This is a genomic window from Azospirillum sp. FG154, assembly GCF_057809575.1.
This window is the reverse complement of record NZ_JBMDKF010000029.1, coordinates 1-56917: the sequence shown is the minus strand read 5'-3', so window position 1 is coordinate 56917 and position 56917 is coordinate 1. Positions and strand designations below refer to the sequence as shown.

Genomic DNA, 56917 nt, shown 5'->3' with positions numbered 1-56917 from the left:
CGGCGCGTCGCCGACATCCCGGTGGGCGAGGCCGGGGCCTGGGCCGCCAAGCCCGACCATTTCGTCTGGATCGGCCTGTGGGAACCGGACGAGCCGCTGCTGATGGACGTCAAACAGCAATTCGGCCTGCATGAGTTGGCGGTGGAGGACGCGCTCCACGCCCACCAGCGGCCCAAGCTGGAGGTCTATGGCGACAGCCTGTTCATGGTGCTGCGCACGGCGCGGTTGGACGGCGAAAGCCTGATCCTGGGCGAAACCCATCTCTTCACCGGCAAGGGCTATGTCGTCACCGTGCGGCACGGCCCCTCGACCACCTATTCGCCGGTGCGGGCGCGCTGCGAGGCCGCGCCCGCCTTGCTGAAGCATGGCGAGGATTTCGTCGTCTACGCCGTGATGGATTACGTCGTCGATTGCTATTTCCCCGTGCTCGACCAGATGGCCGGGAAGGTCGAGGAGCTGGAAGCCCACCTGATGCGCCAGCCCCCCGGCACGGCGGAGATCGAGCGGATCCACCAGTTGCGCCGCGATCTGGAACGGCTGCGCCGCGCCGCCTCCCCCCTGTTGGAGGTGTGTTCGCGGTTGGAGCGTTTCGACTTGCCGATGATCGACACCGACATCCGGCCCTATTACCGCGACGTCCACGACCATGTGATCCGCGTCAACGAACAGATCGGCTCGTTGCGCGAGATTTTGTCCTTCGCCTTTGAAACCAGCATGATCGTCGCCGCCGCCCGCCAGAACGACGTGACGCGCAAGCTCGCCGCCTGGGCCGCCATCCTCGCCGTGCCGACCGCCATCGCCGGAATCTATGGGATGAATTTCGAGGTGATGCCGGAGTTGCATTGGCGCTTCGGCTATCCGGCGGCGCTGTCGGTGATCGCGCTGGTCTGCGGCGGGCTGTTCGTCCGCTTCAAACGGATCGGCTGGTTGTGAGCGTTTTTTCCGTCCTTCCCCGCGTTGACCAACAAGGTTGATCCCATGACCACGCCCGCCACCCCCGACGCGCTGCGCGCGCTGCTCGAATCCTATCTGCGCTGCCCGCTGGAACAGGCGCGCGCCGAACTGGAGCAGGCGACGCGCGCCTATCAGGCCGACTGGATCCGCGCCCGCGCCGGGGCCGACGCGCCGCCCTTGCCTGCGCCGCCCGCGCCCGCCCGCCCGGCAGCCCGCCCGAAATTCCCCATCGCCGCCGCCGACGTGGCGACCTTGCAAAAGCTGGCCGACGGCTGGACCGCCACCACCGCCGACGTCAGCCGCTGGGCCTGGTTCGAGGATCGTGAGTTGGTGACGCTGGAGTCGAACCCGGCGGGCGGCGGCCCGGAGCGGTTGCGCCTGACGCCCGCCGGTTGGGCGGCGGCAGGGCGCGTTCCGCCGGTTTCCTAATGTTCGCCCTTAATTGCTGGGCGGCGGGTCGCTGGGCGGTTGCGCGCCCGGCGGCACCGTAAAGATTTGCCCCGGATAAATCAGGTCCGGGTTGCGGATCTGATCGCGGTTTGCGGCGTAGATCGTCGTGTACAGCATGCCGTCGCCCAAGGTTCGCCGAGCCAAGCGCCACAGGCTGTTGCCCGGTTGAACCACCACGCTGCGCCCATCGGTCATGTCGGTGGGCAGCGTCGAGACCTGCACCGGCAGTTCCGCCCGCGCCACCACCTTGCCAGTGTCGTTCACCTCGTCAGCGCGCAAGGTGTAGAGACCAGGGTCGATGAGCTTGTCCGGCGTCAGACGCCAGTGGCCTTGCGGGTCGGTGTGGGCGCTGCCCACCAGAATGTTGTCGAGATAGAGCTGAACATGGCTGTTCGGCCCGGCCCGACCGCCCAGCGCCACCCGTCCGACCGGGTCGTAATCCATGGTTTCGACCGACACGCCGCCCGGCGGGGCTGGGGCGTCGGCGGGTTTCCCGTTCGCCATTTGCGTCGGCGCGGGCGTGGGCCTGGGCGCGCCCTGCGGCGCCTGCAACAAGGAACTGCCGCCGCTGTCCGTCCCAGCGCTTCCCAATCCGGCGCGCGGCACCGCCACCACCAAGGCCGTCGCCGCCGGAGGGGACGGCGCGACGGGCGCGGACGAGGGGGCTGGCGCGGGCTTCGTCGGAGTCTCCGATGGCGGATCGGGCACCATCACGACGACCACCTTGTCGGACAAGACCGGTTCGCTTGTTCCTGGACGGACCTCGCTCAAACCCAACTCGCGCGTGCCGGGCGTCAGCGGTTTTTCAGGCAGCATCACCCATTCGCCGCGTCCATCCGCCGTGACAGAGCCGACGGGCGTCGAACCGACGGGCGCCGCGCCGTCGCGGACCACCACGGTGGCGCCGGGGGCCGCCCGTCCGGCCAAGACCGCTTCGCCATCGGGAGCGATCCGCACCACATCGAAACGCGGCGTCGTCACCGCCGCCGGAGGGGCTGGCGGTGACGGCAAGGGCGTCGCCTGCTTCATCGGCGGCGGCGCAACCGAATGTTCCGGTTTCACCGATCCGGCCAACCACAGGCCATAGAGAACAACCCCGGTCAGCAGGATCACGGCAAGACTGCGGAATAACGCGTTTCGCTTCACCTTCGCACCCATTCAGCAACCGACCTCTCCCTGACCGGCCCCCTCGAACCGGCGAACCTTCAGTAGCACGAATGGGCGCGCCCGGACAAACGGCGGGCCATGGGAAAGTCAAACCCGCCGACAAGCTATTCTTCCATAAATCGGAAGAATGCCTTTCCAGTTTCGCAAATTCTATCGACCCCCGACAAGGCGTACTGATGGGCGCGTCGGCGCGAAGCAAACCCTATCAAGACCGGCCAATCGCGCCTGCTCTCCAACCAGCCCTTGCCAGAGGATCACCCCATGACCATCCGTCTTCACCGCCATGCGTTGTCCGGCCACGCCCACCGGGTTCACCTGTTCCTGTCGCTGCTTGGTCTGCCGCATGAACTCGTTGAGGTCGATTTGATGAAAGGCGCGCACAAGACGCCGGAATTTCTGGCGATGAACCCGTTCGGCCAGATCCCGGTGTTGGAAGACGGCGCGACCGTGCTGTTCGACAGCAACGCCATTTTGGTTTATCTGGCCAAGACCTATGACCAGACCGGCGCGTGGCTGCCACAAGACGCGCTGGGCGCGGCGCGGGTTCAGCAATGGCTGTCCGTCGCCGCCGGTCCGGTCGCCAGCGGCCCGGCCAGCGCCCGGTTGGTCAACGTCTTCGGGGCCAAGCTGGACCATGAGCGGGCCAAGACCATCGCCAACAGCCTGTTCGCCGTTCTGGATCGTCATCTGACCGGACGGAGCTTCGTCGCCGCCGACGCGCCGACCATCGCCGACGTCGCCCTCTACTCCTACATCGCTCACGCGGAGGAAGGCGACGTGTCGTTGGCCCCCTACCCCGCCATCACCTCATGGTTGCGCCGGGTGGAAGCGCTGACCGGCTTCGCGCCAATGCCCGTCACCAAGGTTGGTTTGGCCATGTAACCCGCTTTCAAACCGGAACGCCGACAATCACGCCGGGCGCGCGGCCAGCGCCCCGGCGCCGCAACCCTCCTAGCATCGCCAAAAACATTGCACCGCATCAAAAGGATGGCGGATTCCCCCTCAATTGGACTATGTCCTTTGGCCTTGTCCAAGCCACCGCGACCGCCGTCCGCCATGCATGATCCCGAACACGAAGACCCGTTGGGACGGCTTTCACGCCCGCCGCCCGGTTGGGCCTTGTTTTGCCGCCTGCTGCCCGGCTTCGCCGCCGGGGCCTTTGGCGGCGGGCTGTTCGTGGCCTTGCTGCTGGCCTTCGACGTCGCCGGGTTGCGCACGCTGCTGCACGCCGCCGAACGCCCGCCGCATTGGAGCCTGTTTTTGTCGATTCCGCTGCTGTTCGGCCTGCTGGGCGCGGTCATCGCCCCCAGCCTGAACCGCCCGCAGCGCCGGGGCGTCGATCAATAAGGCGCGGCGCGCGGCGATCGCTCACCGCCGCGCGCCATCGCCCGATCTTATGGCTTCGCCGGGGCCTGATGGTCCATGTGGCCCGCGCCGCCGCCATGGTTGGGCGCGGTTTCCCCCGCCCCTTGAACATCGACCTGCACCACGGTCGGCCCGGCCTTTTCAAAGACCAGGGTCAAGGGAAAGCTCTTGCCCTTGACCAGCGGTTGCTTCAGCCCAAGCAGCATGACGTGCAAGCCGCCGGGGGCCAGCGCGGTGGGGGAGCCGGGGGCGACCTCGATGGCGTTGACCGGGCGCATCTTCATGACGCCGTTGTCCATCAGATGGGTGTGCAGCTCAGCCTTGTCCGCCACCGGGGTGGAGGCCGACAGCAGGCGGTCCTCCTCTTTCCCGTTGGTGCTCAGCACGAAATAGGCCGCGCCGTTGGCGGCGGACGGCGCGGTGGCGCGTGACCAGGGATGATCGATTTCGACCTCGCCCGCTTTGAAACCATGCGCCGAAGCGGCGCTCGCGCCCAACAGAACCAAGGTGGTGGCCAGACACAACAAACGCGCCATTGCAAACTCTCCTCATGCAATCATACGGCGCGACCGGACATCGCCGGACGCCGCCAATCCAAAATCGGTGAAACACGGATCAACCGAAGGCAGGAGGGGCGCGGGCCTGAAGATTGTAGAGGAACCATGTTGAGACGCTGTGGCGTTCGGCTCCTGGCGCCCCATCAAACGGACGGAGAACCAACGTCAACGCGAACAAATCCGGTGGCGGCAACGCCAAACCGCCAATCAGGGGGCAGAGCGGACAACCATCTTGCCCCAGCGCCGGGGTCGGCGCGTCGGCATCGCCCTGATCGTTCAAGGCGACCGCTTTAAACCCGCTTGGGGTGCACACCAGAATTCCGCCAAGGGAAACCCCGTCGGCGGCGGCGACCGCCGTCGGCATCCAGGCCCACAGCAGAATCTGCGCAAGCAGAGACAACGTTCCGGCCACCAGGCCGACCCGCATCCCCCGCCTCGCGCTGTTCCACACCAGCCTCATGCCCTTGGGTCCGCCCGCCTTGCGTCGATCCAACGATCCCGCAAGATAGCCCGCCCGCCGTCGGCGATACGAGCGGCATTTTCACGCGGCGCCGCTCACTCCTTGGGCGGCACGGTCTTCAGATAAGCGATGATCGCCGCGCGGTCCTCCGCCGTCAGTTTGGAGGTGCTGTTGCGCACCACCTCGCCCATCGCCCCGCCCGCCACGTCGCCGTCCGGCTTCAACCCCAGTTCCAGCAGCATGGCGAGATCGCCGTCCGACCATTTGCCAAGCCCCTTGACCGGGTGGGCGGTGATGTTCGGGATCTTGTCGCCGTCCGGGCCGTCGGGCGTTCCAGCCAGATAGCGGCTCTGGTCCAACCCGCCGAGCAGCGAGCGCGGCGTGTGGCATTCCCCGCAATGGCCCAGCGCGTCCACCAGATAGCGCCCGCGATTCCACGCCGCCGGTTTGCCGGGATCGTCGGCGACCGGACCCGGCGTCATGTACATCCATTGCCAGCCCGGCACCAGGAAGCGCCAGGAAAAGGGCGGCGACAGGTCGTGCGGCTTGTTGGCCACGGCCTGCGGCTTTTGCGCGAACAGATAGGCTTTCAGATCCAGCAAATCGCGGTCGGTCATCCGCGTGTAGCTGGCGTAGGGAAAGGCCGGAAACAGCGCCGCGCCGTCCGGGCGCACGCCCTCGCGGAAGGCGCGGATGAAATCGGCGTCGCTCCACCGCCCGATGCCGTTGACCGGATCGGGCGTGATGTTGGGGGTGTGGAAGGTGCCGAACGGCGTGACCAACGCCCGCCCGCCGGTGAGCGGCGCGCCGCCCGCCTTCTCGTTAGTGTGGCAGCCCAGACAGCCCGCCGCCTGGAACAGATAACCGCCACGGGCGACCGCGTCGGCGTCCGCCGCCCACGCCCCGCCGCCCGCCACCAGGACGAACGGCAGGACGAGCGGCAACGCCCGCGCCGTCAGGGGCCAAGCCCGACGCCGCATGGCCGCTTACTGCTTCTTGACGCGGAAATCTTCGTGGCACGTGCCGCAGGTCTTGGAGGTCGCCCCCAAAGCCTGCGCGATCTGCGCGCGGTCGCCGCCCTTAATCGCCTCGCCCAGCTTCATCGCCGCCGGCTCCACGGCCTTCCAACGCTCCTCGGCGACGCTCCAGCTCTGCCACAGCTCCGGCTTGGCGGCGCTTTCGCCCACGCCGACGGCGGTGCCGGGGACGAACACCGCCTTGGCGTCCAGCTTGGCCACGGCCAGCACGGCTTCGGCCCCCTTGGCCGCGTCTTCCAGCGTGCCGCCCTCGTTCTTGACGAACTTGGCGACGGCGCCCATGCCGCCGCCCAGCTTCTTCATGGTCTGTTGGCGTTCCTTGACCATGTCCGCCGGATCGGCGGCCCCGGCCATCCCGCCAAAGGCGGCGACGAGCAGAGCGGACAGGGAAGCGGCTGCAAGGGCGTTGACGACGCGGTTGTTCATGTGGTCCCTCCCGGTGATACCATGGCCAAAATGGGCCGGTCCCGGGGTTGACGCCAGGGAGCGGCTGATTATTCCGTCCGTCCAACGAAGAAAATGTTCGCCGTCGGCGCGTCGTCAAGCGTCCGGTTCCGGCGGGCAGCGCCAAGAAAGGGTGTGGTGCGATGAAGACCCTCTCCTCCGTCTGCGTCTATTGCGGGGCCTCGGCCCAGGTCGCCGACGTCCACAAAGAGGCCGCCCACGCGCTGGGCGACGGTCTGGCCCGCCGGGGAATCCGGCTGGTTTACGGCGGCGGGCGGGTCGGCTTGATGGGCATCGTCGCCGACGCCGCGCTGGCGGCGGGCGGCGAGGTCGTCGGCATCATCCCCGACCACATCCAATCGGCGGAAATCGAGCACACCGGCCTGACCGAGCTGCACGTCGTCGACAGCATGCACACCCGCAAACGGATGATGGTGGAAAAATCCGACGCCTTCGTCATCCTGCCCGGCGGCCTCGGCACGCTGGACGAAGCGTTCGAGGTGCTGACCTGGAAGCAGCTTCGCCTGCACGACAAGCCGATCGTCATCGCCGACGTCGATGGTTATTGGCGGCCCTTGCTGGGGCTGATCGACCATATGGTCGCGCAGGGCTTCGCCCGCATCGACCGCGACCGGCTGTACCGCGTCGCCGACCACATCGACAATGTGTTCACCGCCCTGGAGGACGCCCCCGACCCGCGCAGCCCTGACCGTTCGCGCAAGCTCTGACCGGCGGCCCCGACGAACTGTCCCCGATGTTCACAGCCTGTGGATAATTTTTATGCACAGGTTTTTCCCGAGACCGCCGCGCCCCGGCGCAGCGTTCTTGTTCCGTTTTCTGCTACAGTGTCCCGCATGAGCAACCAGACCTCCACGCTGTTCGACCCCCGCCCGCAGACCGGCGCCGCGAAGGCGACGCCGGAATACCGCACCCCGCCCAACAACGAGGAGGCGGAACAGGCGCTGCTGGGCGCCATCCTGGTCAACAACAAGGCCTATGAGAAGGTTGGCGAGTTCCTGCGCGCCGATCATTTCTACGACCCGGTCCACCAGCGTATTTTCGCGGCCATCGCCAAGATGATCGACCGGGGGCAGATCGCCAACCCGGTGACGCTGAAGTCGCTGTTCGACAACGACGCCGAACTGGCGGTCGAAGGCGGCAGCGCCTATTTGGCCGAATTGGCGGCGAACGTCGTCACCGTGGTCAACGCCGGGGATTACGGCAAGACCATCCATGATCTGTTCATCCGCCGCCAGTTGATCGAAGTCGGCACCGACATGGTGAACGAGGCGTACCGCCACGACCTCGACGTCACCGCGCTGGACCAGATCGGCGAGGCGGAAAAGCAACTGTTCGATCTGGCCTCGACCGGCGACGTGCAGGGCGGCTTCGTCGCCTTCGGCGAGTCGGTCAAGCACGCCATCGCCACGGCGGAGGTGGCCTTCCGCCGGTCCAGCCACGTCACCGGCGTGACCACCGGCCTGATCGACATCGACCGCAAGCTGGGCGGCCTGCACCCGTCCGATCTGGTGATTCTCGCCGGACGCCCGTCGATGGGCAAAACGGCGCTGGCCACCAACATCGCCTTCAACGCCGCCCGCGCGCACATGCGGTCGGGCGGGCAGGAGGGCGGAGTCGTCGGTTTCTTCTCGCTGGAAATGTCCGCCGAACAGCTCGCCACCCGTATTCTGGCCGAAGTGGTCGAGGTTCCCGGCGACAAGATCCGCCGTGGCGAAATCCGCGACAGCGATTTCCCGAAATTCGTCCAGGCCAGCCAGGATCTGGCGCGCTGCCCCTTTTACGTGGACGACACCCCCGCCTTGTCGGTGTCCGCCGTGCGCACCCGCTGCCGCCGGTTGAAGCGCACCTCGGGCCTGAACATGGTGGTGGTCGATTACCTTCAGCTTTTGCGCGGCTCTTCCTCGCGCGGCAGCGAGAACCGGGTGCAGGAAATCTCGGAGATCACGCGCGGCCTGAAGGCCATCGCCAAGGAGCTTGAGGTTCCCGTCATCGCCCTGTCGCAGCTCAGCCGCGCGGTGGAGTTGCGCGAGGACAAGCGGCCCCAGTTGGCCGACTTGCGCGAATCCGGCTCCATCGAGCAGGACGCCGACGTTGTGATGTTCGTTTTCCGCGAACAGTATTATCTTGAACGCGCCGAACCGTCCCGACGGCCCGACGAGAGCGACGACAAGTTCAACGACCGTTACCAGCGCTGGCAGCAACGGCTTGGCGAGGTGCACAACACCGCCGAGGTCATCATCGCCAAACAGCGCCATGGTCCGATCGGAACCGTCCGTCTCTACTTCGACGGCCAGTTCACCAAGTTCGGCGACCTTGACCAACGCAATCAGGACGATGACTGACCTCAACCGGCGCGCTGCCGCCATCCTCACTGTGGACCTTGGCGCGGTGGTCGCCAACTGGACCCAGCTTCGCGACCGCGTGGCCCCCGCCGAATGCGCGGCGGTGGTCAAGGCCGACGCCTATGGCCTGGGGGCCGCCCATGTGGTCCCCGCCCTGCGCGCCGCCGGTTGCACGACCTTCTTCGTCGCCCAGTTTGAGGAGGCGCTGGTCGTCCGCGCCGCCGCGCCCGACGCCCGCGTGTTGTCGCTGGGCGGCCTGCCGCACGGCAGCGAGGCCGATTTCGTCGGCAACCGCATCTGGCCGGTGCTGAATCATCTGGGGGAGGTCGCCGCGTGGCGGCGCTTCGCCCACGCCCAGGGCAAGGCTCTGCCCGCCGCCATCCATCTCGACACCGGCATGAACCGGCTGGGTCTTGGCCCGGACGAGTTGGACGCGCTGGTTCGCGCGCCGGAATGGTTGGACGGCGTCGATCTGCGTTTCTGGATGACGCATCTGGCCTGCGCCGACGAGATCGAGTCGCCGATGTCGGCCCAGCAGTTGGGGCGGTTCCGCCTCGCGTTGGCCCGGCTGCCCAGCGCCAAGGCCAGCTTCGCCAACTCGTCGGGCATTTTCCACGGCCCATCCTTTCACTTCGACCTCGCCCGGCCCGGCTGCGCGCTCTATGGGGTCAATCCGACGCCGCACGCGGCCAACCCGATGCGGGGCGTGATGCGGCTGGACGCCCGGATCCTTCAGGTCCGTTCGATTGACAGCCCGGCGACCGTTGGCTACGGTGCGGCGCATCGCGTTGAAGGACCAACGAAAATTGCCACCATCGCCGTGGGGTACGCCGACGGGTATCTGCGCTCGCTCAGCGGTCGCGGCCATGTTTACGTCGATGGCGTCGCCGCGCCCATCGTCGGGCGGATCTCCATGGATTTGATAACGGTGGACGTCAGCGGCCTGCCCGATCACGCCGCGCAGCCCGGCGGGCTGGTCGAGCTGATCGGGCCGAACCGCCCGGTCGACACCGTGGCGGCGGAGGCCGGAACCATCGGGTATGAGGTGCTGACCTCGCTCGGCCCCCGTTACCACCGGATCTATTCCGACCCCTACGCCCCCCAGTGATTCGCCGCAGTGATCCGATCACGATGATTTCCACGACAACGACACAGGCCGACTGATGGGTTTCCTTGCCGCCACCGGCCGGGCGTTCCTGGTCTTTCTTGAAGCGACCGGGCGTCTCGCCATGTTCACCGGAACGGCCCTGTCGCACTGCGTGCGCCCGCCCTTCTACCCCCGGCAAATCCTGCGCCAGATGATCGACATCGGCTATTACTCCTTGCCGGTGGTCGGGTTGACGGCGTTGTTCACCGGCATGGTGCTGGCCCTGCAAAGCTACAGCGGCTTCTCCCGCTTCCAGGCCGAAGGCGCCATCGCCACCGTGGTCGCCCTGTCGATCACGCGCGAGTTGGGGCCGGTGTTGGCCGGTCTGATGGTGGCCGGACGCATCGGCGCGGCGATGGCGGCGGAAATCGGCACCATGCGCGTGACCGAACAGATCGACGCGCTGTCCACCCTGTCCACCAACCCGTTCAAATATCTGGTGGCGCCGCGTCTGATGGCCGGGTTGGCGATGCTGCCGCTGCTGGTGCTGGTCGCCGACATCATCGGCGTCTTTGGCGGTTTTCTGGTCGGCGTTTACCGGCTGGACTTCAACGCCAGCAGCTACATCAACCGCACTTGGGAGTTTTTGGAGCCGCTGGACGTGATTTCCGGTCTGGTCAAGGCGGCGGTCTTCGGCTTCTTGATTTCGCTGATGGGCTGCTACCACGGCTACCATTCCAAGGGCGGCGCTCAGGGCGTGGGGGCGGCGACCACCAACGCGGTGGTGTCGGCCTCCATCATGATCCTGGTGACGAACTACCTCATCACCGGCATGTTCTTCTCGACGAAATGAGCGCCCAGCCCATGCACCCGCAAGCCGACCAAACGCCGCCGAACTCGCCGCTGAAAATCGCCCTGAAGGGCGTGACCAAGCATTTCGGCCCCAAAAAGGTGCTGAACGGCATTGATTTGCAGGTCGGCAAAGGGGAATCCCTGGTCGTCATCGGCGGGTCCGGCACCGGCAAGTCGGTGATGCTGAAATGCATCCTTGGCCTGCTGCACCCCGATTCCGGCTCGATCCGGGTGGACGGCGCGGAAACCACCAAACTGAACCCACGCGAACGGGAAAAGCTTCAGCACAAATTCGGCATGCTGTTCCAGGGCGCCGCCCTGTTCGACAGCCTGCCGGTTTGGGAAAACGTCGCCTTCGGCCTGATTCAGGGCGAACACATGCCGCGCGCCCAAGCCAAGGAGATCGCCATCGCCAAGCTGGGCGCGGTCGGCCTGACGCCCGACGTGGCGGAGCTGTCGCCGTCGGAGCTGTCGGGCGGCATGCAAAAGCGCGTCGGTCTGGCCCGCGCCATCGCCGACGAGCCGGAAATCATCTTTTTCGACGAGCCGACGACCGGCCTGGATCCGATCATGGCCGACGTCATCAACGAGTTGATCGTCGAATGCGTGAAGGATTTGGGGGCGACCGCCGTCACCATCACCCACGACATGGCGTCCGCCCGCAAGATCGCCGACCGGGTGGCGATGATCCACCAAGGCCGGATCATCTGGACCGGCCACGCCAAGGACATCGACCAGTCCGGCAACCCCTACGTCGATCAATTTGTGAACGGTCGCGCCGACGGTCCGATCAAGATGCAGGTCCGGGCGCTCTGAGGGGCGTCCGAAAACATCATCATTCTGTCATGGTTCTGCCCCCGACAGACGCGCAAACCCATGCTAGCGTATGGTCTTTCCGCTTCACGTCCGCCGGGGGTCGCCCATGCCGCTTCGCGCCGTCACCGCCGTTCGCCGCTCTCTTTTGACGCTGGCCGCTTTGGTCGCGCTGACTTTGCCCGCCGCCGCGCAAGACAAGATCGTCCGCCTGACCTCCTTGGATTGGCCGCCCTTCAGCGGTGAAAGCCAAAAGGACAAGGGGGCCGCCGTCGCCGTGGTCCAGGCCGCCTTCGCCGCCGTCGGCTACAAGATCGAGGTCGCCTTTTACCCATGGAACCGCGCCGTGGCGCTGGCCAAGGATGGCGGTGATTTTCAAGGTTACTTCCCCGAATACGCCGGGGCTGACGTCGAAAAGGACTTCATCCTCTCCGCTCCGCTCGGCTCCAGCCCGTTGGGCTTCGCCGAACGCGCGGCCTCGCCGGTGACGTGGAACAACCTGGACGATCTGAAGACCAAGAAAATCGGCGTCGTCGATGGTTACGTGAACACCAACGACCTCGACGCCCGCGTCGCCAAGGGCGAACTGCACGCCGACAAGGCCAACAGCGACCTGACCAACCTGAAAAAGCTGCTGGCTGAACGGATCGACATCGCGGTGATCGACCGCGCGGTGATGAACGACCTGATCCGCACCACCCCCCAATTGAAAGAATCAGCGGACAAGCTGCGCTTCAACGGCAAGATCCTGGAAGAAAAGACCTTGCACATCGCCTTCCGCAAGGACGCCAAGGGCGAGGCGATGGCCAAAGCCTTCGCCGAAGGGTTGGCGAAGATCGACGCCAAGGCCATCCTGTCCAGCGCGCTGGGAAGCTGACCATCGCTCTTGCGGCGGGGGGCCACCCCGCCGCAGGGTTCCGCTCTCAACCGCCGCCGAACACGGTGTTCAACTGCGCGCCGACGCGGACGAAGGTGGTGCGTTTGGGAACCTCCTTCAGCTTGGTGGCGCCGATGTAGGTCATCATGCTGCGCACGCCGCCCATGATCTCCTGCACCGTGCCTTCGATGGGGCCACGGTAAGGCACCTCGACCGTCTTGCCCTCCGACGCGCGGTAGGAGGCGACGCCGCCCGCGTATTTGTGCATCGCCGTGTCGGACGACATGCCGTAAAACACCATGGCGGCGGGAACCCGCTGGCCGTCGCGTTCTTCATAGCGGATGTCGCCCTCACATTCGTCGTGTCCGGCCAACATGCCGCCCAGCATGACGAAATCGGCCCCGGCGCCATAGGCCTTGGACAAATCGCCCGGCACGGTGCAACCGCCGTCGCCGCACACCTGCCCTTTCAGGCCGTGGGCGGCGTCGGCGCATTCGATGATGGCCGAAAGCTGGGGATAGCCGACGCCGGTCATTTTGCGGGTGGTGCAGACCGACCCCGGCCCGATGCCGACCTTGACGATGTCGGCCCCGGCCAACAACAACGCCTCCGTCATGTCGCCGGTGACGACGTTTCCGGCCATGATGACGATGTCGGGGTTTTCCTCGCGCATGCGGGCCACCACCTCGACGAAGCGTTCGGTGTAGCCGTTGGCGACGTCGATGCACAGCTTGTCCACCGGGGCCTTGGCCTTCACCGCCTTGAACTTTTCGCGGTCGGCGTCGGTGATGCCCAACGAATAAAAGACGTTGCCGGACTCGTCGCCCTGGAAAAACTCGATCAGCTCCTCGGCCCGGTAATGCTTGTGCAAGGCGGTCATCGCGCCAAAGCGCGACAGCGTGCGCGCCACCGCCATGGTGCCGACCACGTCCATGTTCGCGGCGATCAGCGGAAAGCCGGTCCAGTCGCGTTGGTTGTGCAAAAAGGTGAAGGTCCGGTTCACATTGACGTCGTTGCGGCTTTGCAGGGTGCTGCGCTTGGGCCGGATCAGCACATCCTTGAAATCGAGCTTGAGGTCGCTTTCGATAATCACCGCTTGCCTGTCCTTGCCCGACCTGATCGGGCTGCCGGTTGAAAGAACCAAACCACAGGAAAGAGAGTGGTCGGGTGAAGCGGCTTCGGCAAGCCTGTTTGTGAACGGCGCGTCAGACGGGCCGCCCCATCATTTTCCCTGTTGCCGCAGCTTGCCGCCGCCCCATATCCCCCACACGCGGCGACGCGACGACCAGAAGAGAGCGCGGGCATGAGCGAAAACGAAAGCGGCTGGATCACCTTGCAGGCTGAGGACGGCCACCAATTCCGCGCCTATCACGCCCCGGCGCTAGGGACGGAAATCGGACGAATCGTCCTGGCTCCGGAGATTTTCGGAATCAACCGCCACATCCGCGCCGTTTGCGACGGTTTCGCGGCGGACGGCTACCGCGTCATCGCCCCCGACCTGTTCGAGCGGGCCGAACCGGCGGTCGAACTGCCCTATGACAAGGCGGGCGTCGAGCGCGGAATCGCCCTGAAAGGCCAGGTCGCCACCGAAGCCGCTTTGCGGGATCTCGCGGCGGCGCTCGCCCATCTTGGCGGGGATGGCGCGGCGGCGGTGGTCGGCTATTGCTGGGGCGGCAGTCTGGCCTGGGCGGCGGCTTCGCGCCTGCCGCTGCGCGCCGCCGTCGCCTATTACGGCGGCGACATCAGCAACCATCTGGACGACGCGCCGCGCGTCCCCACCCTGCTGCATTTCGGCGAGCAGGACCACGCCATTCCGCTGGCGGTGGCGGACGGGGTCCGGCGGCGTCACCCGACGGCGGCGGTTCACCTCTACCCCGCCGGGCATGGCTTCAACTGCGACGAACGCGGCAGTTTTCACGCCGACAGCGCCGCCTTGGCCCGACTACGGACGCTCGGCCTGCTGCGCGCCGTGTTCTGAGGATTCTAAAAAGGCTGGATCACTCCTCGAACCCGCCCTCGTCCCCCGCCCCCGACGGGTCGGAACCGTCGGCGACATGCACCTGACAATCGGCGTTGGTCAGAACCTCCATCAATTCGGGCGGCGGCAGGCGGTCGGTGAACAGATCGTCCAACACGCGGACGTCGGCCATGCGGATCATCGCGTTGCGCCCGAATTTGGTGTGGTCCGTCACCAGAAAAACCCGGCGCGAGCTTTCGATGATGGCGCGGGCGACGCGAACCTCCTGCTCGTCGTAATCCAACAGGTCGCCTTCGCTGTCGATGCCGCTGATGCCGATGATGCCGATGTCCACCTTGTAGCGGCGGATGAACTCCACCGTCGCCTCGCCAATGACGCCGCCGTCGCGCTCGCGCACCTGACCACCGGCGATGGACAGGGCGAAGTTGGTGTTTTTGTGCAGGATGGTGGCGACGTTCAGGTTGTTGGTCAGCACGCGCAACCGCTTGTGGCTGAGCAACGCCTGGGCCACCGCCTCCGTCGTCGTGCCGATGTTGAGGAAGAGCGAGGCGTCTTCCGGCACATGGCGGGCGACCATCTCGGCGATGCGGCGCTTTTCCTCCGCCATCAGGGTTTGGCGGGTGGTGTAGGCGATGTTCTCCACGCTCGACGGCACGGTGACGCCGCCCCGAAACCGGCGCACCGCCGCCTGCCCCGCCAGATGTTCAATGTCGCGGCGAATGGTTTGCGGCGTGACGTCGAAATGCTCGGCCAGCCATTGGATTTGCACCATCCCCTTGGCGTGGACCAGGGCGACGATCTCTTGCTGACGGTGTTCGGCGTCAAGGCGCGCGTCCATAAGGCATGTCTCCGGCGAAATCAACAAGGTGGGCGGCCGCAGTGAATCAGACGCGCGGAATCGGTCAAAGCGAAAAACGCGACCATCCGCCACATCGCTTCGCTCTTCCGCCAAGTGGCGGGATGAGCCTTTGCAACCGTATGCGCAAACTTGTTCGTGACACAAGCATGTTGCTTTACGAAAGCAAACGCTCATGATATGACAATCTCGAAACACAGCGCACGCATGGTTCGTCCATCATGGATCGCCCGCAGCTTTTGACGCGAAGCGGGGGCGTCTGTTCGTCTGTACGGGTTCGCCCCGACTTATGAAGCCAAGCTCATCGCCGCACGCTGGACTGCACACCAGGCCATTGGCCCGCCAAACCGCGAACGCCAATCGACGTATAGGAGAAGAACATGACCTCCGCGTTTATCGCCGCGCCGCCGCGCTCCCCAACCGGGTTGCGCATGGGCATCCAAAGCCGCCTCTTTCTGGCCTTTGGTGGGGTGGCGGCGCTGGCGGCCTTCGCCAGCGTGATGGCGTGGTGGTCGTTTGGCGTCATGGGCCAGTCGATGACGCAAATCGGGCGGCATGGCGTGCCGTCCATCGTGCAATCGCTGTCGCTGGCCAAGGAGAGCACGGCCATCGCCGCCAACGCCCCCTCCGTCGCCAGCGCGACGGCGCCCGCTGAACTCGACGAACGGCTGGGCGCCCTGACTCAGCGTCTGGCGGGGTTGAAAGAGCGGATCGCCGCCCTGCAAGCCGCCGCTGGGTCAAACGGCGGCGATGATCTGGCCGCCGTCGCCGGATTGGGGCAGCGCATGGCCGCCAACATCGAAAAGCTTGGGAAGCTGACCGGCGACCGGCTGGCGATCGAAGGCAAACTCAACGATCTGGTGGCTGAAGCGGTGATGTCGCACGAGGATTTCACCGATCTGGTGGCCCCCTTGCTGGAGGTGTCGACCCTGTCGGTGAAGAACGTCGTCAGCGATTTGGCGACCGCGCAGGGCGGCGATTCGGCGGCCACGCTCGCCAAGCGGTTGGCGGGCGAAGAGTTGCCGATCATCACCGCGTTGATGGGCGTCCAGGCGAATGGCAATCTTGCCTATGGCATGATCGCCGCCGCGTCCAGCGTGCCGAGCGGAGCGACGCTCAACAGCATCCGGTCCAAATATGATTGGGCCTTGCTGCGCGTGAACAACGCCATCGACAGCGTGCCGAAGGACAACCAGGACCGCCCGGCCTTGGTCAAGGCGCGCGATGGCTTGGCCGTGTTCGGCAGCGGACCGACCAGCGTCTTTCGCATCCGCAACGAACAAACCAGCCTGATGACCGACATTGAAGGCTCGTTGACCGAAACCTTGAACATCGCCACCGAACTCAGCCAAACCATCGACCGCGTGGTCGCCAGCCAGCAGGCGCGCGTTGAGGAAGACGTCGCCGCTTCCGAAGACGGCGTGACCCACGCCGTCGCCGTCCAGAGCGCGACCACCGCCGTTGTGCTGCTGTCGGCGGCCCTGATCGCATGGTTCTACGTCCGCAACCGGCTGACCCAGCGCCTGTTGCGGGTGATCGCGGCGATGCGCGCGGTGGCGGCGGGCGACCTGACGGTCGACGCCTCGGTTGGTGGGCGCGACGAAATCACCGACATGGCCGAAACCGTGGGAATCTTCCGCGCCAAAAGTTTTGAGATTCAGGATCTGCACGCGCGGCAGGAAACCATTCAAAAGCAAGCGGAGGAGGAGCGGGCGCGCACCGTCACCGCCATCACGTCGAGCATCGAGGCCAGCGTGAAGGGGGCGACGACCACCATCGCCGCAACCTCGGCGGAAATGCGCAGCGCCTCGGAAGGCATGTCGGCGACCGCCGAGCGGACCAGCGAGCAGATGGCGGCGGTGCGCGAAGCCGTGGCGGAAACGGCGATGAACGTGCAGACGGTGGCCTCCACCGCCACGCAACTCTCGGCCTCCATCGCGGAAATCACCCGTCAGGTCAGCGACAGCAGCCAGATCGCGCGCGGCGCGGTGGACGAGGCCCGCCACACCAGCGAGCTGATGAACGCGCTGGCCGTCGCCGCGCAAAAGATCGGCGACGTCGTCGGGATGATTAACGCCATCGCCGGGCAAACCAACCTGTTGGCCCTGAACGCCACCATTGAGGCCGCCCGCGCGGGCGAGGCCGGGCGCGGGTTCGCCGTGGTCGCCGAAGAGGTGCGCAACCTCGCCAGCCAAACCGCCAAGGCGACGGAGGACATCGCCCAACAGGTCGCCTCGGTGCGGACCACCACGCAGGGCGCGGTGTCGGCCATCGACGTGATTGGCCGCACCATCGGCAAGATCGACGAAATCACCGCCATCGTCGCCAGCGCGGTGGAGGAGCAGGTCGCCGCCACCAACGAAATCGCGCGCAGCATCAACCACGCTTCGGGCGCGGTGCAGAGCATTTCCGAAACCGTGGCGGTGGTCGGCGACGCGGTGAATCAAACCGGAAGCGCCGCCGCCAAGGTGCTGAACGCAACACGCGCTCTTTCGCAACAATCCAGCGACCTGTCGCAGGACGTTGACCAATTGTTGACGCGAATCCGCGCCGCCTGATGAAACGGCGCCGCCATCCCGCGACGCGATCCCCGGCGAAGCCCCCGTCTTCCGTGAGGAGAAGGGGGCTTTTTTCTTGCGCGATTCAACGCATTGCCAATGGCCTACCACCAACGGCGGAGCGTTGGCGCGGCGCTTCGGGCTGGGGCCGGAGGCTGTGCGACGCGCTGTTTCGCGCCCACTGTTTTCGGTAGGCAAACGCCCAATTTGAGCGTAGCGTCAAAATATGGTCAGCCGGACGAACATTTTCCTTCACACGCGCTAACGAACATTGTATGTTCCAAAACGAAAGCAGCCGACCCCCAGACGGGGCGGCGCGACACGGAGAGGAACGATGACGAACGCGTCCAGCGATGCGGTGGATTTGCTGATCGTCGGCGGTGGCGTGAACGGCGCGGGCATCGCCCGCGACGCGGTCGGTCGGGGTTTGTCGGTGGTGCTGTGCGAACAGGGCGACCTTGCGGGCGCCACCTCGTCGGCCAGCACGAAGCTGATCCATGGCGGTCTGCGCTATCTTGAATATTACGAATTCCGCCTTGTCCGCGAGGCGTTGCAAGAGCGCGAAGTTCTGTTGCGCGCCGCGCCGCACATCATTTGGCCGCTGCGTTTCATTTTGCCCCACGACAGCAGCATGCGCCCGGCCTGGATGGTGCGCATCGGTTTGTTCCTTTACGATCATTTGGGAAAACGCAAGCTGCTGCCAGGATCGCATGGCGTCGATCTGACCCGCAGCCCGGCGGGCAAGCCGTTGACCGGCGAATTCACCAAGGCTTTTGAATATTCCGATTGCTGGGTGCAGGACAGCCGTCTGGTCGTGCTCAACGCCATCGACGCGCGCGAACGCGGCGCGCAGATCCTGACGCGCACCCGTTGCGAAAAGGCCCAACGTCTGAACGGCGAATGGGTTGCGACCCTGGTCAACACCGACAGCGGCGAAACCCGCACCGTGCGCGCCCGCGCCCTGGTCAACGCCGCCGGCCCCTGGGTGCGCGACGTCATCAGCCGCCGCACCGGCGCGACGGTCGACAAGTCGGTCCGGCTGGTCAAGGGCAGCCACATCGTCGTGCCAAGGATGTTCGACGGCGATCACGCCTACATCTTCCAGAATGACGACCGCCGCATCGTCTTCGCCATCCCCTATGAGGGCAAGTTCACCCTGATCGGCACCACCGATCTGGATTACGCTGGCGACCCCGGCGCGGTGACGATCAGCCCCGACGAAGTCACCTACATGTGCCGGGCGGTGTCGCGCTACTTCAAGCGCCCCGTGACCGAATCCGATGTGGTGTGGAGCTACAGCGGCGTTCGTCCGCTGTTCGACGACGCCAGCGGCAACGCGTCCGCCGTCACCCGCGATTACGTGTTGGAGATGGACACGCCCGCCGGGCAAGCGCCGATGCTGTCGATCTTCGGCGGCAAGATCACCACCTTCCGCCGCTTGGCCGAAGAGGCGACTGACAAGCTGCTGACCGCGCTGGGCCGCAAGGGCGGCAGTTGGACCGCCGATTTCGCCCTGCCCGGCGGCGACATCGCCAACGCCGATTTCTCCAGCTTCCTGACCGATCTGCGCCGACGCCGCCCCTGGCTGCCCGAAGACCTCGCGTCGCGTCTGGCGCGCGCCTATGGCACGCGGGTCGAGCGGTTGTTGGGCAAGGCCGCCGCGTTGTCCGACCTGGGCCGCGACTTTGGCGGCGGGGTTTATGAAGCCGAACTGACCTACGCCGCCACCGAGGAGTTCGCCGTCAGCGGCGACGATTTCCTGTGGCGCCGCTCCAAACTTGGGCTGCACCTGGACGCCACGATCCGGGACGCCATCGGCGCATGGTTCGACCAGCGCCGACACGCAACGGCCACCGCCCCAGAAAACACCTCCGGGCGGTTGTCGATGGGAGGACTCCGGTGACTGTATCCCTTGAAGGCGTGACCAAAAAGGTCGGCGCCGACCTGCATCTTCACCCCCTGTCGCTGGCGCTTCAACCCGGCACCTTCAACGTTCTGCTGGGTCGCACGCTGGCCGGGAAAACCACCCTGATGCGGCTGATGGCCGGTCTGGACGCCCCCAGTTCGGGGCGGGTTCTGGAAAATGGCAAGGACGTGACCGGCGTTTCGGTGCGCCATCGCGACATCGCCATCGTCTATCAGCAATTCATCAACTACCCGGCGATGACGGTGTTCGACAACATCGCCTCGCCCCTGCGCCGCCAGGGCAAATCATCCGCCGAGATCGACGCGCAGGTGCGGCGCACCGCCGACATGCTGCGCATCACGCCCTATCTGACCCGTCTGCCCGCCGAACTGTCGGGCGGCCAGCAGCAGCGCTGCGCCATCGCCCGCGCCCTGGTCAAGGGCGCCGGCCTTCTGCTGCTCGACGAGCCGCTGGTCAATCTGGATTACAAGCTGCGCGAGGAGCTGCGCGCCGAGTTGCGCGACATCTTCGCCGACGGCAAAACCACCGTCGTCTACGCCACCACCGAACCGCAAGAGGCGTTGATTCTGGGCGGCGCCGTCACGGTGCTGCACGAAGGCCGCCTGTTGCAGACCGGCCCGACCAGCGACGTCTTCCAGGCCCCCGTGACCGAGGAATGCGCGTCGGTGTTCAGCGACCCGCCGATGAACGTGCTGGAGGCGATCCTCACCAACGACCGCGTGGCGCTTGGCGACGGCACCAGCCTGCCTTTGTCGGCGCACGACCGCAACCTGCCCGGCGGTCCCTGCCGCGTCGGCATCCGCGCCAACCATCTGACGGTTTTGCGCCGATCCGACCGGCTGGTTCCGATCACGGGCCGGGTCGAATTGTCGGAAATCAGCGGGTCGGAAACCTTCATCCATCTGCGCCACGGCTCCACCACGCTGATCGCGCGGGAGGATGGCGTCCACACCCACCCCATCGGGTCCGAGATCCAGGTCTACGCCGACCCCGACCGCATCTTCGTCTTTTCCACGGCGGGCGCGCTTGTCGCCGCTCCGCTGGGACGGCGCGGCATGCTGCGCAACATCGCGTGAGGCGCTGACATCATGGCGACCATTCAATTCGACAATCTGGGCCATTCCTACCACCCCCACCCCAGCAAGCCCGACGATTACGCCCTGCGCCGTCTGTCGCAGGAGTGGGAGGACGGCAAGGCCTACGCCCTGCTCGGCCCGTCGGGCTGCGGCAAATCCACACTGCTGAACATCATTTCCGGCCTGCTGGTGCCCAGCGAGGGACGGGTTCTGTTCGACGGGCTGGACGTCACCCGCTGCACGCCGGAGGAGCGCAACATCGCCCAGGTGTTCCAGTTCCCAGTCATCTACGACACCATGACGGTGTATGAAAACCTCGCCTTCCCCTTGCGCAACCGCAAGGTTCCCGAGGCCGACGTGGACCGCCGCGTGCGGCAGGTGGCCGAGGCGTTGGACCTGACCGCCGATCTGAAAAAGCGCGCCCAACGGCTGACGCCGGACGCCAAGCAAAAGATTTCGATGGGGCGCGGGCTGGTCCGCTCCGACGTCGCGGCCATCCTGTTCGACGAGCCGCTGACCGTCATCGACCCGCACACCAAATGGATCCTGCGGCGCAAGCTGCGCCAGATCCACGAGGAATACCGCCTGACCATGATCTATGTGACCCACGATCAGGTGGAGGCGCTGACCTTCGCCGACAAGGTCGCGGTGATGTATGAGGGCGCCATGGTCCAGCTCGGCACCCCGCAGGAGCTGTTCGAGGCGCCGCGCCACACCTTCGTCGGCTACTTCATCGGCAGCCCCGGCATCAATCTGATGCCCTGCACGCTGGGCGGCGATCAAGCCATCGTCGAGGGAATCGCCATCCCGCTGGCTCCCGGCTCCGCCGCCGCCCTGCCCAACCGCGACGTTCCCAAGCTCGGCGAAAAATTCGAGCTGGGCATCCGCCCGGAATTCGTCGAGCTGACCCGCAGCGGGACCAACGGGGCCATCCCGGTTCAGGTGGTGTCGGTGGATGATCTGGGCACGTCGAAGCTGGCGACCGTCCGCATGGGCAGCCACACGCTGAAGGCGCGCCTGTCGGAGGATCAGGAGATCCCGCTCGACGCCGCCATCCGCTTCCCCACCCGGTGGACCAAGCTCTACCACGACAGTTATCTGGTCAATTGAGGAGCCGGAGCCATGGATAAAGTCCAAGACAACCGGGCCTGGTTCCTGATTGTTCCCGTGTTTTTGATCGTCGCCTTCAGCGCCATCCTGCCGCTGATGACCGTGGTCAACTATTCGGTTCAGGAAATCTTCGGCCCCGGCCAAACACTGTTCGTCGGCACGGAATGGTTTGAAAAGGTGTTGGCCGACGACCGGCTGCACGACGCGCTGTTCCGCCAGATCATCTATTCGCTGGCCGTGCTGGCCATTGAAATTCCGCTGGGCATCGTCATCGCGCTCGGCATGCCGGGCGGGCGCAGCGCCAAGACGTCGTTGACGCTGGTGTTGCTGGCCCTGCCGCTGCTGATCCCGTTCAACGTCGTCGGCACCATCTGGCAGATTTTCGGACGCGGTGACATCGGTTTGGCGGGCGCCACCTTCCGGGCGCTGGGCTTCAGCTACAACTACACCTCCAACTCGCTGGACGCCTGGCTGACGGTGCTGGTGATGGACGTGTGGCACTGGACCAGTCTGGTCGCGTTGCTCGCCTACGCCGGTCTTCAGTCGATCCCGCCCGCCTTCTATCAGGCGGCCAAGATCGACGGCGCGTCGAAATGGGCGGTGTTTCGTTACATCCAACTGCCGAAGATGCGCGGGGTTCTGGTCATCGCCATCCTGCTGCGCTTCATGGACAGCTTCATGATCTACACCGAACCCTTCGTTCTGACCGGCGGCGGCCCTGGCAACTCCACCACCTTCCTCAGCCAGTATCTGACGCAGATGGCGGTGGGTCAGTTCGACATCGGCAAGGCGGCGGCCTTCTCGATCATCTACTTCCTGATCGTGCTGCTGTTCTCCTTCGTCTTCTACACCATCATCACCAACACCGGCTCGGGAGAGAAGAAATGAGCAAGGCCGCCGTCCTCGCCCCCGGCTCCCTGGCCTCCCCCGCCAACATGCGCCGTTCCTCGGCGCGGGTGTCGCGCCGGACCATCATTCTGGTCGCCTACATCGTCTTCCTGATGCTGCCCATCTATTGGATGGTCAACATGTCCTTCAAGACGAACGAGGAGATCCTGGCCGGGCTGACGCTGTACCCGCACACGCCGACGCTCCACAATTACATCACCATCTTCACCGATCCGAGCTGGTACAGCGGCTACATCAACTCGATCTACTACGTCACGCTGAACACGGTGATTTCGCTGCTGGTGGCGCTGCCCGCCGCCTACGCCTTCTCGCGCTACCGCTTCATCGGCGACAAGCATGTGTTCTTCTGGCTGCTGACCAACAAGATGGCCCCGCCCGCCGTCTTCCTGCTGCCCTTCTTCCAGCTTTATTCGGAAGTCGGCCTGTTCGACACGCACATCGCGGTGGCGCTCGCCCACTGCCTGTTCAACGTGCCGCTGGCGGTGTGGATCCTGGAAGGCTTCATGTCCGGCGTGCCGCGTGAAATCGACGAGATGGCCTACATCGACGGCTACAGCTTTCCCCGCTTTTTCACCACGGTCTTCATGCCGATGATCCGCGCCGGGATCGGCGTCACCGCCTTCTTCTGCTTCATGTTCAGTTGGGTGGAATTGCTGCTGGCCCGCACGCTGACCTCGGTCAACGCCAAGCCGATCGCCGCGACGATGACCCGCACGGTCAGCGCGTCGGGCATGGATTGGGGGTTGCTGGCCGCCGCCGGGGTTTTGACCATCCTGCCGGGCGCGTTGGTGATCTGGTTCGTCCGCAACTACATCGCCAAGGGCTTCGCCCTGGGCCGCGTCTAACCGGGAGTTCGCGACCATGAATTTTGAATGGATGGCGTGGACCCTGCCGACCGCCCTCTTTTTCACCGGGATCGTGTCCATGCTGGTCTTGATGACCGTGTGGGAACTGGTGTCGCCGACGGTGGAGGCCAAGGGCTTCCTGCCCATGCGCACCACCCGGGGCGACCGTCTTTTCATCGGACTGCTGGGCAGCGCCTTCATCCATCTGGGATGGTTGGCGGCGACCGATGCCGCGCTGTGGGGGGCCTTGGCGGTTTCCCTGGCGTGGACTGCCCTCGTCATCCGGTTCGGCTGAAGACGCCGAACCGGCGATTTCCAAAGAAGCACTCTCGGCCAACCAAGATTTGATCCAAGTGGGAGGAATCATGCGTCAGGGAATGACTGTGACCGCGACCAACGGCTCGTCGCTGCGTCGGCGGTTGACAGGGGCGGTGATGGCTGGCGGCATCGGTGTGCTGCTCGCCATGGCCTCGGCGGCTCCCGCCGCCGCGCTGACCGCCGAGCAGGAGGCCGTCGCCAAGAAGATCATCGAAGAATTGCAGCCCTCCACGCTCTCCAAAGACGAGCAGATGAAGGAGCTGGAATGGTTCGTCAAGGCCGCCGAACCCTTCAAGGGCATGGACATCAACGTCGCCTCGGAAACGTTGACGACGCACGAGTTCGAGTCCAAGACGCTGGCCAAGCTGTTCAGCGAGCTGACCGGGGTCAAGATCAAGCATGATCTGATCCAGGAAGGCGACGTCATCGAAAAGTTGCAGACCCAGATGCAGTCGGGCCGCAACGTCTATGACGCCTACATCAACGACAGCGACCTGATCGGCACCCACGTCCGCTACGGTCACGCCATTCCGCTGTCCGATTTCATGACCGGCGAAGGCAAGGACGTCACCCTGCCGACGCTGGACGTGAAGGACTTCATCGGCACCAGCTTCACCACCGGCCCGGACGGCAAGCTGTACCAGTTGCCCGACCAGCAGTTCGCCAACCTCTACTGGTTCCGCGCCGACTGGTTCGCCCGCCCCGACCTGAAGGAGAAGTTCAAGGCCAAATATGGCTATGAGCTGGGCGTTCCGGTCGATTGGTCGGCCTATGAGGACATCGCCAACTTCTTCACCAACGACGTGAAGGAAATCGACGGCGTCCGCGTCTATGGCCACATGGATTACGGCAAGAAGGATCCCTCGCTCGGCTGGCGCTTCACCGACGCGTGGCTCTCGATGGCTGGCGGCGGCGACAAGGGCCTGCCCAACGGCAAGCCGGTGGACGAATGGGGCATCCGCGTCGAAGGCTGCCGTCCGGCGGGCGCGTCGGTCGCGCGCGGCGGCGACACCAACGGCCCGGCGGCGGTCTATTCGCTGACCAAATACATCGACTGGCTGAAGAAGTACGCTCCGCCCGAAGCCGCTGGCATGACCTTCTCCGAAGCCGGCCCGGTTCCGGCCCAGGGCGCGGTCGCCCAGCAAATCTTCTGGTACACCGCCTTCACCGCCGACATGACCAAGCCGGGCCTGCCCGTGGTCAACGCCGACGGCACGCCGAAGTGGCGCATGGCCCCCTCGCCGCACGGCCCGTACTGGGAACAGGGCATGAAGCTGGGCTATCAGGACGTCGGTTCCTGGACCCTGCTGAAGTCCACCCCGCTGGAACGCCGCAAGGCCGCCTGGCTCTATGCCCAGTTCACCGTGTCGAAAACCGCGTCGCTGAAGAAGACCCTCATCGGTCTGACCCCGATCCGCGAAAGCGACATCAAGTCCGACGCGATGACGGCCGCCGCGCCGAAGTTGGGCGGTCTGGTCGAGTTCTACCGCAGCCCGGCCCGCGTGGCCTGGACGCCGACCGGCACCAACGTGCCGGATTATCCGAAGCTGGCCCCGCTGTGGTGGCAGAACATCGCCGAAGCCGTGACGGGTGAGCGCACCCCGCAGCAGGCGATGGACAATCTCGCCGAGCAGATGGAGCAGGTGATGGCCCGCATGGAGCGCGCCAACATCGGCGGCGACTGCGCGCCCAAGCTGAACGCGAAGAAGGATCCGAAGGAGTGGTTCTCGACCACCAAGGCGCCGAAGGCCAAGCTGGCCGACGAGAAGCCCAAGGGTCAGACCGTGGTCTACGAGGATCTGCTGAAGGCCTGGAAGGAAGGCCGCGCCCAGTAACGACGGGTTGCGGTTGACGGTTCACCCTCCTGGTTGCGCCGGGGGTTAACCTGGGGGCGGCGGCCCGCCGCCGCCCCCGTTTTTCATTGTTCTCCCTCTCCCGTTTCGGGAGAGGGAAGGGGCCCGTAAAGCGGGAAGGGTGAGGGATTGCGACGGCGAATCCCTGGGGCGCGATCGCCGAACCACCCCTCACCCTCCCCACGCTTGCGCGCGGGTCCCCTCCCTCTCCCGGCACGGGAGAGGGTATAAGCGACAAGACGCCATTCCAGGGGGAAACACCCATGAGCCGAAACGGCCACATCCTCGCCATCGACCAGGGCACCACGTCGTCGCGGGCCATCGTGTTCGACGGACGCGGAACGCCCATCGCCGTGGCCCGCCGCGAGTTTCCACAGCATTACCCCGGCGATGGCTGGGTCGAGCATGATCCCGCCGACATTCTGCGCGACGTCCGCGCGGTCGCCCGCGAAGCGATGGAACAGGCCGGGTTGACCGCCGCCGACATCGCCGCCATCGGCATCACCAACCAACGCGAAACCACCGTCGTGTGGGACCGCGCGACCGGCGAGCCGATCCACCGCGCCATCGTTTGGCAGGACCGCCGCACCGCCGCGCTCTGCCACCAGATCGCCGACGCCGGGCATGGCGAGATGGTCCGGGCCAAGACCGGCCTGTTGATCGACGCCTATTTCTCGGCCACCAAGATCGCCTGGATCCTCGACCATGTTCCGGGCGCGCGCGACCGCGCCGAGCGTGGCGAGCTGTGCTTCGGCACCATCGACAGTTTCCTGATCTATCAGTTGACCGGCAAGGCGGCGCACGCCACCGACGCGACCAACGCCTCGCGCACCATGCTGTTCGACATTCACACGCAGGATTGGGACGACGAATTGCTCGCCCTGTTCCGGGTGCCGCGCGCCATGCTGCCGCGCGTGCTGGACAGCTCCGACGATTTCGGCGTCACCGAACCCACCCTTCTTGGCGCCCCGGTTCCCATCGCCGGGGTGGCGGGCGACCAGCAGGCCGCCGCCTTCGGGCAGGCCTGTCTGTCGCCGGGCATGGCGAAATCGACCTACGGCACCGGCTGTTTCGCCCTCATCAACACCGGAACGACGCCGGTGGCGTCAAAAAACCGCCTGCTGACCACCGTCGCCTATCGCCTGAACGGGGTGACGAGCTACGCGCAGGAAGGCTCCATCTTCGTTGCGGGCGCGGCGATCAAATGGTTGCGCGACGGCTTGGGCGTCATCACCCACGCCAGCCAGACCAACGATCTGGCGACCCGCGTTCCCGACAGCCATGGCGTCTATTTCGTTCCGGCCTTCGTCGGTCTGGGCGCGCCCTATTGGGATTCGGAGGCCCGCGCCGCCATCTTCGGCATGACGCTGGACGTCGGCCCCGCCCACATCGCCCGCGCGGCGCTGGAGGCCGTGGCCTACCAGACCCGCGATCTGATGGACGCGATGGCGGGCGACTGGGGCGGGGCCATCAACGCGCTGCGCGTCGATGGCGGCATGGCGGCGAATGATTGGCTGTGCCAATTCCTGGCCGATCTGCTGGGCATGCCGGTCGAGCGGCCCGAGATCATCGAAACCACAGCCCTGGGCGCCGCCTGCCTCGCCGCGCTGCGCGTCGGCCTGTTCGACGGGCTGGAGTCGGTGTCCGCCGCCTGGCGCTGCCAAAGCCGGTTCGAGCCGCGCATGGATCCCGAACGGCGCGAGCGGCTTTACGCCGGCTGGCGGGACGCGGTGGCCCGCACCCGCTCCCACTGACCATAACACTCTGTCGGGGCGTCTTTGGCGATCATTGCCCTCTCCCTCTGGGAGAGGGAGGGGACCCACGAAGTGGGGAGGGTGAGGGGTTGCCCAAGAGGCCGGAACCGAGTGGCGTCTTGGATCACCCCTCACCATTCCCACCGCTTCGCGGCAGGCCTCTTCCCTCTCCCAGAGGGCGAGGGAGAGTCAACGCCAAATGCGATCCCCCCAATGGTGTGTCTGGCAAAGGATTGACTCCCCCTCCGGTCCAGGGTTTGTTGCATCGCACACCCGCCGTTTCGGCTGAACCGGATGCCCGCCATGGTTGACGCTGCCCTTTCCCCCGCCCCGGTCGAGCGCCATCGGCTGTACGAAGACGCGCTGGCGATGCTGCTTGGCACGCTGTTCATCGCGTTGGGCATGATGCTCTACACCAAGACCATGCTGTTGACCGGCGGCGTCGCTGGGGCGGCGCTGCTGCTCAGCTACGTCACCCGGCTGGAGTTCGGCACGCTGTTCTTTCTGGTCAACATCCCCTTTTACGCGCTGGCCTGGAAACGGCTGGGCTGGATGTTCACCCTGCGCACCATCATCGCCGTCGGATTGGTCACGCTGTTTTCGCGGCTGACCGGGGATTGGATCCACGTAGACCGCATTCATCCGGTCTACGCCACGGTGATCGGCGGCGGGCTGTTCGGCGCTGGCCTGCTGATGCTGTTCCGCCACCGCACCGGCCTTGGCGGCTTCAACATTCTGGCGATCTATCTGCAAGAGCGGCACGGCGTGCGCGCCGGGTATTTCCAGCTTGGCGTCGATCTGGCGATTCTGGCCGCCGCCTTTTTCGTGCTGGCCCCCGACCAACTGTTTCTGTCGGTGGTCGGGGCGGCCATCGTCAATCTGCTGCTGGCGATCAACCACAAGCCGGGGCGCTATCTGGGCGTCAGTTGAGGAACCGATCATCAATGGCGCCCCCGCGCGGCGTCCGCGTGGCTGGCCTGCGCCAATGGCGGTTCACCGCCGGGAAAGCTTAACCTTTGCTTAACCACCCGAGATCATTGTCCCGCGACCTTACCTTTCCCCCTCACATCATCGTTTGGAATCGAGCGCCTCATCATGGGCAACAAGACCGTTAAGCTTTCCGACAAGGGCGGATACCGCGAGATCGCCGTGGACGCCCTGCCGCGCAACGTGCGGGCCGCCGTCACCGATCTGTCCGCCAAGAACCCGGTGTCCGACATTCTCGTCGATCAGGCCGGGATGCTGTACCGCATCCACCTGACCGCCCCGGCGAACATCTATCTGGACGTGCTGGCCGTCGCCTGAGCGGGCGCTTTCCTTATGAAAAAAGGGCGGCGCGAGACCACGCGCCGCCCTTTTTCATGCCCGAAACGACACCGCGCGGGTTCAGTGCCGCCGCCCCTCCAACCGGCGCAGCGCCTGATCCAGCACGCTCAGCGGGATCATCAACACGACGCCGCCCAGGATGGCGCGGACATCCTCGATGTCCAGATCGGTGGCGGCGGCGAGCGCCCGTTCGTCCAGGCCGCGATCCTCGGCGATGATGGTGATCCAACCCGCCAGAGTTTGCGCTTGGGCCATTTGCGCGGCGGTGGTGATGAACGAGAACCGTCCTGACACCGGCGATGCATTCTCGAATGGAATCATGGCGTCCCTCCCCAAGAATTGCGGTTTTCTTTGCCTCGCGCTTTTCGCACATGCACAATAAACAGCGTTTTGCTGCTTTGCGGCGCGCGTTCTTTGACAGAATGCGCGCGCTCGTGACTTTGAGATAGTCTCTCCTAAGTCATAGACAACTTGCAACAACCAAGACTCGGCCCAAAAAAGGAAAGGGGCTTCGGGATTCTTTGAAACTGTCTTCACGGCATCGGGGCTAGGGGCGGGGAAAGCGGCGGGCGTATGATGGCCCCTCACCCCGCGTGTTCCGGATTCCCGCCCGATGCCTCACCCCCCGCTTTCCGGCCAAACCCTTCTCGACCGCAGCGAGGCGCTGGCGGCGATCAGCGCCGAGGCTGGGCGGCTGTCGCGCCATTATTTGACCCCGGAACACCGCCGCGCCAACGATCTGGTCGCCGCCTGGATGGCGGAGGCCGGGATGGCCACGCGCGAAGACGCGCTGGGCAACATCATCGGTCGGTACGAGGGCGAGACGCCGGGCCTGCCCGCGCTGTTGATCGGCTCGCACCTCGACACCGTGCGCGACGCCGGGAAGTATGACGGCATGTTGGGCGTGCTGTCGGGCGTCGCCGTGGTCGCCGATCTCCACGCGCGTGGGCGCCGCCTGCCCTTCGCCATTGAGGTCGTCGGCTTTGGCGACGAAGAGGGCGTGCGCTTTCAATCGACCCTGATCGGCAGCCGCGCCATCGCCGGAACCTTCGACCCGGCGGTTTTGGACAGCCGCGACGCCGACGGAACCCGTCTGGCCGACGCCTTGGCCGCCTTCGGCCTCGACCCCGCCGCCTGGGCCAGCGCCGCCCACGCGCCCGACCGCGTTCTGGGCTATGTCGAGCTGCACATCGAACAGGGGCCGGTGCTGGAGGCGTTGGGCCAGCCGGTCGGCATCGTCACCGCGATCGCCGGGGCCACCCGGTTGGCGGTGACGGTGGAGGGATTCGCCGGACACGCCGGAACCGTGCCGATGACCCTGCGCCGCGACGCGCTGACGGCGTCCGCCGAGATGATTCTGGCGGTGGAAAGCCTCTGTTCGGGGCAGGAACGCTTGGTCGGCACGGTCGGACGGATTGAGGCGACTCCCGGCGCCACCAACGTCATCGCCGGGCGCGTCCGTTTCACCATTGATTTGCGCGCCGACCGCGACGCCCTGCGGCTGGAGCGGGTCGCCGCCGTCCGCGCCCGGCTGGAGGCCATCGCCGACCAGCGCGGCGTCGCCATCGCCATCGAACCGCTGCACGACAGCCCCGCCGTCGCCTGCCGCCCGGCCTTGATGGCGCAATTGGCCGCCTCCGCCCGCGCCCTGGGGCTTGAGGCCCCGGAATTGCCGAGCGGGGCCGGGCACGACGCCATGGCGATGGCGGCGCTGACCGACATCGCCATGCTGTTCGTCCGGTGCGAACGGGGGATCTCCCACAACCCCGCCGAACGCATCACCGCCGCCGACGCCGAGCAGGGCGTCCGCGTGCTTGCCCATTTCGTCGACCATTTTCAGCCCGCATCGGATCGCCGCCCATGACCGCCTCGAACGCCGCTCCTGTCTCCGCCCCGAACGCCGCCCATTTCGCCGCCCTGGCCGCCGCCGTCGAAGACAGCTTTGACGCCGAGACCCGCTTTCTGGCGGAGCTGGTCAAGGTTCCGTCCGACAACCCGCCCGGCGACTGCGCCCCCCACGCCGTCCGCGCGGCGGAATTGCTGGAGGCGATGGGCTTTGCCGTCGAACGCCACCCGGTCCCCGCCGATCTGGTGCGGGCGAACGGCATGGTCAGCGCCACCAATTTGATCGTTCGCCACCGCTTCGGCGATGGCCCCACCATGGCGCTGAACGCCCATGGCGACGTCGTGCCGCCCGGCGAAGGCTGGTCGAGCGATCCCTATGGCGCGGAGATCCGCGACGGCTTTATGTATGGGCGCGGCGTCGCCGTGTCGAAATCCGATTTCGCCACCTACGCCTTCGCGCTGAAGGCTCTGATCGCGTCCGGCGCGCCGCTGGGCGGAACCATCGAACTGCACCTGACCTATGACGAGGAGGCCGGGGGCGAGATCGGGCCGAAATGGCTGCTCGACCAGGGCCTGTCAAAGCCCGACTACGCCGTGTCGGCCAGCTTCGCCTATTCGGTGGTGACGGCGCACAACGGTTGCCTGCATCTGGAGGTGCAGGTCGATGGCAAATCCGCCCACGCCGCCCGCCCCGACACCGGGTTCGACGCGCTGGAGGCCGCCAACGGCGTGCTGTCCGCCCTGTACGCCCATCGCCCTGAACTGGCCAAGCGGCTCTCCAACACCGTCGGCATCACCTGCCCGTCGCTGACCGTCGGCTTGATCCAGGGCGGCATCAACACCAACGTCGTGCCCGACCGCGTCACCTTCCGCCTGGACCGCCGCATGATTCCGGAGGAAAACCCGGCGGAGGTCGAGGCGGGCTTGCGCGCCCTGATCGAACAGGCGGCCTCCGGCTATGAGGGAATCCGGGTGAGCGTCCGCCGGATTTTGCTGGCCCGGCCCTTCACCTCGGTCGGCGACGCGCCGCGTCTGGCCGCCCTGTTCGCCCGCCACGCCGAAGCGGTGTTGGGCCAGCCGGTCGGCCAGAACGGCATCCCGCTCTACACCGACGCCCGCCATTATTCGGAGGCCGGGATCCCGACCATCCTCTATGGCGCCGGGCCGCGCGACCTGCTGGAGGCCAACGGCCACCGCGCCGACGAAAAGCTGAAGCTGGACGATCTGCGCAAGGCGACGCTGGTGGTGGCCCGCGCGCTGGCCGAACTGCTGGCGGCCTGAAGAGCGCAATAACCAATCGCCGCGCTGCGATTTGCGCGGTGGGAATTTGGGGGCGAACGCGGTATGACTGGCCGCTTGTTCGGCCCCTTTTCTTTTGACCGCCCCTTTTTACCGCCCCGGAACCCGTCATGCTGACCGCCCCCCACCTGTTCGCCCACCGTCCCGACCGGAGCGTGCGCCCGAAGCCCGCGCCGTTCCTGCCGATGTCGCGGGCGGAGATGGACCGGCTGGGCTGGGACCAGTGCGACGTGATCGTCGTCACCGGCGACGCCTATGTCGATCACCCCAGCTTTGGCATGGCGATCATCGGGCGGTTGCTGGAATCCCAGGGCCTGCGCGTCGGCATCATCGCCCAACCGGATTGGAGCAGCGCCGAAGCCTTCAAGATTCTGGGCGCGCCGCGCCTGTTCTGGGGCGTGACCAGCGGCAACATGGATTCGATGGTGAATCACTACACCGCCGACCGCCGCCTGCGTCACAACGACAGCTACACCCCGAACGACGAGGGCGGCAAACGGCCCGACCGCGCCGTGACCGTCTACGCCCAACGCTGCCGCGAAGCCTTCAAGGGCATCCCCGTGGTGCTGGGCGGCATCGAGGCGTCCCTGCGCCGCATCGCCCAATACGATCATTGGAGCGAGAAGATCCGCCGCTCCGTCCTGATGGATTCCAAGGCCGACATGCTGGTCTACGGCAACGCCGAACGCGCCATCGTCGAGATTGCGCAACGGGCGTCAGCCGGGGAGTCCATCCGCGAGATGACCGACATTCGCGGCACCGCCATCATGCGCAGCGGCGTGCCGGAGGGTTGGACCGAGATCGACAGCAGTTCCATCGACGACCCGACCGTCGCCGTGTCGCCGCGCGCCGCCGGGGCCGACCGCATGGTGGTCCGCCTGCCGTCCTTCGAGCAGGTCAGCGCCGACAAGGTTTTGTACGCCCACGCCAGCCGGATTCTGCACCAGGAAAGCAACCCCGGCAACGCCCGCGCCCTGATCCAACGCCATGGCGAGCGCGAGGTCTGGCTGAACCCGCCGCCGATTCCGTTGGAAACCAACGAGATGGACGGCGTCTATGATTTCGCCTACGCCCGCGCCCCGCACCCGTCCTATGGCGACGCGCGCATCCCGGCGTGGGAGATGATCCGCTTTTCCGTCAACATCATGCGCGGCTGTTTTGGCGGCTGCTCCTTCTGCTCGATCACCGAGCATGAGGGCCGCATCATCCAAAGCCGCTCCGAAGGCTCCATCCTGCGCGAGATTGAGCAGATTCGCGACAAGACCAAGGGCTTCACCGGCACGATTTCCGACATGGGCGGGCCGACCGCCAACATGTATCGCCTGGCCTGCAAGGACAAGGAGACGGAATCGGTCTGCCGCCGCCCATCCTGCGTCTTCCCCGACATTTGCAAGAATCTGGACACCGATCACTCCTCGCTGGTCCAGTTGTACCGCAAGGCCCGCGCCGTGCCGGGGGTGAAGAAAATCCACATCGCGTCCGGCCTGCGTTACGACCTCGCCGTGCGGAACCCGGAATATGTGAAGGAACTCGTCACCCACCATGTCGGCGGTTATCTGAAGATCGCCCCGGAGCACACGGAGCCGGGACCGCTCGCCAAGATGATGAAGCCCGGCATGGGCGCCTATGACGAGTTCAAGCGGATGTTCGACAAGGCGGCGAAAGAGGCGGGGAAAAAGCTCTACCTCATCCCCTATTTCATCGCAGCCCACCCCGGCACCACGGACGAGGACATGATGAACCTCGCCCTATGGCTGAAGCGGAACGGCTTCAAGGCCGATCAGGTGCAAACCTTCCTGCCCTCGCCGATGTCGCTGGCGACCGCCATGTACCACAGCGAACGCAACCCCCTGCGCCCGGTGCGCCGCACCGGATCGGAAGAGGTGTTGTCCGCCAAGGGCCTGCGCCAACGCCGCCTGCACAAGGCCTTCCTGCGCTACCACGACCCGGAAAACTGGCCGATCCTGCGCGACGCCCTGAAGGCGATGGGCCGCAACGACCTGATCGGTCCGGGCGAGCATCAACTCATCCCGGCGTGGCAGCCGGTGGGGGCCACCGCCAAACCGCGCGAGACGGGGCCGAAGGGCGGCGCCAAGCCCAGCGGCAAGGGAACGACCTTCGTCACCCAGCAGAGCGGCAAGGGGCGGCGCGCGCCCGCGCCGCGCCGCTGACCCACGGCGGGAACGGCGAAACCCGTCAGGGCGCGGAAATCACCATGGTTTCGTAAGCGACCTCAACGCTTTCCACCGCCACCTCGTTGCCTTCGCTCTGCGCGTCGGCCACCGACAGGCTGGTCGGCGCGGCGTTGGTCAAGGTCCAGCGCAGCGTCGCCGCCCCGGTCGGATCAATCCGGTCCACCAGAAGGGTGGATGGGGCGGCGCTGTCGCTGTGAACGGATTTGATCCACGCCTTCAGGGCGTCGCTGTTGGCGAACACCCCCTGAAACAGCGTCACCATCCCCGCGCCCGCTGGGGGCGTGGCTGGCAGACCAGCGGCCAAACCGCTGGCGTCCTGAAACACCGGCCGCCCCGGAAACCCCGTCACCCGATAACCGCCGGTCGTCCCTGTCTGGTCTGTTTGGTTGGTCATGCCCGCTCCCTCCGCGTCGCGTGAGTTGCAACGGTAGCGCGCCGGGACGGGATCGGACAAGCGCAACCCAGCTTTCATCCAGGGCAATCGGGTGAAGGCTTGAAATTCCTTTATTGGGAGATTCGTCATCCCCGCGAAGGCGGGGATCCAGAGTTCGCAGACCGAATCTCATGGGAAAGCCTGGATCCCCGCCTGCGCGGGGATGACGGGAAAGCCTATTTTTGGGCCAATAATCCTTCACCCGATTGCCCTGAGCTTTCACCCCCCGGTGAAACGGGGCGTGCAGGCGCGCAAACAGGGGTGTTCGTCCACGCTCAGCACCGGCAGCAGACCGGCCAGCTTGGCGTTGGCCGCCTTGGGGATGCACAGCAAATTGACGCCCATGCCCTGGGCGTGGATTCGGGTTCCGTCGTCAACGAAGCCGGTGGCGTAGAGCGGTTCGGCGACGCCGAAGAAATTCGCCGGGTTGTGGAAGGACGGCAGGAACCAATAGCAGTCATACTCCAGCGACTGAAGCAGCGACAGCAGGTCGCGCGACTGGTCCAGCCGGTCGTTTTCGACGTAGAGCGCCGGGCGGAACTTGGCCAGCACGCCGCGCGATCCCTGCAACACGTCGGCCTCCATCCCCTCCACGTCGATTTTGACGAAGCGCAGTTTGGGGTGGTCGAACAGACCGTCCAGGCGGTTGATCGGGACCGGGCGGTTTCCCGGCAGCTCGGCCAGCGCCAGCGCGCCGTAATTGCCCTCCGCGCTCATCGCCACGTCGGCGATGCGCAGGGTTTCGTCGCGCGCGCCCAAGCCGCCTTGAACCGCGTCCACCCAGGTCAGGCTGTTGAGCGCCAGATTGCCGCAGAGCAGTTGAAAATTCAGCCGCACCGGCTCGAAGGCCAGCACCCGCCCGGTCGGCCCGACCAGACGCGCCAGCGCCACCGTGTGGGCGCCGATGTTGGCGCCGACATCGACCACCACATCGCCGGGCCGCACAAACTGGCGGAACAGCGCCACCTCCTGCTCGAAATACTCGCCGTAATAATCCAGCGAGCGCCCGACGATGGAATCATGCCGGTTGACCAGCATGTGTCCGTGCCGGGTGGCGAGCAGCCGGTTGTCGCCGCGTTCGCCCAACAGATCGGTGGTCATGGTCGCGGTTTCTCCCCTTGGGCCGGGTCGGCGTCGCCTTGCGCCCAGCGGTTCTGGAAAAAGCGGGCGATCTCCGCCGCCGCCGACGCGGCGTCGATGCCCGCGATGCAATGGGCCTCCGCCGCCCGGCAGCCGTCCAGGCAGGGGGCGGCGGCGCGCGGCGGTTGGATGACCAGGGCGGCGTCGCCCCAGGGACGGAAACGGTCGGGGGCGTGCGGGTTGAGCGGGTCGCCGCCCTGCGGGTGGCAGGACAGCGCGGCGACCGGGGTTCCCACCGCCGCCGCCATGTGGGCCGGGCCGGAATCCATCGCCACCACCGCGTCCACCTCAGCCAACAGGGCGGTCAGCGCGCGCAGGTCGGCGGCCCCGGTCAGATCCAGAACCGGGGGCGCCAGCGCCGCCGCCAAGGCGATCGCGCGCGCGGCGTCCTCCCGAACGCCCAGCAGGACTACCCCGTCGAAACCGGCCAGCGCCGCCAGCCGGTTCACCAGAGCGGCCAGGGACGGCAGCGGGTAATTGCGGCGGTCGCTGGCCGTGCTGGGCGCGACCGCCAACAAACGACGGGGCCGCGCCGACCAGGGGGCGCCGTCAAAACCGCCCGCCAACAATGCCCGCGCGGCGGCGCGTTCGGCGGCGCTGGGGTACAGCTCCACCCCGCCGCCGGGGTCGCTCCCGCCCAGCGCGGCCAGCAAGGCGAGGTTGCTCTCCACCTCATGCCGCGCCGGGCCTGCGGGCAAAACATGGGTGTAAGCGGCGTCAAAGCCCCGGTTGCCGGTTTCCTTCCACGGCGTCGCCCGTTCGGTGTGGGACAACCGGATCGGCGCCCGGCTGGCCGCCGCCAGGGTCGCCGCGCCGCCCTTGTCGAAATCGAAGCGCGCCGTCACGGCGATGTCGAACCCGGCGCGGAAGGCCTCGGCGAAACGTTGCAGGTCGGCGGGGCTGCGCCCCCGGAAATTCAACGCGCCGCCCGCCCCGCTGTTCAAGGGGCTGACCACCGCGTCCACATGCGGGCAGCCCTCGGTGAATGGAACCACGCTGTCGGACACCACCAGATGGATGCGCGCCTGCGGGGCGCTGGCCCGCAAGCCGCGCAAAAACGGCGTGGCGAGGACGAAATCGCCCAGTTCGTCCAGCTTGATGACCAAAATCCGCTCCGCCCGCCGCAAGGCGTCCGCCGGAACGCCCGGCAACAAAGCGGGCGGCGGCGGCGGTGGGAGTGGCGGCGGCGGCGCCTCGACCGGCTCGACCGGCTCGACCGCCACCGGCGCAAGCTCCAGCGCGACCGGCGGCAGGCCAGCGCTCCAGCGACGCCACGCCGCGCGGTACGCCGCCTCCACCGCGCGGGCGTAGCCGCCTTCGTCCATCAGGGCCGACCGCGCCATCCGCCCGCGCAGATCGGCGCGCTGTTCGTCGAGAAAGGCGCGATCCGTGGCCAGCCGGACGCCCAGCGCCAGATAGTCGTCGTCGCTCTCCGTCACCAGCGCGCTCAACCCGACCGCGCCCAGCAGCGACGCCCCCCACCGCGAGATGGTCGCCCGCCCGGCCTGATTCAGCACCGGAACCCCCATCCACAGCGCGTCGCAAATGGTGGTGCCGCCGTTGGCGAAAACCGGATCCAGCGCGCAGTCGATGCGGGTGTAATCCTCATAGGGGTCCGGCGTGATTCCGCGCAGGACCAGCCGCTCCGCCCCCACGCCATGGGCGGCGAAGGCGGCGAGCAGCCGTTGGTCGAGCGCGCCGCCGCCGCCCAACCCCCGCCATTTCAGCAGCAGCCGGGCCTGCGGAAGCGCGATCAACAGCCGCGCCCACAGCGCGATGGTGGAGCCGTTCACCTTGGTGACGTTGTTGAAGGAGCCAAAGGTGAAGACCCCCGTTCGCTCCACCGGCGGGCGGTCGGGCGGAACGAAGGCGGAGTCCGCCGGGCGGTAGCACAGCACGCAGCCCGGCAGCCGGATCAACCGTTCGGAATGCAGTCCGTCGGCCCAATCCGGGGCGATGGGCGGGTCGGCCAACTGGTAATCCATCGCCGACAACCCCGTGCTGTTGGGGTAGAGCGGCAGGCTGATCTGCACCGGGGCCGGGCGGCGCAGGAACAGCGGCATGCGGTTGCGCGACATGTGGCCGTCGCAATCGACCAGAATGTCAATGCCGTCGGCGCGGATTTGGGCGGCCAACTCCGGATCCGACAGCCCGGCGCAGTCCCGCCAGCGATCCGCCGCCGCCTGGAAACGCGCGGTCGCCGCGTCGCTGGGCGTGTCGTTGTAATAACACGTCACCTCGACCGCCGCGCGGTCGTGCCGGTCGATCAACGGCAGCAGGAAATGATAGCCGGGACCGGGATAGCGCTGGAAATCCGGCGACAGATAGCCGACGCGCAAACGGCGATCCGGGTTGCGGTCAACCGCCGTGAAATCCGAGGCGGGCGGCGGGGTGGGCGCGACGAAACGCTCGAACGCGCGATGTTCGGCGAACACGGCGTCAAGGTCGGCGTCCTCGGCGAAACACAGGCAGAACAACAGGTTGGAGCGGATGGCGGCGTCGCCCGGAACCCGGTCCAGCGCGGCGCGGAAGGCGGCGACCGCCTCCCCATGGCGGCCCAGCGCCATCAGGGCGACGCCCAGGTTGGAACGGACCAGCGCCTCGTCGCCGCCCGCGCCCAGCGCCAGAACCCGCGCGAACAGCGGAATCGCCGCCTCGAACGCGTTGGCCTCCAAAGCGTGCGTGCCGATGTTGATCCAGCCGGTGACGCTGTCGGGGTCGAGCGTCACCGCCCGCCGGTGCCAGCCCCCGGCGTCGGTCTGCCGCTTGACCTGATGCAGAACCGCCCCGGCGTTGGCGGCGAAGGCGGGGGAGGCGGGATCGAGCCGCACCGCCCGCAACGCCGAATCCACCGCCGCGTCGCCCTGCCCCAGCGCCGCCAGCGCCAAGCCCAACCCCGACAGGCCGACCGCCGAGTCCGGCGTCAAGGCCAGCGCCCGGCGAAACCAGCCGACCGCCGCCGCCGGACGGTCGCGCCCGTGCAAGAGCGCTCCCAAGGCCAGCGCCGCCCCGGAGTCCAAACGCGCCCACGCCGCCCGCGCCAACCAGACCGCGCCCGCTTCCCAATCGCCCACCCCATCGATGGTCGGGTTCGACAGGCCGCCGCCCAGAATCGCCAGCGCGTCGGGCTGGTCGGGGACCAGCGCCAGCAAGCGGCGGCTGGCCGACGTCGCGCCCAAAACATCGCCGCTGGCGTGGCGCAGGCCGGTGATCTGCTCCTGCGCCGGAACCAGCAGCGGGGCCGCCGCCAGAACATCGCAAAAGGCCGCCAACGCCTCGGCGGTTCGCCCGGCGTCGCGCAGGGCCGCGCCCCGGTTGTAGGCCGCCGCCGTCAAATTTGGGTCCAGCGCGGCGGCGCGCCCGTACCAGCGCGCGGCCGTCATCGGTTGACCGCCGTCATAGAGCGCGTCGGCCAGAGCCGAAACGCCCTCGGCGTCGTCCGGGGTCAGCGCCAGCAGCCCGCCAAAGGCCCGCGCCGCCGCCTCCGTCCGTCCGGCGGCCTGAAGCAACCGCCCGAGATTGAGGCGAAACGCCGCCTGCCGCCCGTCGCCGCGCACCGCCTGTTGAATCAACGCGATTCCCGCCGCCAGATCGCCGACCTGCCCCTTGACCAAGCCAAGCAGATGCAGCGCGTCCACCTGACCGGGCTGACGCCGCAACACCTGCTCATAGAGCGCCCCGGCCTCGGCCCACTGGCCGTTCTGATGCAGGGCGACGGCGCGGGCCAGCAGCGCCTGGGCGTTGCCCGCAGGCTTCAGGCGGTTGGTCGGCTTCATGCGCGCACCGATTCCTCATGACGTCGCGCGGATAATGCTGGGGAGGGTCTGGCGATTGCAAGCCATTCGGCGGCTGCGCGCTGAGAGGGGGCGTTCAAGCGTGGGAGCGCTTTGCCCCCTCCCTACCCCTCCCCCGCTTCGCGGGAGAGGGAACTCCGCCGCACGTCGACAAGGGTCCAGGCTCCCTCTCCCGCAACGCGGGGGAGGGTTGGGGAGGGGGAAAACGGAGCGACGCTCATCCGCCGACAGGCGGCGCCCGCCTTGCGCATGACTGCCCCGCGCCACGCCGGGCGCCACCGGGTGGGAATTGCTGGTTACACTTCAGGCCCTGAACCTTTCCCGCCCGAGCCACTCCCCTCCCATGCGCTTGATCCTTTTGCTTGGCCTCGCCGGGTTCGCCAGCGCCTTTTCGTTGCGCACCACCGATCCGATGCTGACCATCATCGCCGCCGATCTCGACGTGTCGGTGCGGCAGGCCGCCTTGTTGGCCTCGGCCTACACGCTGCCCTACGCGCTGATGCAGATCGTCCTGGGGCCGGTCGGCGACGCCATCGGCAAATCGCGGCTGGTCCGGTTGGCGCTGGTCATCCTGTCCATCGGGTTGGCCCTGTCGGCCATCGCCCCCAGCTATGGGACGGTGATGGCCGGACGGATTCTGGCGGGCGCCTTCGCGGGCGGCATCATTCCGGCCTCGATGGCCTTGATCGGCGACCGGGTGGCGTATGAAGACCGGCAAGTCGCCATCAGCCGCTTTTTGCTGGCGGTGATTTTGGGCCAGATGTCGGGGTCGGTGGTGTCCGGCGCCTTGGCGGAATGGGCCGGGTGGCGGGTGGTGTTCGGGCTGTCCGCTGGTCTGACCGCGCTGGTCTGCACCGCCGCCGTCATCGGCCTGCGCAACGAGGTTGAAAAACGATCCCCCCTGTCGGTCGCCGACGCGCGGCAGCGTTACGCCACGGTGCTGACCAACCCGGCCTCCCTGTTCGTCTTCGCCACCGTCGCGGCGGAAGGGCTGCTGATTTTCGGGATCTTCCCCTTCGTCGCGCCGATCCTGATGGCCCACGGCGCGTCCGGCGCGTTCGAGGCCGGAATGACCATCGCCGCCTTCGCCATCGGCGGGGTGGTCTACAGCGCCGTGGTCCGCCGCCTGATTCATGGCCTTGGCCAATGGGGCATGATGAAGGGCGGCGGACTGTGCTGCGGGGTCGCCTATCTGGTCGCGTCCTTCCCGGTGCCCTGGCCGGTGGTCAGCGGCGCGTTTTTGCTGGCGGGCTTCGGCTTTTACATGCTGCACAACACCATGCAGACCCAGGCGACGGAGTTGGCCCCAACCGCGCGCGGTTCGGCGTTGGCGCTGTTCGCCTCCTCCTTCTTTCTGGGTCAGGGCGTCGGGCCGGTGCTGTACGGCGCCTTGGCCGACCACACCGGCTTTCCGCCGCTGCTGCTGGGCGTCGCGGCGCTGACCGCCGCCTTGGGCTTCGTCTCGGTCCGTTTGATCCGACGCTGACGGGATCGCCTTTACAGGCAGGACCGGATGTAGGGTTTGTTGGCCTCCCACAGCTCATCCAGGATGGCGACGGCGGCGGTGCTCGACGTGATGACCGGGTCGATCAGCAAGGCTTGCAGGGCCAGTTCCTTCGACCCATGCAGCGCCGCTTCGACCGACAATTGTTGCACCCCGGCCTGAACCGACAGCAGCTTGACGATGGGATCGGGCAGGCGGCCCAGCGACACCGGATGCACCCCCGCCGCGTCGGCGATCAAGGGCACCTCGACCGCCAACTCGTCGGGCAGACCGGGAACGACGCCGCGATTGACGACGATGCCGGATTCGATGAAGCGCTTTTGGTTGTGCAGCATCCCGGCGATCACCGCGACGGCGCGCTCGCCCCAACTGGGCTTGGTCCAATCGTCGGGAATCGCCTTGCTGCCGTCGATCACCCCGTCCATCAGATCCTTCAGGATGACGCGGCCCCGCTCGTCATTCTCGAAATCAAAGCCATGCTCGCCGCCCTCCCAGCCATAGGGCAGATACTCGCCCATATGGTCGTCGCTGCACGTCACCCACAGGCCGAAGGCGTGGAACATCCGCCGGGTCAGCGGGGTGAAGGCCGGATCGTGGGTCTTCTCCCGCTCGCGCAACAGCGGGTAGAGGTCACGCCCGGTGGAGCGTTCGCGAATCGCCGTCAGCCATTGGAAATGGTTGAGGCCCGCCCCCCAGACGTCCACCTCCTTTTCCGCCATGCCCAAAATCTGGCAGACGAACCAGCGGGCCAGAAAGATCCCATGGCACAGACCCAGCGTGCGCACCGACGTGCAGCGCGACAGGCCCAGCACGATGCGGCTTTCCGGGTTGGACAGATTGATGAACAGGGCGTCGGGGCAGATCGCCTCGACGTCGCGGACGATGTCGACGATCAACGGCAGGGTGCGCAAAGTGAAAAACAGCCCGCCCGGCCCGCCATTCTCGCCCAGCGTGTGGCGGATCCCATGCTTTTTCGGCACCGCGAAATCCAGCTTCCACAGCCGGTTGCGGTCAATCGCGATGGCGCACAGCACGAATCCCGCGCCGACCAGCGCCGCCTTGCGGTCGGTGGTCTTCTCGATGGTGATGCGGGCGTCGCCCTGCCGGTTCAGCACCTCGGCCAACGCCGCCATGCGGTCGAGCGCGTCGGGGTTGGTGTCCACCAACGTCAGCGTGCTGCCCGCCAACTCGCTGGTGGAAAACAGGTCCTGAAACAGGCTGAGACCAAAGGCGGCGCTGCCCGCGCCGATGAAAACGATCTTGGTGGTGTTGGCCATGGGGTTTCCTTCCACGTCGGGACCGCCTGCGCATGGACGGTCCTTATGATTTTCCACAAAGCCTACGCCCTTTGGACAGGCCTGCCCAGAGACGACCAACCCCAACCAGGCGCGACCATTCGTCCCGCGCCATCACGCCGCGCCGCGCGCGCCGCCCATGGCGTTGTCGTCCCGGTTCAGGCATGCTGGTCGCAAAGACAAAGCCGTCCGTGGGAGGACAACGCCATGACGTCATTCACCTTTCCGCCCGGATTCCGTTGGGGCGCCTCAACCTCGTCCTACCAAATCGAAGGGGCGCTGGACGTGGACGGGCGCGGGTCTTGCGTGTGGGACCGCTTCGCCGCCCAAGGGCGCATCCAGGACGGCACCAACGCCGCCGTCGCCTGCGACCATTACCACCGCTTTCCCGAGGACATCGCCCTGCTGAAGGCGGCGGGCTTCGACAGCTACCGCTTTTCCATCGCCTGGCCCCGCGTGCTGCCGACGGGAACCGGGGCGGTGGAGACTCGCGGGCTGGATTTTTACGACCGGCTGGTCGATGGGCTGCTGGAGGCCGGGATCACCCCGATGGCCTGCCTCTATCACTGGGACCTGCCGCAGCCGTTGGAGGACGCCGACGGGCCGCAGGGCGGCGGCTGGCAGGGGCGCGACATCATCGGGCCGTTCGCCGACTACGCCCGAATCGTCGCCGCCCGCTTGGCCGACCGGGTCAAGGAATGGATGATGCTGAACGAGCCGAACGTCGTCGCCATCTTCGGCTATGGCGTGGGCGAGCACGCGCCGGGCCACAAGCTGGGCGAACAGGGCATCCTGCGGGCGCTGCATCACCAAAATCTGGCCCAGGGCGCCGCCCTGCGCGCCATCGCGGCGGAGCATTCCGGCCTGACGCTCGGCACCGTCTTGAACCTGCAACCCAGCGTTCCCGACAGCGCCAAGCCGGAGGACGTCGCCGCCGCCGCCCGCTGGGACGCGGTGTGGAACCGGGTGACGCTGGACGGCGTGCTGCGCGGCGAAATCCCGGCGCTGCTGGCCGACAAGATGGACAGCTTCGTCCAGCCCGGCGACCTGGAGGCCATTCGTTACCCCATCGACCTGCTGGGCATCAACTACTACTCCCGCATGACGATGAAGCATGAGGAGGGCCACCCCTTCGACGTTTGGTGGGGCGAGGCGCAATGCCGCCGTTGGACCGGCATGGCGTGGCCGGTCCAGCCCGAGGGGCTGTATGATTTGCTCAGCGAATTGCGGACCGATTACGGCAACCCCGCCGTCTTCATCGCTGAAAACGGCTGCGCCTATGACGACGTGGTGGCTGAAGACGGCCAAATCCACGACGCCGAGCGGGTGCTGTATTTCCGCGAGCATCTGGAATCGGTCGCCCAGGCGCTGGCCGAGGGCTGCGACGTCAAAGGCTATCTGTGCTGGAGCCTGCTCGACAATTTTGAATGGGCCTATGGCTTGGCCAAGCGGTTCGGCGTGGTCCGCGTCGATTACGACACGCAAATCCGCACCCCCAAGGACAGCTATCATTTTCTCAGCGCGGTTGCAAAAAGCGGGAGCCTGTGACGTTTTGCCTGTCGCCACCCTGTACTTTCGACCAGCGTCGTCCTATTCGTTCGTTATACGGAGGATCGCACACACAGCCCGGACCCCGCCATGGACAGCATGACCACCCCGCCCGGCGCCCCGACCAGCGACAGCGACGCCGGGCGGAGCGCCCGCAGCTTCACCCGCCGCTTCGTTGATTTCGCCGGGGGGTATTGGACCGGCGAACAGCGCGTGAAGGTGTGGCTGCTGACCGTGGCGCTGATCGTGCTGACCGTCGGCCAGGTCGTCGTCCCGGTGCTCATCAACATCTGGAGCGAGCAGCTCTTCGACGCGCTGGAACAGCGGTCGATGGAGCGTTTTTACACGATGATCGGCGCGGTGGTCGTCATCATCGGCTACAACATCGTCAACGCCGTGCTGCATCTGCTGGTGAAACGGCGGCTGCAATTGGGCTGGCGGCAATGGCTGACCAGCAAGCTGTTGGAGGATTGGCTGCGCCGGGGGCGGCATCACCAGATCGCCTTTCTGCCCGGCGACCACGACAACCCCGACGGGCGCATCGCCGAAGACGTGCGGATCACGGCGGAAATGGCCATCGACCTCGGCCATTCCCTGACCTATTGCGCGATGCTGCTCATCAGCTTCACCAACATCCTGTGGATGCTGTCGGGTCGCGTCAGCGTCACGCTGTTCGACGCCGAACTGACGATTCCCGGCCATCTGCTGTTCATCGCCCTGCTTTACGCCGCCATGGGCACCAGCATCGCGCTGCTGGTCGGGCAACCGCTGGTCCGCGCCGTCAACCAGCGCCAGCATTTCGAGGCGGATTTCCGCTTCGGTCTGGCGCGGGTGCGCGAAAACGGACAGGCCATCGCCCTGCTGCACGGCGAAACCGCCGAACGGAAAAGCCTGACCGGCCTGTTCACGGAAGTGGCGGCGGGCTGGCACGGGCAGACCCGCGCGTTGGGCAACATGATGCTGTTCAGCGCCACCTATTCGGTGCTGTCGGCGGCCTTCCCCATTCTGGTCGCCGCCCCGCGCTACATCGCCGGAACCATTTCGCTGGGGGTGCTGATGCAGACCTCCCAGGCGTTCCAGCAAACCGTCGGCGCGCTGTCCTGGCCCATCGACAATCTGGCCCGCGCCGCCGAATGGCGCGCCTCGGTCGAGCGCGTGCTGAACCTGCACGAAGCGTTGGAGCGGCTGGACCGGGACGTCTGCGGCGTCGCGGAAAACCACATCACGGTGGACCGTTCCGAACAGCATCACAATCTGGTCTGCGACGGGGTCAGCATCCATGACCCCGACGGCAAACCGCTGGTCAACCGCTTCGATTTGCAAATCCACCAGGGCGACCGCGTGCTGATCGTCGGCGATCCGGCGGCGACGGTGCGCCTGTTCCGCGCGGTGGCCGGGGCCTGGCCCTGGGGCAGCGGCCACATCATGTTGCCAAGCCACACCCGCGTCTTCTTCATCCCCGAACGGCCCTATCTGCCGCACGATCAACTTCGCGCCGTGTTGGCCTATCCGGGAACCGCCAACCTCGCCGACGACGATGTCGCGCGCGAGGCTCTGCGCGACGTCGGCCTGCCCCATCTGGTCGACCAACTCGACCACACAGAGGAATGGGACGAAATCCTGTCGGTGCCGGAACGCCAGCGCATGAGCTTCGCCCGCCTGCTGATCCGCCGCCCCGATTGGATTTTCCTGGAAGACGCCACCGACTCGCTGGACATCGACAGCGAGGAAGAGTTGCTCGCCATGCTCAGCCGAAAATTCCCCCACGCCACCGTGCTGACCATCAGCAACCACAGCGGGTTGGCCGCCCACCACACCCGCAAACTGATCCTGGAGCGGAAGAACGGCGCCGTCACCCTGCGCGAAATGCACCAGGACTCCGTCATCAACGACAGCGACACCACCCGGCGCGGTCGCCGGGTCAGCCGGGGGTGAGGGTAAGGTCGCGTTTGCCCCCTCCCTACCCCCCCCGCTTACGCGGGAGAGGGAACTCCGCTTACGCCGACAAGGATCAAGACTCCCTCTCCCGCAACGCGGGGGAGGGCTGGGGAGGGGGCAAACCGCGCTCCGCTCACCCCGGACGCCGGACCCCGTTGATGGTTTCGGCGCGGGCGACCACGTCGGCCAGCGGCTCCACCACCACCGACATGGTGAAGACGGTGGCGTGCAGCAGATGCGCCTCGTCCAGCATCAACCCGACATGGCCGGGGAAAAACACGATGTCGCCATAGGCGAAGGCGACGTCGCGGCCATCGTCGGAGATCCAGGCCCCCAGCCGGTCGTCCTTGCGCTGAAGCCCGCTGCTGTGATGCGACACCACCCCCGCCGCCGCCATGGCGGTCAACACCAGACCGGAGCAGTCGATGCCGAAGGCGCTGCGCCCGCCCCAGACATAGGGGGTTTCCAAAAAGCGCAAGGCGGTGGCGGCATGGTCGCGGGCGGGCGGCGCGTCCGCCGGTTCCAGCCATTTGCCGAACAGCCACAACCCATCGCCCACCCCGACCCAGCCATTCTCCGCCCGCCCGTCCAGCCGAACCAGCGAGCCGAAGCTCAACGCGCCGACCGGCGGGGCCTTGTGGGTGGGGGCCGGGTGAAGATCGGCCCGCAAGGCGCGAACCCGATGGGTGGGCAAAACCGGATCGCCCTGCGGCGTGCCGGGCGGCAGCCAGCCGACATGCCCGTCAAAGCCGTTTTCCACCTGAAGCCAGCCGTCGCGCTCCTCCAGGACATGAAAGACCTCGCCGCGAATCATCTCGCTGGTCTGCGGCACGCCCGTGCGCGGCTCCTCCAGCAGAACGGCGTGCGGGGCGATGAGTTGACGAATCACGGGCGGCATGGCGGGTACGTCCAAGAAGGAAATGAAAGCGTGGCGCTGACGAAACAGAGTCAGCCGACGGGCGGCGCGGTGCGGCGGAAGCTGTCGCGGTCGGCCATCCGCGCGAACCACGCGGTCAAAGCCGGGCGACCCTCGCGCCACGGTTCATGGGCGAAGCGGAAATCCAGATAGCCCAGCGTCGCCAGGACGGCCAGCGCGCCGATGGTCACGCCGTCGCCCAAGCTCGCCGCCTCGGCCTCCAACAGATCCAGGGCGCGCGTCACGGCGACGCGCTGGCGCTCCATCCACGCGGCGGACTTCTCGCCCTCGGGCCGGGCGTTTTCCAAACGGCGCAGGATGGCCGCGTCGCACATCCCGTCGGCGATCGCCTGAAGCCGCAGGGCCGCCCAACGCTCCGGCCCAGCCGCCGGGAACACCCGTTGGCCGACGCTGAGCGAATCCAAATATTCGGCGATCACCGGGCTGTCGAACAGGGTGGTTCCATCCTCCAACGTCAAAGCGGGAACCTTGCCCAGCGGGTTGCCCTGGGGAAGATCGGTGTCCGCCGACCAGGGATCGGTCGGCTGGCGGGTGATCGAGTCCGCCACACCGCATTCAATGGCCACCATCATCACCTTGCGCACATAAGGGGAGGTGGCGCTCCAACGCACATTCATCATCGACCCGGCGTCCTTCCGGCAAACAGGGGGGTTAGAAATGGTCTTTGCGTCCACGCAACTCGGCGAAGACCCGTTCCGCCGATTCTCCGGCCAAACCGACGGCCGCCGCAACCCCGGAATCGTCGGCGCGCAGAAACGGGTTGGTTTGCTTCTCCAACCCGACGCTGGTCGGAATGGTCGGCTCGCCGCGCGCCCGCTGGGCGGCGACGGCGGCGGCGCGGTCGCTCAGGGCGCGATTGTCCGGGTCCACCGTCACGGCGAAACGGGCGTTCGACAGGGTGTATTCATGGGCGCAATAGACCTGAGTCGCGTCGGGCAGCGCCCGCAACCGCCGCAACGACGCCCACATCTGCCCCGGCGTCCCTTCAAACAATCGCCCGCAGCCCAGCGCGAACAGGCTGTCGCCGCAAAACAGCGCCTCGGCCCCGGCGAACCAATAGGCGATGTGGCCCAACGTGTGGCCCGGCACGGCGATCACCTCGGCGGACAGGGCGCCGAACTCCACGCGGTCGCCGTCCGCCAGCGTTTGATCGAGCGGCGGCAGCCGATGGGCGTCATGCCCGGCCCCGACCACCCTGAGTCCGCCCCCGGCGCCATAGCGCGCGACCAGCGCCGCCACCCCGCCGATGTGGTCGTTGTGATGGTGGGTCAGGAAAATGACGCTTGGCGTCCAGCCGCGCCGCTCCAACTCCGCGATCACCGGCGCGGCGTCGCCGGGATCGACCACCCCGACCTTGCCGGTGGCGGGATCGCGCAGCACATAGAGGTAATTGTCGGCGAAGGCCGGAACGAGAACGACGTCCACGACTGCGAACTCCCTGCTGTTGCGTTGCGAAACCGTGCTACGCTTGGAACACCATGTACACCGATATCGTCGATCTGCGGGAGTTCTACGAGTCCGCGCTGGGCCAGATGGCCCGCCGGATGATCCGTCGCCGCATCCGCTGCATCTGGCCCGACCTGCGCGGCCAGATCGTGCTGGGGATCGGCTACGCCACGCCGTATCTCCGCCCCTTCATCGGCGAGGCCGACCGGGTCGTCTCGGTGATGCCCGCCACCCAGGGCGTCACCTTCTGGCCGCCGGAAGGGCCGGGCATGGTCGCCTTGGGCGACGAGGCGGATTTGCCCTTTGGCGACAACACCATCGACCGGGTTTTGCTGGTCCATGGGCTGGAAGGCACCGAACAGCTTCGCCCGATGATGCGGGAAATCTGGCGGGTTCTGGCCGGGGGCGGGCGGGTGTTGACCGTCGTGCCGAACCGGCGCGGCCTGTGGGCGCGGGCCGATTGGACGCCGTTCGGCCATGGCTTCCCCTATTCAGCCTCGCAGCTCAAGCAGGTGTTGCGCGACACCATGTTCGTTCCCGAACGCACCGGCCACGCCCTGTTCATGCCGCCGCTGCGCTCCCGCTTTCTGCTGAAGACCGCGCCCGCCTGGGAAGAGGTCGGCGGGCGCTGGTGCAAGGCCTTCGCCGGGGTGACGATGATCGAGGCGTCCAAGCAGATCTTCGCCGGGGTGTCGTCGCGCCGGGTGGCGCAGCAGCCGACGAAACGACGCCTGATCGTGCCGATGCCCGGCGGGGCGGCCCCCGCCGCCCGCCAAGCGACCGATGACGACGCGACGCCGTCTTACCCGCGCACCTGACGCAGCACGTCGCCGACCCGACCGCCCAGGCCGTTGGCCCGCGACGTGATGTTCTGGCTGAGGCCGCCCAGATCCTCCAGCGTCTTGTTGACCGTGCCCAAGGTCTGCTCCGCCCCGACGATCCGCTGTTCGGCGGCCATCGCGTCCTGACGCGAACGGTCGAGCGTGCGCGACACCTCGGCGGTCAGCATCGCCTGCTCGTCGATGGCGGCGGCCACCGTGCCGTTGATGGTCTGGATCGAACCAATGGTCGAATGGATGCGGCCCAACGCCTCGTCCACCGCCGCCGTTTCCTTTTGCAGGTTCGACACCTGATCGGCGATCTGCTTGGTGGCGTCGGCGGTCTGGCGGGACAGCGCCTTCACCTCGTTGGCGACCACGGCGAAGCCGCGCCCGGCCTCGCCCGCGCGGGCGGCTTCGATGGTGGCGTTCAGCGCCAGCAGGTTGGTTTGGCTGGCGATGGCGTTGATGAGCTTCACCACGCTGGCGATCTGCTCGGCGGCGGCGCGCAGCGAGGTCATCACCGTGGTGGCGCGGTCGCTGTCCACGGCGGCGGCCTGGCTGATCTCGCGCGCCTTGCTGGTGTCGCCGGAAATCTGCATGGAGGTGGAGGACAGACGGTCGAGCACCCCGGCGATGGCGCTGACCGACCCGTCAACCGCGCGGGCGGCGTTGGCGGCGTCGGCGGTCTGGCGCAGGCAGTCACCGCCCGCCTTGCGGACGGCGCCGACGGCGGCGTCCAGCTTGCGCCCGGCCTCGGCCATTTCGCTGGCCAGACTGCCGACCTCGCGCTCCAGACGGTCGCTCATCTCGCGCAAAATCTTGGAGCGCTGCGCCTCGGCCCCATCGGCGCGCAGCATCGACAACACCCAATGACGGGCGACTCGGGCGTAGCGGCGGGCCTGATCGGCGGGTCCGGCGACGCCCAGCGAGCCGATGCGCTCCCCCTCCATGTCGATGGCGATGTTGTAGCCTTCGCGCATGTTGCCGCCTGATTTGGCGGCCTCGTCCTTGCTGACGGCGCGCTCGTCGATGCGGCGGGCCATGATCTCGGCGGCGATGGCGTGGGTGGAGCCGACCCGTTCGCGGGCGGTGGAGGCGATGATGGCCCCACCCTTGCCCATGAAGGAAACAACGACGTCAAGCTCGCGGCCGACGTGATCGCAAATGTCCTGAGCGATGGTGGCGCTGATCTCCAAGACTCTTATCCCCCCCTGAATGATCCGCTTGGCGATTGATGGGCCGAGCGATCCGAACGCCCCCGCAATCTTGCGGTTGCCCCACGGTCTTAGGGCGATACTATACGCCATCCGTGACGTTTCTGAGTTGAAAGAATGACGCAGCCGACCGTTTTGATTCTTCCTGGCCTCGGAAATTCTGGAACCGGGCATTGGCAAAGCTGGCTGCAAAACCGGATTCCCGGCGCCCGCCGGGTGGACCAGGACGAGTGGGACAACCCGGTCCCGGCGGACTGGGTGGCGCGGCTTGAATCGGTCGTCGCGGCGACGCCGGGACGGGTGGTTCTGGTCGCCCACAGTTCGGCCTGCGTGATGGTCGCCCATTGGGCGGCGGTCGGCCAGCGCAGCGGCACGGTGGACAAAATCGTGGGCGCGCTGCTGGTCGGCCCGTCCGACGTCGAATCGCCCGAACGCACGCCGCCCGCCGTCCATGGCTTCGCCCCCGTGCCGACCGATCCGTTGCCCTTCACCACCATGGTGGTCGGCAGCGACGACGATCCCTATTGCGCCACCGAACGGGCCTGCGCCTTCGCCGTGCTGTGGGGTGCGGACTTCATCAACGCGGGTCCCGTCGGCCACATCAACGTCGCCTCGGGCTTCGGCCCCTGGCCGCTGGGCGAAACCCTGGTCAAGGAGTTGATGGCGCTGGCCTGAAGGCTTGCCGCCGCCGCGCGTCGGTGCGACACAGGGGCGAATCCTCCCGTCCGGCTTGAAGACATGACCGACACCGCCCCCCCCGCCCCCCCCCGCCCTGCCCCCGCCCGTCCCGCCCCCATCGTCGAAGCCGCCCCGGCCAAGCTGAACCTGTATCTGCACGTCATCGGCAAACGGCCCGACGGCTTCCACATGTTGGACAGCCTCGCCGCCTTCACCGAGTTGGGCGACGCGCTGACGCTGGAGCCGCAGGCGGGGGAACCCACCCTGACGATCACCGGCCCCTTCGCGGCGTCTTTGGCCGGGGAGGATCCCGCCGACAATCTGGTGACGCGCGCCGCGCGGCGGCTGGCCGACGCGCTGGGACGGCGGGCGGAGGGGCGGATCGCGCTGACCAAAAATCTGCCGGTGGCGTCGGGCATCGGCGGCGGGTCCGCCGACGCGGCGGCCTGTCTGCGGGCGCTGGCCCGGCTGTGGGGGCTGCCCGCCGACGCCCCGGCGTTGTTCGAGGTCGCCGCCGGACTGGGATCGGACATTCCGGTCTGCGTCGTTGGCCGCAGCCGCTATTTCGGCGGGGTCGGCGATCAACTGGCCGCCGCGCCGCGCCTGCCGGAAACCCATGTCGTTCTGGTCAACCCGAACGTGCCCGTGCCGACCCCGGCGGTGTTCAAGGCGCGCGGCGCGGCCCCCTTCTCCCAACCCGCCCGCTTTTCGCAATCGCCACGCGACGCCGCCGCCTTGGCCGACCTGCTGCGCGCACGCGGCAATGATTTGACCGCCCCCGCCCTGACCGTCGCCCCGGTGATCGCCGACGTTCTGAGCGCGCTGGAGCGCAGCGACGGCTGCCTGCTGGCCCGCCTGTCGGGCAGCGGCGCCACCTGCTTCGCCCTCTACGCCACGGCGACGCAGGCCGAAAGCGCCGCCGCCCGCATCCGAACGGCGGAGCCGGGTTGGTGGGCGCAGGCGACCCGCCTGCGGTCGGACGACTCCGCAGCGGGCTGACGCGCCGCGACCGGCATGGCTGCGCTTCGTTTGACGCTGGTTGTCGGCGGCGATTGTTCGTGGTCCCCTGATCCGGCGCGCGCGAGTACGCTTGCGCCCCTGTGACCGCCCGCCCCCTTCGGAGCCGCCGCCATGACTTGGCAGACCCTCGCCTTCTTCTTCGCCACCGCCTTTTTCATTTCGGCGACCCCCGGCCCCAACATGCTGCTGGCGATGAGCCTTGGCCTGCGCTTTGGCGCGCGCCGCGCCGCCTGGGGCGGGTTCGGCATGTGCGTCGCCCTGGCGGTGATGGCCACCCTGTCGGCTTTTGGCTTGGGCGCCCTGCTCTCCACCTCCGTCGTCGCTTTCGAGGCGGTGCGCTGGGCGGGCGTGGCCTATCTGACGTGGCTGGGGATCGCCGCGTGGCGCGCGCCGGTGCCTGAAGCCGGGCCGCGCGACGGCGACGCCGCCGCGTCGGGCGTCGGCGAGGGATCCGCCGCCCGGCTGTTCCTGCGCGGCCTGCTGGTCGCCTTCAGCAACCCCAAGGCGCTGGTCTTCATGGCGGCGCTGTTCCCACAATTCATCGACGCAGCCGCCCCGCTGGCCCCGCAATTGGTGGCGTTGATCGCCGTCATGATGGTCAGCGAGTTCGGTTGGATCATGGCCTACGCCATCGGCGGCGACCGGCTGGCCGCGCGCCTGACCAACGTCACGGCGGCGCGCGCGCTCAACCGCCTGACCGGCGGGCTGATGATCGGGGCCGGCGGGCTGCTGGCGCTCGCCCGCCGGGTGTGATCGTGGTGTGACGGTTGGACCGCGCCGCGATCAGGCGGCGCGCCGCCGCTTCAGGGCGTCCACCGACAGGCACAGGATCTCGAACAGCATTTGCGCGCCCGCCTGTGCGGTGTTGCTGGTCGCGTCATATTGCGGGGCGACCTCCATCACGTCGCCGCCGATCACGTCCAGGCCAATCAGGCCGCGCAGCAGCTCCAGCGCCTCACGCGTCGTCAACCCGCCGATTTCCGGCGTGCCGGTGCCGGGCGCGAAGGCCGGATCCAGCCCGTCCACGTCGAAGCTGACATAGACCGGGCCGTCGCCGACCACGCGGCGCGCCGTTTCGATAGCGGCCTCGATGCCCTTTTTCTGGACGTCCTCGGCGTGGATCACCGTCATGCCGCTGTCGTAGGAGAATTCCCACAGATATTCGGCGTTGCCGCGAATGCCGATCTGCACCGTGCGTTCGGGGTCGAGCACGCCGTCCAGCACCGCCTGGCGGAACGGGCCGCCATGGTGGAACTTCGCCCCTTCGTAAAGCCCGCCGGTGTCGCAATGGGCGTCGATGTGGACCAACCCGACCGGCTGGTCGCGCCCGATGGCGCGCAGGATCGACGCGGTGATCGAATGATCGCCGCCGACGGTCAGCGGGATGACGCCTGCGTCCTTGATCCGGCTGTAAAAGGAAAACAGGTCGGCGTGGCACTGGTCCAGGCTGAAACGGCTGGTGAACGGCACGTCGCCGATGTCGGCCAGCTTGCAATCCGCCGCCGGAACCATGCGCAGGGCGTGTTCGTAGGGGCCGATCCGCTCCACCGCGCGGACGGCGCGCGGGCCAAGCCGGGCGCCCGCCCGGTTGGTGACTCCCAAATCCATCGGCGCGCCGATCAACGCGATGTCGAGACCGCCGAAATCGACGAAGTCCGCCGCGTCGGGGCGATAGGGCGCGTCCAGCAGGGTCGGCGCGCCCGCGTAGGGCAGCGACCGCTTGTCGCCATCGGTGAATTGAAGCGCGGCGACGCGGGCGAATTCAGGATCGAAAATGTCCCCGCCCGAGGCGTTGGCGTAACGGTCGCGCAGGCGTTGCAGTTTGGCGGCGTCGATCATGGAATGAGAACCTTTCGGATCAGCGGCGGCGTGAGTTCGCGGATCGCTGCTCAGCGATCCTGGTTCAAAAATCGCGTCTCAGCGATCGTCAGCGGACCACGCGCCCAGCAGTTTGGGAAGATCGCCAAAGCGGGCGATCAGGCCGAAGACCAGCGCGGCGACGGCGACGAACAGCACGGCGATGGCCGCCATGGTCGGGGTGTAGCCGTAGCGCAGCGCGTTGAAGATCTTGACCGGCAGCGTTTCCATCGTGAAGCCGACGGTCATGTAGGTGATGATGTATTCGTTGAGCGACAGCACGAAGGCGAAGGCGAAGCCGGAGATCACGTAGGGCCGGATCAGCGGCATGACCACGGTGCGCAGCACCGTCCGGTCGTCCGCCCCCATGGTCGCCGCCGCTTCGACCAACGTCGGGTCGATGGCGGAAAAGCCCAGCGTCACCGTCACCAGCGGCAGGGTGACGAAGAAAATGCCGTGGCTGACCACCACCGTCCACGCCTCGCCATAAAAGCCGGTCGAGGTCCAGAAGCCCAGAAAGCCAAGCGCGGTGATGACCGGCGGCAGGACGAACGGCATCAGCCCCAGCGCGTGGATAACCTTCGCCCACGGCGCGTGGAAGCGCCACAGGAACCAGGCCAGCGGAAAGGCGACCAGAACCGCCAGCGCCGCCGACAGGCTGGCGACCAGCAGGCTGGCCTCCAGCGCGTCGCGCCAGCCGTGATCGGTGAAGATCTCGGCGTACCAGCCCAGCGAGAAGCCTTGCGGCGGGAAGGTCAGCGCCTTTTTGCCATTGACCGAGACGCCGGCCACCACCACCAGCGGCAGCGCCAGAAACAGGGCGACGGCGGACAGGAACAAACGGTTGAGAAAGACGCTCATGCCGCGTTCTCCTTCTTGCCGACCAGCAGCGACAGACCGACCAACCCCAGGCTGACCAGCACCAGGAACACCGCCATCGCGGCGGCGAAGGGCATGTTGGCCTGGAACAGCGCCTGATCGGTGATGAGCACCGACAGCGTCCAATGCTGCGGACGGCCCAGCAATTGCGGCAGCAGATAGCAGCCCAGCGCGAAGACGAAGACCATGATGAGGGTGGCGACGATGGTGTTGCGCAGGGCCGGAACCACCACGGTGAAAAAGCTGTTGAGCGGCGAGGCCCCCAGCGTGCGCGCCGCCTCCGTCAAGGTCGGGTCGAGCCGGGAGAGCGCCGGGTACAGCACCAGAACCGTGTAGGGAAAGGCCTGATACACGATGCCGGTCAACACCGCCCCCAGGCTGGGCGACAGCGAGGTTGGGGCGTCCAGCAGCCCGACCATCACCAGCAGATTGCCGATCCCGGCGTTGGCCGACAGCAGCGTCGACCAAGCGAAGCCGATGATGACCTCCGACAGCGACAGCACCGACAGCAGAAAGACCAGCCACAGCACTTGGGTCCGCCGCCGCAGCCGGGTCAACAGATAGGTGAAGGGAAAGGCCAGCGCCACCGACAAGACGGCGACGCCCGCCGCCAGCATCATGGAAAAGCTCAGCACCCGCCCGAAAAAGACCGACAGAAAGCGCGCGTAGTTCGACCAGACGAAGGCCGGTTCGTAAAAGCCGCCCTCGATCCGTTGGAAGAAGGACACGGCGATCATCAGCCCGAACGGCACGGCGAAGAACAGCAGCAGCATCACGGCGGGAAAGGCGATGGGGCCGTAATCGGCGGCCCGCCGGGGCGGTCGCCGCATCATGATTCCAGCACCACGCAGGAGGCGGGCGGCAACTCCACCCCGACCCGTTGGCCCGGTTCGACGTCCGGGCGGTCCTGCGGGGTGGCGACGGCGATCATCTCGCGCCCGGCCACGTCGATCCGCAACTCGACGTGCGAGCCGAGATCTCGAACGAAAGAGACGGCGCCGGGCCGCCGGTTCGGCCCGGCGGCGTCGCGGTGGACGCGCAGCTCCTCGGGCCGGATGGAGATCGTCGCCTCGCCGCTCGGCGGCAGACCGGGCAGCGTCAGCGCCCCACCCTCCACCGCCAGCGCTCCGCCGGAGACATGGCCGCGCAGCAGGTTGGTCATGCCGATGAAATCGGCGACGAAGCTGTCGGCGGGGCGGCGGTAGACCTCGATGGGCGAGGCCGCCTGACGAACGCGGCCCTGCGACATCACCACGACCAGATCGGCCATGGTCATCGCCTCGCGCTGGTCGTGGGTGACGACGATGGTGGTGATGCCCAGCCGCTCTTGCAGCAGCTTCAATTCGATCTGCATCGCCTCGCGCAGCTTGGCGTCCAGCGCCGAGAGCGGCTCGTCGAGCAGGAACAGCTTGGGCGACAGGGCCAGCGCGCGGGCGATGGCGATGCGCTGGCGCTGGCCGCCCGACAATTGCGACACGGCGCGGTCGGCGACGCCGGGCAACCGGACCAGCGCCAGCAGCCGTTCAACCTCGCGCCCCTGGTCGGCCTTCGGCACGCCCCGGATGCGCAGGGGATAGGCGATGTTCTCGCCCACCGTCAGATGGGGAAACAGCGCCAGCGATTGGAACACCATGCCGAAATTGCGCTGGTGCGCCGGTTTGTGGGTGATGTCGGTTCCGTCGAGACGGATGCGCCCCTCGGTCGGGCTGTCCAGCCCGGCGACCATGCGCAACAGCGTGGTCTTGCCGCAACCGGACGGGCCGAGCAGGCAGACGAACTGACCATGCGGGATGGTCAAATCGGTGCGCTGCAAGGCGGTGAAGGAACCGTAACGCTTGACGAGACCGTCGAGGGCGAGACCGGACATGAGGCATTCCCGAAATGGCGTGGTGACGTCGGACGATCCCCTCTCCCCCCGGGGAGAGGGTTAGGGTGAGGGGGCGGCGCGCCACGCGCGTTCCGGGAAGACGGGCGCGCCTCATGGAACGCTCCTCGCCATCCCGCCGCTCAATGGCGCCGAATCCCCCTCACCCCGACCCTCTCCCCGGGGGGGCTACGGCATTCACACATCTTTTTCTTTCTGCAACCAATTGAAATGAAAAGGATTTTCCGTCATCCCCGCGCAGGCGGGGATCCAG

The 56917-nt window shown here is 67.0% G+C and carries 52 protein-coding genes (1 of these 52 cut by a window edge); 32 read left to right on the top strand and 20 right to left on the bottom strand.

Translation table 11 applies throughout. From position 1 onward, the window contains the following. Together corA and ACODS4_RS24200 are read left to right on the top strand one after the other, a co-directional pair. Positions 1-933, top strand: partial view of a magnesium/cobalt transporter CorA gene (gene corA, locus ACODS4_RS24205; RefSeq protein ID WP_488868234.1) — the 3' portion only. Its footprint begins 87 nt before the window's first position; 933 of the gene's 1020 nt are visible here — the last part of the coding sequence; its start codon lies off the left edge, out of view; its stop codon occupies positions 931-933. Between the two features lie 45 nt (positions 934-978). Further along, a complete protein-coding gene (locus ACODS4_RS24200; RefSeq protein WP_488868233.1) occupies positions 979-1383 on the top strand; it encodes a hypothetical protein in 405 nt (134 codons plus the stop codon). Between the two features lie 9 nt (positions 1384-1392). Here the strand turns inward: ACODS4_RS24200 and ACODS4_RS24195 are convergent, their stop codons facing one another. Next, positions 1393-2550 (bottom strand): LysM peptidoglycan-binding domain-containing protein, encoded by a 1158-nt coding sequence (locus tag ACODS4_RS24195; protein WP_488868232.1) that lies wholly within the window; start codon positions 2548-2550, stop codon positions 1393-1395. Positions 2551-2832: 282 nt separating this feature from the next. On the opposite strand from ACODS4_RS24195, the gene ACODS4_RS24190 reads away from it, so the two are divergent. Together ACODS4_RS24190 and ACODS4_RS24185 are read left to right on the top strand one after the other, a co-directional pair. Beyond that, positions 2833-3453 carry a glutathione S-transferase family protein gene (locus tag ACODS4_RS24190; RefSeq protein WP_488868231.1) on the top strand — a complete coding sequence of 207 codons (621 nt, stop codon included), beginning with the start codon at positions 2833-2835 and terminating at the stop codon, positions 3451-3453. A 174-nt stretch (positions 3454-3627) separates the two neighbouring features. After that, on the top strand, positions 3628-3918 hold the full coding sequence (locus tag ACODS4_RS24185) for a hypothetical protein (protein ID WP_488868230.1): 291 nt from the start codon (positions 3628-3630) through the stop codon (positions 3916-3918). A gap of 47 nt (positions 3919-3965) precedes the next feature. On the opposite strand, the gene ACODS4_RS24180 is transcribed toward ACODS4_RS24185, so the two are convergent. The 4 genes from ACODS4_RS24180 to ACODS4_RS24165 all read right to left on the bottom strand — a co-directional run bounded on the left by ACODS4_RS24180 (position 3966) and on the right by ACODS4_RS24165 (position 6416). Further along, the gene (locus ACODS4_RS24180) at positions 3966-4472 is read right to left on the bottom strand and encodes a copper chaperone PCu(A)C (RefSeq protein ID WP_488868229.1); all 507 of its coding nucleotides are present in this window, start codon (positions 4470-4472) and stop codon (positions 3966-3968) included. Between the two features lie 79 nt (positions 4473-4551). Beyond that, positions 4552-4953, bottom strand: coding sequence for a DUF2946 family protein (locus tag ACODS4_RS24175; protein ID WP_488868228.1), 402 nt, complete (start codon positions 4951-4953; stop codon positions 4552-4554). A gap of 95 nt (positions 4954-5048) precedes the next feature. Then, complete coding sequence (locus ACODS4_RS24170) at positions 5049-5933, bottom strand: c-type cytochrome (protein WP_488868227.1); 885 nt, start codon at positions 5931-5933, stop codon at positions 5049-5051. A gap of 6 nt (positions 5934-5939) precedes the next feature. After that, a complete protein-coding gene (locus ACODS4_RS24165) occupies positions 5940-6416 on the bottom strand; it encodes a c-type cytochrome (RefSeq protein WP_488868226.1) in 477 nt (158 codons plus the stop codon). 161 nt (positions 6417-6577) lie between these two features. Between ACODS4_RS24165 and ACODS4_RS24160 the strand changes: the two genes are divergently transcribed. The 6 genes from ACODS4_RS24160 to ACODS4_RS24135 all read left to right on the top strand — a co-directional run bounded on the left by ACODS4_RS24160 (position 6578) and on the right by ACODS4_RS24135 (position 12426). Continuing rightward, positions 6578-7162 (top strand): LOG family protein, encoded by a 585-nt coding sequence (locus ACODS4_RS24160; protein ID WP_488868225.1) that lies wholly within the window; start codon positions 6578-6580, stop codon positions 7160-7162. Positions 7163-7288: 126 nt separating this feature from the next. After that, on the top strand, positions 7289-8797 hold the full coding sequence (locus ACODS4_RS24155; RefSeq protein WP_488868224.1) for a replicative DNA helicase: 1509 nt from the start codon (positions 7289-7291) through the stop codon (positions 8795-8797). Next, positions 8790-9905, top strand: coding sequence for an alanine racemase (gene alr, locus ACODS4_RS24150; RefSeq protein ID WP_488868223.1), 1116 nt, complete (start codon positions 8790-8792; stop codon positions 9903-9905). Before ACODS4_RS24155 ends, alr begins: the two co-directional genes overlap by 8 nt. Positions 9906-9960: 55 nt before the next feature. Further along, positions 9961-10737: an MlaE family ABC transporter permease gene (locus ACODS4_RS24145; RefSeq protein WP_488868222.1), complete on the top strand. Its 777-nt coding sequence runs from the start codon at positions 9961-9963 to the stop codon at positions 10735-10737. Positions 10738-10748: 11 nt separating this feature from the next. Further along, positions 10749-11552: an ABC transporter ATP-binding protein gene (locus ACODS4_RS24140; protein ID WP_488868221.1), complete on the top strand. Its 804-nt coding sequence runs from the start codon at positions 10749-10751 to the stop codon at positions 11550-11552. Between the two features lie 106 nt (positions 11553-11658). Further along, complete coding sequence (locus ACODS4_RS24135; protein WP_488868220.1) at positions 11659-12426, top strand: substrate-binding periplasmic protein; 768 nt, start codon at positions 11659-11661, stop codon at positions 12424-12426. A gap of 46 nt (positions 12427-12472) precedes the next feature. Here ACODS4_RS24135 and ACODS4_RS24130 read toward each other — a convergent pair whose 3' ends face one another. Beyond that, positions 12473-13519, bottom strand: a complete 1047-nt coding sequence (locus ACODS4_RS24130; protein WP_488868219.1) for a GMP reductase — start codon at positions 13517-13519, stop codon at positions 12473-12475. Between the two features lie 210 nt (positions 13520-13729). Here ACODS4_RS24130 and ACODS4_RS24125 point away from each other — a divergent pair, with 210 nt between their 5' ends. Beyond that, positions 13730-14404 (top strand): dienelactone hydrolase family protein, encoded by a 675-nt coding sequence (locus ACODS4_RS24125; protein ID WP_488868218.1) that lies wholly within the window; start codon positions 13730-13732, stop codon positions 14402-14404. Between the two features lie 19 nt (positions 14405-14423). On the opposite strand, the gene ACODS4_RS24120 is transcribed toward ACODS4_RS24125, so the two are convergent. Next, positions 14424-15242: a DeoR family transcriptional regulator gene (locus ACODS4_RS24120; protein WP_488868217.1), complete on the bottom strand. Its 819-nt coding sequence runs from the start codon at positions 15240-15242 to the stop codon at positions 14424-14426. 398 nt (positions 15243-15640) lie between these two features. On the opposite strand from ACODS4_RS24120, the gene ACODS4_RS24115 reads away from it, so the two are divergent. The 11 genes from ACODS4_RS24115 to ACODS4_RS24065 all read left to right on the top strand — a co-directional run bounded on the left by ACODS4_RS24115 (position 15641) and on the right by ACODS4_RS24065 (position 28915). Then, entirely contained in the window at positions 15641-17818 is a 2178-nt protein-coding gene (locus ACODS4_RS24115) for a methyl-accepting chemotaxis protein (RefSeq protein WP_488868216.1), read from the top strand. Positions 17819-18152: 334 nt separating this feature from the next. Next, entirely contained in the window at positions 18153-19721 is a 1569-nt protein-coding gene (gene glpD, locus ACODS4_RS24110; protein ID WP_488868215.1) for a glycerol-3-phosphate dehydrogenase, read from the top strand. Then, complete coding sequence (locus ACODS4_RS24105; RefSeq protein WP_488868214.1) at positions 19718-20821, top strand: ABC transporter ATP-binding protein; 1104 nt, start codon at positions 19718-19720, stop codon at positions 20819-20821. The genes glpD and ACODS4_RS24105 overlap by 4 nt, the downstream gene beginning before the upstream one ends. Positions 20822-20833: 12 nt before the next feature. Beyond that, positions 20834-21931 (top strand): ABC transporter ATP-binding protein, encoded by a 1098-nt coding sequence (locus ACODS4_RS24100; protein WP_488868213.1) that lies wholly within the window; start codon positions 20834-20836, stop codon positions 21929-21931. 12 nt (positions 21932-21943) lie between these two features. Then, on the top strand, positions 21944-22819 hold the full coding sequence (locus ACODS4_RS24095) for a carbohydrate ABC transporter permease (protein WP_488868212.1): 876 nt from the start codon (positions 21944-21946) through the stop codon (positions 22817-22819). A 47-nt stretch (positions 22820-22866) separates the two neighbouring features. Further along, complete coding sequence (locus tag ACODS4_RS24090; RefSeq protein ID WP_488868245.1) at positions 22867-23685, top strand: carbohydrate ABC transporter permease; 819 nt, start codon at positions 22867-22869, stop codon at positions 23683-23685. Between the two features lie 16 nt (positions 23686-23701). Next, on the top strand, positions 23702-23980 hold the full coding sequence (locus tag ACODS4_RS24085; protein ID WP_488868211.1) for a DUF2160 domain-containing protein: 279 nt from the start codon (positions 23702-23704) through the stop codon (positions 23978-23980). A gap of 82 nt (positions 23981-24062) precedes the next feature. After that, complete coding sequence (locus ACODS4_RS24080) at positions 24063-25838, top strand: ABC transporter substrate-binding protein (protein WP_488868210.1); 1776 nt, start codon at positions 24063-24065, stop codon at positions 25836-25838. 281 nt (positions 25839-26119) lie between these two features. Next, the gene (gene glpK, locus ACODS4_RS24075; RefSeq protein WP_488868209.1) at positions 26120-27610 is read left to right on the top strand and encodes a glycerol kinase GlpK; all 1491 of its coding nucleotides are present in this window, start codon (positions 26120-26122) and stop codon (positions 27608-27610) included. Between the two features lie 303 nt (positions 27611-27913). After that, positions 27914-28540, top strand: coding sequence for a DUF6198 family protein (locus ACODS4_RS24070; protein WP_488868208.1), 627 nt, complete (start codon positions 27914-27916; stop codon positions 28538-28540). A 165-nt stretch (positions 28541-28705) separates the two neighbouring features. Beyond that, positions 28706-28915 carry a hypothetical protein gene (locus ACODS4_RS24065; RefSeq protein ID WP_488868207.1) on the top strand — a complete coding sequence of 70 codons (210 nt, stop codon included), beginning with the start codon at positions 28706-28708 and terminating at the stop codon, positions 28913-28915. 81 nt (positions 28916-28996) lie between these two features. On the opposite strand, the gene ACODS4_RS24060 is transcribed toward ACODS4_RS24065, so the two are convergent. Further along, a complete protein-coding gene (locus tag ACODS4_RS24060; protein WP_298378600.1) occupies positions 28997-29257 on the bottom strand; it encodes a hypothetical protein in 261 nt (86 codons plus the stop codon). Between the two features lie 292 nt (positions 29258-29549). Between ACODS4_RS24060 and ACODS4_RS24055 the strand changes: the two genes are divergently transcribed. The 3 genes from ACODS4_RS24055 to ACODS4_RS24045 all read left to right on the top strand — a co-directional run bounded on the left by ACODS4_RS24055 (position 29550) and on the right by ACODS4_RS24045 (position 34251). Then, the gene (locus ACODS4_RS24055) at positions 29550-30800 is read left to right on the top strand and encodes an allantoate amidohydrolase (RefSeq protein WP_488868206.1); all 1251 of its coding nucleotides are present in this window, start codon (positions 29550-29552) and stop codon (positions 30798-30800) included. After that, the gene (locus tag ACODS4_RS24050; protein WP_488868205.1) at positions 30797-32062 is read left to right on the top strand and encodes a M20/M25/M40 family metallo-hydrolase; all 1266 of its coding nucleotides are present in this window, start codon (positions 30797-30799) and stop codon (positions 32060-32062) included. Before ACODS4_RS24055 ends, ACODS4_RS24050 begins: the two co-directional genes overlap by 4 nt. Positions 32063-32190: 128 nt before the next feature. Then, positions 32191-34251 (top strand): YgiQ family radical SAM protein, encoded by a 2061-nt coding sequence (locus ACODS4_RS24045; protein WP_488868204.1) that lies wholly within the window; start codon positions 32191-32193, stop codon positions 34249-34251. 25 nt (positions 34252-34276) lie between these two features. Here ACODS4_RS24045 and ACODS4_RS24040 read toward each other — a convergent pair whose 3' ends face one another. The 3 genes from ACODS4_RS24040 to ACODS4_RS24030 all read right to left on the bottom strand — a co-directional run bounded on the left by ACODS4_RS24040 (position 34277) and on the right by ACODS4_RS24030 (position 39624). Next, a complete protein-coding gene (locus tag ACODS4_RS24040) occupies positions 34277-34669 on the bottom strand; it encodes a phage tail protein (protein ID WP_488868203.1) in 393 nt (130 codons plus the stop codon). 258 nt (positions 34670-34927) lie between these two features. Then, entirely contained in the window at positions 34928-35809 is an 882-nt protein-coding gene (locus ACODS4_RS24035; protein WP_488868202.1) for an FkbM family methyltransferase, read from the bottom strand. Next, positions 35806-39624, bottom strand: a complete 3819-nt coding sequence (locus ACODS4_RS24030) for an O-linked N-acetylglucosamine transferase family protein (protein WP_488868201.1) — start codon at positions 39622-39624, stop codon at positions 35806-35808. The genes ACODS4_RS24035 and ACODS4_RS24030 overlap by 4 nt, the downstream gene beginning before the upstream one ends. Before the next feature lie 361 nt (positions 39625-39985). On the opposite strand from ACODS4_RS24030, the gene ACODS4_RS24025 reads away from it, so the two are divergent. Further along, positions 39986-41128: an MFS transporter gene (locus ACODS4_RS24025; protein WP_488868200.1), complete on the top strand. Its 1143-nt coding sequence runs from the start codon at positions 39986-39988 to the stop codon at positions 41126-41128. An 11-nt stretch (positions 41129-41139) separates the two neighbouring features. On the opposite strand, the gene ACODS4_RS24020 is transcribed toward ACODS4_RS24025, so the two are convergent. Beyond that, complete coding sequence (locus ACODS4_RS24020; RefSeq protein ID WP_488868199.1) at positions 41140-42423, bottom strand: family 4 glycosyl hydrolase; 1284 nt, start codon at positions 42421-42423, stop codon at positions 41140-41142. A 225-nt stretch (positions 42424-42648) separates the two neighbouring features. On the opposite strand from ACODS4_RS24020, the gene ACODS4_RS24015 reads away from it, so the two are divergent. Both ACODS4_RS24015 and ACODS4_RS24010 read left to right on the top strand, forming a co-directional pair. Further along, positions 42649-43989, top strand: a complete 1341-nt coding sequence (locus tag ACODS4_RS24015) for a GH1 family beta-glucosidase (protein WP_488868198.1) — start codon at positions 42649-42651, stop codon at positions 43987-43989. A 90-nt stretch (positions 43990-44079) separates the two neighbouring features. Continuing rightward, positions 44080-45924 (top strand): ABC transporter ATP-binding protein/permease, encoded by a 1845-nt coding sequence (locus tag ACODS4_RS24010; RefSeq protein ID WP_488868197.1) that lies wholly within the window; start codon positions 44080-44082, stop codon positions 45922-45924. Between the two features lie 136 nt (positions 45925-46060). On the opposite strand, the gene ACODS4_RS24005 is transcribed toward ACODS4_RS24010, so the two are convergent. From ACODS4_RS24005 to gloB, 3 genes are read right to left on the bottom strand one after another with little or no spacing between them, the layout of a single operon-like run. After that, the gene (locus tag ACODS4_RS24005; protein ID WP_488868196.1) at positions 46061-46825 is read right to left on the bottom strand and encodes a C40 family peptidase; all 765 of its coding nucleotides are present in this window, start codon (positions 46823-46825) and stop codon (positions 46061-46063) included. A gap of 50 nt (positions 46826-46875) precedes the next feature. Next, the gene (locus ACODS4_RS24000) at positions 46876-47484 is read right to left on the bottom strand and encodes a glutathione S-transferase C-terminal domain-containing protein (protein WP_488868195.1); all 609 of its coding nucleotides are present in this window, start codon (positions 47482-47484) and stop codon (positions 46876-46878) included. Positions 47485-47515: 31 nt separating this feature from the next. After that, positions 47516-48289: a hydroxyacylglutathione hydrolase gene (gene gloB, locus ACODS4_RS23995; RefSeq protein ID WP_488868194.1), complete on the bottom strand. Its 774-nt coding sequence runs from the start codon at positions 48287-48289 to the stop codon at positions 47516-47518. 53 nt (positions 48290-48342) lie between these two features. Here gloB and ACODS4_RS23990 point away from each other — a divergent pair, with 53 nt between their 5' ends. Further along, positions 48343-49128, top strand: a complete 786-nt coding sequence (locus tag ACODS4_RS23990; protein WP_488868193.1) for a class I SAM-dependent methyltransferase — start codon at positions 48343-48345, stop codon at positions 49126-49128. Here ACODS4_RS23990 and ACODS4_RS23985 read toward each other — a convergent pair. Next, positions 49113-50327 (bottom strand): methyl-accepting chemotaxis protein, encoded by a 1215-nt coding sequence (locus ACODS4_RS23985; RefSeq protein WP_488868192.1) that lies wholly within the window; start codon positions 50325-50327, stop codon positions 49113-49115. The genes ACODS4_RS23990 and ACODS4_RS23985 overlap by 16 nt on opposite strands. Before the next feature lie 135 nt (positions 50328-50462). On the opposite strand from ACODS4_RS23985, the gene ACODS4_RS23980 reads away from it, so the two are divergent. The 3 genes from ACODS4_RS23980 (at position 50463) to ACODS4_RS23970 (ending at position 52796) form a co-directional block, all read left to right on the top strand. Beyond that, entirely contained in the window at positions 50463-51020 is a 558-nt protein-coding gene (locus ACODS4_RS23980; RefSeq protein ID WP_488868191.1) for an RBBP9/YdeN family alpha/beta hydrolase, read from the top strand. Between the two features lie 63 nt (positions 51021-51083). Beyond that, positions 51084-52022 (top strand): 4-(cytidine 5'-diphospho)-2-C-methyl-D-erythritol kinase, encoded by a 939-nt coding sequence (locus ACODS4_RS23975; RefSeq protein ID WP_488868190.1) that lies wholly within the window; start codon positions 51084-51086, stop codon positions 52020-52022. Positions 52023-52154: 132 nt separating this feature from the next. Then, positions 52155-52796, top strand: coding sequence for a LysE family translocator (locus tag ACODS4_RS23970; RefSeq protein WP_488868189.1), 642 nt, complete (start codon positions 52155-52157; stop codon positions 52794-52796). Between the two features lie 30 nt (positions 52797-52826). On the opposite strand, the gene speB is transcribed toward ACODS4_RS23970, so the two are convergent. The 4 genes from speB to ACODS4_RS23950 all read right to left on the bottom strand — a co-directional run bounded on the left by speB (position 52827) and on the right by ACODS4_RS23950 (position 56646). Further along, entirely contained in the window at positions 52827-53882 is a 1056-nt protein-coding gene (gene speB / locus ACODS4_RS23965) for an agmatinase (protein ID WP_488868188.1), read from the bottom strand. 78 nt (positions 53883-53960) lie between these two features. Continuing rightward, the gene (locus ACODS4_RS23960) at positions 53961-54761 is read right to left on the bottom strand and encodes an ABC transporter permease (RefSeq protein WP_488868187.1); all 801 of its coding nucleotides are present in this window, start codon (positions 54759-54761) and stop codon (positions 53961-53963) included. Then, the gene (locus tag ACODS4_RS23955; RefSeq protein ID WP_488868186.1) at positions 54758-55612 is read right to left on the bottom strand and encodes an ABC transporter permease; all 855 of its coding nucleotides are present in this window, start codon (positions 55610-55612) and stop codon (positions 54758-54760) included. The genes ACODS4_RS23960 and ACODS4_RS23955 overlap by 4 nt, the downstream gene beginning before the upstream one ends. Further along, the gene (locus ACODS4_RS23950) at positions 55609-56646 is read right to left on the bottom strand and encodes an ABC transporter ATP-binding protein (protein ID WP_488868185.1); all 1038 of its coding nucleotides are present in this window, start codon (positions 56644-56646) and stop codon (positions 55609-55611) included. The genes ACODS4_RS23955 and ACODS4_RS23950 overlap by 4 nt, the downstream gene beginning before the upstream one ends. Between the last annotated feature and the right edge of the window lie 271 nt (positions 56647-56917).

Coding starts and splice junctions, on each gene's coding strand:
- ACODS4_RS24050 (WP_488868205.1), top strand. CDS start 30,797: ATGACCGCCTCGAACGCCGCTCCTGTCTCCGCCCCGAACGCCGCCCAT.
- ACODS4_RS24145 (WP_488868222.1), top strand. CDS start 9,961: ATGGGTTTCCTTGCCGCCACCGGCCGGGCGTTCCTGGTCTTTCTTGAA.
- ACODS4_RS24000 (WP_488868195.1), bottom strand. CDS start 47,484: ATGATGAATGTGCGTTGGAGCGCCACCTCCCCTTATGTGCGCAAGGTG.
- ACODS4_RS24115 (WP_488868216.1), top strand. CDS start 15,641: ATGACCTCCGCGTTTATCGCCGCGCCGCCGCGCTCCCCAACCGGGTTG.
- ACODS4_RS24070 (WP_488868208.1), top strand. CDS start 27,914: ATGGTTGACGCTGCCCTTTCCCCCGCCCCGGTCGAGCGCCATCGGCTG.
- glpD (WP_488868215.1), top strand. CDS start 18,153: ATGACGAACGCGTCCAGCGATGCGGTGGATTTGCTGATCGTCGGCGGT.
- ACODS4_RS24135 (WP_488868220.1), top strand. CDS start 11,659: ATGCCGCTTCGCGCCGTCACCGCCGTTCGCCGCTCTCTTTTGACGCTG.
- ACODS4_RS24170 (WP_488868227.1), bottom strand. CDS start 5,933: ATGCGGCGTCGGGCTTGGCCCCTGACGGCGCGGGCGTTGCCGCTCGTC.
- ACODS4_RS24200 (WP_488868233.1), top strand. CDS start 979: ATGACCACGCCCGCCACCCCCGACGCGCTGCGCGCGCTGCTCGAATCC.
- ACODS4_RS24020 (WP_488868199.1), bottom strand. CDS start 42,423: ATGGCCAACACCACCAAGATCGTTTTCATCGGCGCGGGCAGCGCCGCC.
- ACODS4_RS24055 (WP_488868206.1), top strand. CDS start 29,550: ATGCCTCACCCCCCGCTTTCCGGCCAAACCCTTCTCGACCGCAGCGAG.
- ACODS4_RS24060 (WP_298378600.1), bottom strand. CDS start 29,257: ATGATTCCATTCGAGAATGCATCGCCGGTGTCAGGACGGTTCTCGTTC.
- ACODS4_RS24040 (WP_488868203.1), bottom strand. CDS start 34,669: ATGACCAACCAAACAGACCAGACAGGGACGACCGGCGGTTATCGGGTG.
- ACODS4_RS24125 (WP_488868218.1), top strand. CDS start 13,730: ATGAGCGAAAACGAAAGCGGCTGGATCACCTTGCAGGCTGAGGACGGC.
- speB (WP_488868188.1), bottom strand. CDS start 53,882: ATGATCGACGCCGCCAAACTGCAACGCCTGCGCGACCGTTACGCCAAC.
- ACODS4_RS24045 (WP_488868204.1), top strand. CDS start 32,191: ATGCTGACCGCCCCCCACCTGTTCGCCCACCGTCCCGACCGGAGCGTG.
- ACODS4_RS24030 (WP_488868201.1), bottom strand. CDS start 39,624: ATGAAGCCGACCAACCGCCTGAAGCCTGCGGGCAACGCCCAGGCGCTG.
- glpK (WP_488868209.1), top strand. CDS start 26,120: ATGAGCCGAAACGGCCACATCCTCGCCATCGACCAGGGCACCACGTCG.
- ACODS4_RS24155 (WP_488868224.1), top strand. CDS start 7,289: ATGAGCAACCAGACCTCCACGCTGTTCGACCCCCGCCCGCAGACCGGC.
- ACODS4_RS23960 (WP_488868187.1), bottom strand. CDS start 54,761: ATGAGCGTCTTTCTCAACCGTTTGTTCCTGTCCGCCGTCGCCCTGTTT.
- ACODS4_RS24005 (WP_488868196.1), bottom strand. CDS start 46,825: ATGCCGCCCGTGATTCGTCAACTCATCGCCCCGCACGCCGTTCTGCTG.
- ACODS4_RS23955 (WP_488868186.1), bottom strand. CDS start 55,612: ATGATGCGGCGACCGCCCCGGCGGGCCGCCGATTACGGCCCCATCGCC.
- ACODS4_RS24025 (WP_488868200.1), top strand. CDS start 39,986: ATGCGCTTGATCCTTTTGCTTGGCCTCGCCGGGTTCGCCAGCGCCTTT.
- ACODS4_RS24090 (WP_488868245.1), top strand. CDS start 22,867: ATGCGCCGTTCCTCGGCGCGGGTGTCGCGCCGGACCATCATTCTGGTC.
- ACODS4_RS24120 (WP_488868217.1), bottom strand. CDS start 15,242: ATGGACGCGCGCCTTGACGCCGAACACCGTCAGCAAGAGATCGTCGCC.
- ACODS4_RS23975 (WP_488868190.1), top strand. CDS start 51,084: ATGACCGACACCGCCCCCCCCGCCCCCCCCCGCCCTGCCCCCGCCCGT.
- ACODS4_RS24035 (WP_488868202.1), bottom strand. CDS start 35,809: ATGACCACCGATCTGTTGGGCGAACGCGGCGACAACCGGCTGCTCGCC.
- ACODS4_RS24180 (WP_488868229.1), bottom strand. CDS start 4,472: ATGGCGCGTTTGTTGTGTCTGGCCACCACCTTGGTTCTGTTGGGCGCG.
- ACODS4_RS24095 (WP_488868212.1), top strand. CDS start 21,944: ATGGATAAAGTCCAAGACAACCGGGCCTGGTTCCTGATTGTTCCCGTG.
- ACODS4_RS24160 (WP_488868225.1), top strand. CDS start 6,578: ATGAAGACCCTCTCCTCCGTCTGCGTCTATTGCGGGGCCTCGGCCCAG.
- ACODS4_RS24100 (WP_488868213.1), top strand. CDS start 20,834: ATGGCGACCATTCAATTCGACAATCTGGGCCATTCCTACCACCCCCAC.
- ACODS4_RS24190 (WP_488868231.1), top strand. CDS start 2,833: ATGACCATCCGTCTTCACCGCCATGCGTTGTCCGGCCACGCCCACCGG.
- ACODS4_RS24185 (WP_488868230.1), top strand. CDS start 3,628: ATGCATGATCCCGAACACGAAGACCCGTTGGGACGGCTTTCACGCCCG.
- alr (WP_488868223.1), top strand. CDS start 8,790: ATGACTGACCTCAACCGGCGCGCTGCCGCCATCCTCACTGTGGACCTT.
- ACODS4_RS23950 (WP_488868185.1), bottom strand. CDS start 56,646: ATGTCCGGTCTCGCCCTCGACGGTCTCGTCAAGCGTTACGGTTCCTTC.
- ACODS4_RS24165 (WP_488868226.1), bottom strand. CDS start 6,416: ATGAACAACCGCGTCGTCAACGCCCTTGCAGCCGCTTCCCTGTCCGCT.
- ACODS4_RS24065 (WP_488868207.1), top strand. CDS start 28,706: ATGGGCAACAAGACCGTTAAGCTTTCCGACAAGGGCGGATACCGCGAG.
- ACODS4_RS24080 (WP_488868210.1), top strand. CDS start 24,063: ATGACTGTGACCGCGACCAACGGCTCGTCGCTGCGTCGGCGGTTGACA.
- ACODS4_RS24015 (WP_488868198.1), top strand. CDS start 42,649: ATGACGTCATTCACCTTTCCGCCCGGATTCCGTTGGGGCGCCTCAACC.
- ACODS4_RS23990 (WP_488868193.1), top strand. CDS start 48,343: ATGTACACCGATATCGTCGATCTGCGGGAGTTCTACGAGTCCGCGCTG.
- ACODS4_RS24010 (WP_488868197.1), top strand. CDS start 44,080: ATGGACAGCATGACCACCCCGCCCGGCGCCCCGACCAGCGACAGCGAC.
- ACODS4_RS23980 (WP_488868191.1), top strand. CDS start 50,463: ATGACGCAGCCGACCGTTTTGATTCTTCCTGGCCTCGGAAATTCTGGA.
- ACODS4_RS24140 (WP_488868221.1), top strand. CDS start 10,749: ATGCACCCGCAAGCCGACCAAACGCCGCCGAACTCGCCGCTGAAAATC.
- ACODS4_RS24085 (WP_488868211.1), top strand. CDS start 23,702: ATGAATTTTGAATGGATGGCGTGGACCCTGCCGACCGCCCTCTTTTTC.
- ACODS4_RS24175 (WP_488868228.1), bottom strand. CDS start 4,953: ATGAGGCTGGTGTGGAACAGCGCGAGGCGGGGGATGCGGGTCGGCCTG.
- ACODS4_RS23970 (WP_488868189.1), top strand. CDS start 52,155: ATGACTTGGCAGACCCTCGCCTTCTTCTTCGCCACCGCCTTTTTCATT.